Genomic DNA, 57,671 nt, shown 5'->3' on the forward strand with positions numbered 1-57,671 from the left:
CCTCGCCTTAGCGGGCTAATCAGTCGCCGGTACCGGGCTTTGCAGAGAAGTACTTCTCGAACTTACCCTCTTCGCCATCTAGTTCTTTGGCTTCCGGCAGCGGCTCGCGCTTGACGGTGATGTTCGGCCAGATGGAGGCATATTCGGCATTGACCTTGAGCCACTTGTCGAGACCCGGCTCCGTATCCGGCTTGATCGCCTCGGCAGGACATTCCGGCTCGCAAACGCCGCAATCGATGCATTCATCGGGATGGATGACGAGGAAATTCTCGCCTTCGTAGAAGCAGTCGACCGGGCAGACTTCGACGCAGTCGGTATATTTGCAGCGAACGCAATTGTCAGTCACGACGTATGTCATGAGGCACTCCAGGATCGTGGTTTTCCGGGAACGGGCAACCTGGAACGTCACGCCTTTTTCCCGGGAGCCGAAGCGGGCATGGCGATGCTGGGATGCATGGTCAATGCCAGCCGGCAGATTGTCAGCAGGTTGCCCGTGAGGTATCGGCTTTGTCGGCGAATTTCAAGGACAAACAATCCCGAAATCCGGTCGGGCACGACAGACTTTTCTAATCGTCGTCGGACATCAGCCGATCGATGGCACGCCGCTCCCGTTTGGTGGGGCGTCCGGCGCCCGGCGCGCGCAGAGCCTGCTCGAAAGGCGTGAGGCGTTTTGCCTCATCGGGCGGCGGCGTCAGGTCCTCGTAGAGCAGCTTGGCTTCCTCGAAGGGCCCGCGCCGCGTGCCGGGCTGGCGCACGATAAGGACAATGTCGCGACGCTCGAGCGAAAGCTCGATGCGATCGCCAACCTTGACACCGTAGCTCGACTGGACGATCCGCTCGCCATTGATGCGCACATGGCCGCCCTGGACGCAGGCCTGTGCAAGCGAGCGGGACTTCACCATTCGGGCAAAGAACAGCCACTTGTCGATGCGCTGGCGCGAACCGGAAGATGGCTGCCTTTCGTCCGTCATGGCTATTTCTTCATCTGCTCCTTCAGGGCAGCGAGCTTGGCGAAGGGTGAATCCGGATCGATCGGCTTTTCCTTGCGCGGCGGCTTGGCTTCGAAGCGCAGGGGCTGCGAAGAACCGTTGCGATTGTTGTTGCGATCGTTCCGGTCATTGCGATCCTTGCGGTCGCCGCGATCCTGGCGCTCGTTGCGGTCGTTTCTCTCCGAGCGATTGCCATGCTGCTGAGGACGTCCGCCTTCGCGATTGTCGTTGCTGCGCGGTCCGCGATTGTCGCGGCCTTCCCGGTTTTCGCGGCCGCCCGCCTCGTTCCGTTCGCCGCCGCGGCGGTTGCCGTTATGCCCCTGGCGCTGCTCCTGCTGACCCTGTCCCTGGCCCTGGTGGCCACGGCGGTCGCCGTGTCCACGAGCCTGGCGCTGGTTATTGTCGCCACGACCGCCGAGACGCCAGAGCAAGACCGGCTTCGGCTCGACGGGCTCTGCAGAAACCGCGTCGGCGCCCGGCAGATCCCCTGAAGCTTCAACAGCCATGGGCGCGGCAACTTCCTCCGCGGCAGGCTCTTCGACGGCCGGCACTGCAGAAACGGTTTCTGCTGCCTGTTCCTGCGCCGGCTCTTCGCCAGCAGCGTCGGCATCGTCGTCATCCGATTTTTCGGCTGGCTCCTCGGTCGAGGCGACAGGCGGCGTCACAGGGGCTGCGGACGCGTCCTGGGCAGAAAGATGCGCGGCAGCCTCTTCCGGCTTGACGGCATCGGCGCGGTAGCCGAGGCCCTTCAGAATTTCTTCCATGTCCTCCAGCGTCGCGCCAAGGATCGAAAGCATCGCCGTGGTCGTGGTGAAGCGGCGGCCGTCATAGGCGCCGTCAGGACGCGAGGCCTGGCCCGGCTTCCACTGCAGGAGCGGACGGATGATATCCGCAAGCCGCTCCAGGATATCGATGCGCACGGCGCGCTTGCCGAGGAAACGGAAGCCGGCCAGCTTGTAGAACATACGCTCATAGGTTGGGTCCGTCACGACGGACGTGCGGCCAGCGGCGAGAACCGGAATGAGGTCGCCATAGCCCGGCTTGTCGAGCCCGTCGTTCTTCAGCGCCCAGAGCAGCGTGATAAGCTCGGCCGGAGCCGGCTTCAGCAGAGCCGGAACGAAGATATGGTAGGCGCCGAAACGGACGCCGTAGCGGCGCATGGAGGCGCGCGCGTCCTGATCGAGCGACTTGACCTCTTCCGTCACGTCGCGACGGAAAAGCACGCCGAGGTTCTCGACCAGCTGGAAGGCCAGCCCCTTTGCGAGGCCCTGCAGGTCTTCGGCGCGCGACAGATCGTCGAGCGGCTTCAGAATGGTGCTGATATGATGATTGACGAAGCGCTCGATGCGGGCAGCCACGTGATCACGCGCATTGCCGGTCAGCTGTTCGTCGGCCAGAAGCAGGACCCGCGGACGCATGATGTGATCGCTGCCCGAAAGCCGCGCCACGGGATCGCCAAGCCAGCGCACGAGGCCATCGGCACTGATCGCCAGATCGCTGTTGCCGGCAGCATGAAGACGCGCGGCGCGCGCCTCGAACTCCAGCGCGAGCGCCTTCTGCGCAGCAGCCTGGACAGCCTTGGCGTCCGGCCCCTCGGCGCCTGAGACCGGCGTGAACCGGAATCCAGCCAACTGTCCCACATGATGCCCCTCTACGAAGACATCCCCATTCACACTGATTTCAGCTTCCAGCATTGCATTCTCTCTCAGGCGCTTCATGAGCACAGATGTCCTGCGATCAACAAAGCGTTTCGTCAACCGTTCATGTAACGCATCGGACAATCGATCTTCGATTTCCCGTGTCTTTTCTTGCCAGTGTGTCGGATCGGCAAGCCAACCGGGCCGATTCGACACATAGGTCCATGTCCTTATCTGCGCGATTCGTGCCGAAAGAGTGTCAATCTCGCCATCCGTTCGGTCGGCACGATGCACTTGTTCGGCAAGAAAATCCTCTTTCACCGTGCCATAGCGCACGAGATCGGAAAAGAGGGTTGCAATAAGATCGGCATGCTGAGCAGGCGCAATGCGGCGATAATCCGGCAGCGCGCAAGCCTCCCACAATTTTTCGACGCGGGCAGGGCTGCTCGCGCGATCGATAATTTCCGGATACCACGACAGATGCTCGAGCGCCTGCTGATCGACGGCAGGAAGCGCGCGGGTCAGGCCGGAAACTTTCGGGGCAGCGTCGAGGCTATGGCGCAAGGCGGCGATCGTGGAGAAATCCAGTTCCTTGGTCCGCCACTGCAGCACTTTGACATTGTCGAATTCATGCGCCTCGATCCGTCGAACGAGTTCATCGTCAAACGGATCGACATGGCCGGTAACCCCAAAGGTGCCGTCCTTCAGATGTCGGCCGGCGCGGCCGGCGATCTGGCCGAGTTCACCGGGATTGAGATTGCGGAACTGATAACCGTCGAACTTGCGATCCTGCGCAAAGGCGACATGGTCGACGTCGAGATTGAGACCCATGCCGATAGCGTCGGTTGCAACAAGATATTCGACATCGCCTTCCTGATAGAGCGCCACCTGCGCATTGCGGGTCCGCGGACTGAGGGCCCCCAGAACAACGGCCGCTCCGCCACGCTGTCTCCGGATAAGTTCGGCGATCGCGTAAACCTCATCGGCGGAGAACGCGACGATTGCCGATCGTTGCGGCAGGCGCGTGATCTTTTTCTGCCCGGCATAGAAGAGATGCGAGAGACGGGGTCGCTCGACAACCGTGATGCCGGGCAGGAGATGTTCGAGGATGGGCCGCATGGTTGCCGCCCCGAGAAGCAGGGTCTCGTCCCGTCCGCGCAGATGCAGAATACGGTCGGTAAAAATATGGCCGCGCTCGAGATCGCCGGCAAGCTGCACCTCGTCGATCGCGACGAAGGAGGCCTTGCTCTCACGAGGCATGGCCTCGACGGTGCAGACGGAAAAGCGGGCGTTCGGCGGAGAAATCTTTTCCTCGCCCGTGACAAGGGCGACATTGTGGGCGCCGACCTTTTCGACCACACGCGTATAGACTTCACGGGCAAGAAGCCGGAGCGGCAGGCCGATAACGCCCGTGCCGTGCGCCACCATACGCTCAATCGCATAATGGGTTTTGCCGGTATTGGTCGGTCCGAGCACCGCGGTCACGCCGCGACCACTCAAAATCATAGGCTGCGAAGTCAGGGTCATGTGTCCTGCAAGGATGAGGCGCGGCTGCCCTCGGGTCAACAAGCTCCTCCGTGAAGCGGAGAACAGATGACGATCCAACGTGACAAAGGCAAGACCTGAATGAAAAAAGCCTTACGAAAACATCCCATTTTCCACGGAATACCGACAATTATAAAGTGCATCCGCAGATACCGCCAAGGAATCCGCCGAACGCAAGAACAGCTTGGGAACGAATCGGAGACGAATCGCTGACTCCCGATCATTCCCGATTTGTTCACCACAATATATGGATTGGAATAATCGGAATCGCACAAAATCCTGAATCCGGCTGAGCATGCCCGCTATGAGTCAAGAGGCGATTCGGCGAAATCCTGGCGTGTGCCCGCCGAATCCCCTTAATCATTTGTAAACGCAATGGAATCTCTCGGAAATCAGAACCAGGGAACGCGACGTTAACACTCCGGTCAAAGCCGGAACGAATCGGCGACGAATCGCTGACATCGGGCAATTCCCCGTTTGTTCTCCACAATATTTAGTATGTTTTCTGCAGCCAGCCACATGACTCGGCGTAATTGTGCCGGCGAATCATGCCGAATCGGTGATTGCGATTAACCTTTGCCGGACACCGGTCGGGATGCACCCACGATTTCCCGCATAAATTGAGATCATTAACTTTCCGACCAAAACCGGAACGAATCGACGACGAATCGCTGATTCAGTCATGTTCCCTTTGCGTTCACCACAAGATATCGTCTATCGGCGACGGTAACTACCCATATGGAGGAGGGTTGGGCGGGTCTAATACTCCTAGATAGCGTGCTCTTTAACCAATTATAGCCGCTGCCTACCACTTTGCGGTGATTGACTAGCCTTCTCACTCCAGGGAGTAATCCTAAAGAGGTCATCCTTGTTGGCGATATCGGCGAGCCGGGTCAAACAAGGAACGAATCGACGACGAATCGCTGACATCGAAATTTTCCCGCTTCGTTCACCGCAAGCTATTGTATTTAAAGAATTTTTTAACCATAGAAACAACTTCGCAGGGTCGCCGTTGCCGCCCGGGCGACGGCACACTCTCAAAAAGAGGGAGAAAACCGCAGGATCAGCAGGTCGAAACGGCAAAAGGCATGAGTCTTCAACATTTCCTCGAACATTAGCCGGAACAATTTTTCGCGAAGGCCGTTTATGTCCTCGTACGAATAGACGATTGAAAAGTAGAGGAAGCAGGACCATGCTCGGTACGATACTGCTTGTGATTCTAATACTTCTCCTGATCGGCGCGCTGCCGAACTGGGGTTATAGCAGCGGTTGGGGCTATGGTCCTTCCGGAGGACTGGGGCTTGTTGTCGTCATCATTCTCATTCTTGTTCTAATGGGTCGAATCTGACTGGTTAAATCCAACATGGGGAGTAAAGCACCGTGAAGAAAATTATTGTTGCAGTTGCGTTGATTGGAACCTTGGCGTCCTGCACGCCCGAAGAGCGCGGAACGACCATTGGTGCCGGTACCGGCGCTATTATCGGCGGTGCTGTGAGCAACAGCTGGGGCGGCGCTGCTATCGGCGCGGTCGCAGGCGGCGCCGTTGGCTATTTGATCGGACATTCTTCGCGTCAGGGCTATTGCATCTACCGAGATCGCAATGGCCGTCGCTACGAAGCGCGTTGCCGCTAAACGCATAGCAGCCATGCTATCGCCAATATGGAAATGTGGAGCGGGCGCACCGGTGCGCCCGTTTCAGTCTCTGGCGATCGGATATGCTGACTCGTCAACACTGCGTCGACAATTGGTCATTCAGTAAAGTCTTCACATCCACCATTGCCATGACCATGTTAACTGCAACACGAGCAATTAAGCCCGCGCCGATTTCCGAGAGATCGGGTCAATTTGTTGAAAGGACCGGCATCATGGCCGAGACAGTCGCAAACATCGCAGTGGTCGCTCTTATCTCCGCCGCATTCACCGCAACGGCCCTCGCGGCAGTCGTTGCCAACGCGCGGGAGCGCAGCATGGTCCTGCGTCCGATACCCGTGGAAGCAAGTTCGCGCCGCCCTCGCCGCGACTATTGAGCCAAGACGCCAGCCGGCAATAGCCCCATCGCGGGCTACTTCCCACTAATTCTTTTCCGAATATTGCTATCGGCTTATGATCGCGCATCCCCTGGAAGAGGGGATGCCGAACAGCGATCCGTCTAAGGACAGCCCATGAGCAGGATAGTTCTGGGTGCAGTTTTCGTTTGCCTCTTCGCCACCAGCAGCTTTGCGACTGGTTTCGAAATTCCGTGGCTACCGGATTTCGACTTGCAGCGCGACGCCGCCAAACACTGGGGCGTTGACCGGGATACCATAACCAAAAGCATCCCAAGCACAGACGCCGCGCGGTGCAGGGCACACACAGGAAATCCCTGCGAAGCCAATCAAAGGCCGGTGGCGGCAGAACAACAATAGAAATCCGGCCGCCATTGCGCCCTAGACGAAAAACTGCCCGCCATTGGCCGTAATCGTCGAGCCGGTAATGAAACCTGCATCATCGGCCGCAAGAAACACGACGCAACGCGCAACTTCATCCGGCTGACCAAGCCGCCCGACGGGGATCTGCGGAATGATCTTCTCGTTCAGGACCTTTTCCGGAACCGCCAGAACCATTTCGGTGCCGATATAGCCTGGGCAGATGGCGTTGACGGTAATGTTCTTTATCGCGCCTTCCTGTGCAAGCGCCTTGGTGAAGCCGATATCGCCGGCCTTGGCCGCGGAATAGTTGGCCTGACCCATCTGTCCCTTCTGACCGTTGATCGAGGAAATGTTGATCACGCGGCCGAAGTTCCGGTCGCGCATGCCTGACCAGACCTGATGCGTCATGTTGAAAAGGCCGGTCAGGTTGGTGCTCACCACCTCATGCCATTGCTGCGCCGTCATCTTGTGAAACATGGCGTCGCGCGTGATGCCGGCATTGTTGACGAGGATTTCGACCGGACCGATGTCATTCTCGACCTTCGAGATGCCGGCGCCGCAGGCGTCGTAGTCGGTCACGTCCCATCTGTAGACGGCGATACCGGTCTCTTCGTGGAACGCACGCGCCTTTTCCTCGTTGCCGGCATAGGTCGCCGCAACCCTGTAACCCGCATTCTTCAGCGCCATCGAGATTGCGGCACCGATACCGCGGGTGCCACCCGTAACCAAAGCCACTCTGCTCATGTATCGTCCCCTTGCCTTTTGTAACACATGCGCGCATTTGATGATGCTTATTGAAGCATAGGTTGCCGGCTATTTAAAGCGCTTCAAAACACATGGCGACTCCCATACCACCACCGATGCAGAGGGTTGCGAGGCCTTTTTTGGCACCGCGGCGCTTCATCTCGAAGAGCAGCGTGTTGAGGATGCGGGCCCCGGACGCACCGATCGGATGGCCGATGGCAATCGCGCCGCCATTGACGTTGACGATTGAGGGATCCCAGCCGAGATCCTTGTTGACGGCACATGCCTGCGCGGCAAAAGCCTCGTTGGCCTCGACCAGATCCAGATCGCCGGCCGACCAGCCAGCCTTTTCCAGGGCCTTGCGCGATGCAGGGATGGGGCCTGTTCCCATGATCTGCGGATCGACGCCGGCAGTTGCCCAGGAGACGATGCGGGCCAACGGCTGGATGCCCCGGCGCGAGGCTTCCGCCTCGGTCATGAGAAGTGCGGCGGCAGCACCATCGTTGATGCCGGACGCATTGGCTGCAGTCACCGTGCCGTCCTTGTCGAAGGCCGGACGCAGCTTCGTCATGGCGTCGAGCGTCGCGCCATGGCGGATATATTCGTCGGCATCCACCGTGATGTCGCCCTTGCGGCCGGTGATCACGAAAGGCACGATCTCATCCTTGAAACGGCCCGCGGTCTGGGCGGCTTCAGCCTTGTTTTGCGATGCAACCGCGAACCGGTCCTGATCCTCGCGGGTAAGCTGCCACTGACGGGCAACATTTTCCGCGGTGATGCCCATATGGTAGCCGTAGAAGGCATCCGTCAGGCCATCCTTGATCATGGTGTCGATCATCTTCATGTCGCCCATCTTGGTGCCGGCCCGCAGATGGGCGGCGTGGGGCGCCATGGACATGGATTCCTGGCCGCCGGCAACGATGATCTTGGCATCGCCGGTTGCGATCTGCTGCATGCCGAGTGCAACGGCGCGCAGGCCCGAACCGCAGAGCTGGTTGACGCTCCATGCGGTCGCCTCTTGCGGCAGTCCGGCCTTCATCGCCGCCTGGCGAGCGGGGTTCTGGCCTTCGCCCGCCTGCAGGACCTGGCCGAGAATGACCTCGTCAACTTCCTTGGCGTCCACGCCGGCGCGCTCCAGCGCCCCTTTGATCGCCGCAGCCCCGAGTTCATGGGCCGGGACGGCTGCGAATGCGCCGTTAAAGGAACCGACGGCGGTGCGCGCAGCGCTTGCAACGACGATGGATGGATTGCTCATGGAAGCCTCCTCATTTGCTGGTCATATGAGACGAAACTGACAAAGCTTGCCGCGCAAGTCAAACGACAAGAATTCCAGTCGCGTCGATTTCATCCTGTCGTCATAACCGGCAAAAACCCAATTCTTCAAAAGGGTTTGCCGCATCGCACAAAGCGATTGTCACCAGCCTTCCTTTGCGTCTACACTCACGAGTGGAGGAGAATCCATATAATCAGACGGGGTTAGGAGACTGATAATGGCGAAAAATGAGGGCCAGATTGTAATCAAGAAGTATGCCAATCGCCGCCTCTACAATACCGGCACCAGCACTTATGTAACGCTGGATGACCTTGCAGAAATGGTGAAGAAGGGGGAGGAATTTACCGTCCAGGACGCAAAGAGTGGCGAGGATATAACCCATTCGGTCCTGACGCAGATCATTTTCGAGCAGGAATCGAAGACCGGAAATACATTGCTGCCGATCTCGTTCCTTCGGCAGTTGATCGGCTACTATGGCGACCAGATGCAAATGGTCGTGCCGAGCTTCTTGGAACACTCCATGAAGGCTTTCACCGAGCAGCAGGTTCAGATGCGCGAGCAAATCAATCGCGCTTTTGGAGAGACGCCGCTCGGCAAGAATTTGCAACTACCGATACAGATGGTCGAAGAGCAGGTCCGCCGCAACACCGAGATGTTCCAGCAGGCCATGCAGATGTTTTCGCCCTTCATGAAGCCTCCGGTCAAGGAGAGCCGCAAGGCCGAAGCCAAAGACATAGACGAACTCAAGGAGCAGCTTCGCGCGCTCCAGACCAAGCTCGACAGCCTCTGAAATTCTCGGCCGACCAGTAACCGCGACATCAGTCGCGGTTACCGCCTAAAGCCCGATCGAGACATCCCGCCCTGCCGTGCGGATCGAGATCGTGAAGCCGCCGATGACGTCGAGAAATGCCACGGTCATGAGGATGAAGAAAGTCTGCGTCGCGGCTTTCTGGATGAGAAGAAATTCCACCAGGAAGGCGATGAAGACCAGCATCGAAAGCATGTGATTGATCAGCGAACCCGAACCGTTGCGGGTCGCCTTCAATATCTCGAAAAACAGCAACGCCAGCGCAATGACGATGAAGAGGTCGCCGAGCGACAGCGTCCATGTTGCGCCCGACAGCATCGAAAGCGAGATGACGGTGTCGTTGAGCGCATCAACGCCCCCGGCCATCGGACCGACCATTGCGATGTTATAAAGAATGAAGGGAATGATCAGCAGCGGAAAGACAGCAAGCATCGTCGGCATGTCTCCTGGTAGGAATGACCTAGGTAAGTCATAGCCGAAATAATTCAACGTACTTTGAACGCATGCCTCCAAACGCAAAAGGCCGGCAGTGAGCCGGCCTATATGCTCAAACTCTTGGAAGCGCCAAGAATTATGCGCTTTCCTTAGGCGTCAGAACCTGGCGACCGCGATACATGCCCGTCTTCAGGTCGATGTGGTGCGGGCGGCGCAGTTCGCCGGAGTTCTTGTCTTCGACGTAGGTCGATGCCTTCAGGGCGTCAGCCGAACGGCGCATACCGCGCTTGGACGGGCTCGTTTTTCTCTTCGGTACAGCCATTTTCGTTACTCCACTTTGCGGACAAGGCATGCTATCGGCCAGCTAGGCGGCCGAAACGACATGCATCGATATCGGAAATTTGGCGCGCTTATACATGCCAATCAGCCCCTTGACCAGTCCCCATCTATATTTTTTGTGACGGGGATGATTCCTAGGCTCAGGCTTCGTCCTCGGGCACGGTCCAGGTTTCGGCCAGCGCCGCCGTCTGCCACTTCTGCCAGGCGGGATGCGCCTTCATCGCAGCCATGTAGCTCAGCGTATCGGCGGAGCTCACCAGATCGTAGATTTCGAACCGGTTGACGACAGGCGCATACATGGCGTCAGCCGCACTGAAGGCGCCGAAAAGGAACGGTCCGCCGGAACGCTCCCGCATCTCGCGCCAGATCGTCTCGATCCGGGCGACGTCAGCCATCACACCATCAGGCAGATCGATCTTTCCCTTCGCCCGGCGCATATTCATCGGGCATGCATTGCGCAGCGCCCGGAAGCCGGACACCATTTCGCATGAGATGGCGCGCGCCTGCGCCCGCGCCTTGGGATCCTGTGGCCAGATCCCCGCATCAGGGAAAAGCTCGGCGATATATTCTATGATCGCCAGCGATTCCCAGACGCGGAAGTCGCCGTGATGCAAGACCGGCACCCGCCCGGTCGGCGAAATATCGCGAAAACGCGGATTGCCGGCCGGAAAGTCGAAGGGGATGACCACGTCGTCGAAGGGAACACCGCACCCCTCCATCGCCAGCCATGGCCGAAACGACCATGACGAATAGTTCTTGTTGCCGATGTAGAGGGTCAGTTTGTCCATTGCATTGTCCTGTCAGGCCTCGAAGTCGAAGATAAGCAATTCGCTGAAATGGTTCATGTCCTCGAAGTAGCAGAAGGCCGGCGGGTCGAGCTCGAGGACCGGCATCTGCTCGCGGATATCGGCAGCCACCTCGTCAAGCATTGCCTGCCAGCGCGGCAGAGCCTCGTCTTCCAGCCGATCGATCACATAGGAGAACGTGATGTGGAACGGATATTCCTCATGGTCGGGATGGCGATAGCCGAGCAGTTCCGCAAACGCATTGCGCCAGTCACGCATCACCTTCCGGTCATGCACCGTCGCGCCTTCGACCAGGAGGCCGGCGGGCCGCGCCTTGGTGACTGCCACATTGAAGGGTTCGAATACCGAAAAGCCTTCAAGACGCTCGGCCATGATCTCGGTTATGTCCTCGATCGGCGTGTCGAGCGCAAGATCGGCTGGCCAAAAACCGGGCTTGCGGCGATATTCGATGATACCCTGGAAAAGCGTCATGTGCAGGCTGGTGATCGGCGTGAACAGGAATTGCGGCGCTTCCGGCATGGAGAGGAATTTCTCGCGCGCCTGGATCAGCACCTCCTGCGTCTCAGATTCCTTCGTGACATGGCAGATGATGGTGTTGCCGGGCTCCGGCAGGAAGCCCCCGACCTTACGGTAGCGCGTTCCCAGATGTTGCGGCGGCGCTGGATTATGGGTCTTGGAATAGGTCAACAATTCCGGAGAAAAGGAAGCGAGGCTCATCGCGGATGATTCCAATGGTTGGTTGGCAGATCATCCGCCCTTACGTCACAAGCAAGAATGCCAGATGACACCAGGCATATCGAACGAGAAGTTCTGATATCAGTTATAAAGGCACTTGATGTAGTCGCCGGAATTGGCCGCCCGCCGCTGGATCAGCGAGGCGAGCTGCCGCAGCCCCGGTCCGGGCTTGCTGGCGTTGCGATCGATCGGGTTGGGCAGCGAGACCGCCAGAAGGGCTGCCTGCCGCGCCGAAAGCTTCGACGCCGGTATCTTGAAATGATAGCGCGCCGCCGCCTCGATCCCGTAGATCCCCGGCCCCCATTCGGCAATGTTAAGATAGAGCTCCATCATCCGTCGCTTCGACCAGACGAAGGAGGATGTGACGGCAAGCGGCAGTTCCAGCGCCTTGCGCACGAAGGAGCGGCCGTTCCAGAGAAAGAGGTTCTTCGAGGTCTGCATCGGGATCGTGCTGCCGCCGCGCGTCGATTCCCCGCCAAGGGTCTCCTTGACGAGCATGCCCATCTCGCCCCAGTCCACGCCGCCATGGAAGCAGAACTGGCCGTCTTCCGAAACCATGACCGACTTCACCAGGACCGGCGCAATCTGGTCGAGCGAGACCCATTGGCGGTCGTAGCCGCGAAAGGTCACGAGGTCGCGAAGCATCAATGTCGAGATGGGGTGAATGAAAGGCAGGGCATAGAAGGGAATGAGCAGATAGGGCAGGACAAGAAGTGCTGCGATCGCAAAAGCAATGCGCCGGAGGATCGCTCGACGCCGGAACCAGCCCAGCCTGCTGCGGCGAGACGGCACCTCGACCTCCTCTTCATTCTCCGTCGATATGTCCAAGTCCCCAAGCCCGCCTTTGTCCACCAGGGCTGTCATACCGTCTACATCGGGGGATGACCAGAGTGCGGCAAGATTCCCGTACCGCCGCCTGACAATCCCATTGCCAGCCGCCGGTGCCCATGCCAAACAGCGCCCCATGGATAGCAAGACCATTTCGTTCGAAAACCGTCTTAAAGAGAATGCCACAGAGGTCGAGGCTTTGCTCGGCCGCCTCCTTGCCGATTCCTGCCAGGAGAGCGAGGTTGTCCGACCCTCAAATCTCCTTGCTGCGATGCGGCACGGCGTCCTGAACGGCGGAAAGCGCCTGAGACCCTTTCTCGTGATCGAAAGCTCCGCCCTCCTCGGAGGCAACCACGAAGCGGCCCTGCGCATTGGTGGCGCGCTGGAATGCGTCCACTGTTATTCGCTGGTCCATGACGACCTGCCCGCCATGGACGACGATGATCTCAGGCGCGGCCAACCGACCGTCCACATTGCCTTCGACGAGGCATCGGCCATTCTCGCCGGCGACAGCCTGCTGACCTACGCCTTCGACATCATTGCCGCGCCCGAAACCGATCTTGCGGCCGACCGCAAAGTCGAGCTCGTGCTGGCGCTGTCACGCGCTGCCGGCATCGGCGGCATGGCCGGCGGCCAGGCGCTGGATCTCGCTGCCGAAAAGAAGACGCCTGATGAACAGGGCATCCTCACCCTGCAGGCGATGAAGACAGGCGCGCTGATCCGCTTTGCCTGCGAAGCCGGCGCGATCATTGCCGGCGCCACGGCAGAAGACCGCCTTCGGCTCCGTCAGTTCGGCGAGAAGATCGGTCTCGCCTTCCAGATCGCCGACGACCTCCTGGATATCACCGCCGACGCGGCAACGATGGGCAAGGCCACAGGCAAGGATGCTGCCCATGGTAAGGGCACGCTCGTCGCGCTGCACGGCCAGGAATGGGCCGAATCCAGGCTCGCCCAGCTGATCGACGAGGCCGGCGCGCTGCTGGCGCCCTATGGCGAAAAGGCGGTCGTTCTGATCGACACCGCGCGCTTCGTCGCAAACCGCAGGAATTGATCGCATGAGCCGGTTCTGGTCGCCCGTCGTCTCGACCCTGAAGCCCTATGTCGCCGGCGAACAGCCGCGGATCGAGAACCTGGTCAAGCTCAACACCAACGAAAACCCCTACGGCCCCTCGCCGAAGGCGATCCTGGCAATACAGTCCGCTACGGCAGACAGCCTGAGGCTCTATCCTGATCCGAGCGCGCTTACTCTCAGGCAGACGATCGCCCGGACCTATGGGGTGGACGCAGACGAAGTCTTTGTCGGCAACGGTTCCGATGAGGTGCTGGCGCATGCGTTCGTGGCACTCCTGAAGCACGACCTGCCGCTGCTCTTCCCTGACATTACCTACAGCTTCTATCCGACCTATTGCGCCCTATTCGGCATCGAGGCGACGCAAGTGCCGTTGACGCAGGATTTCTCGATCGACATTGCCGATTACAACGGGCCTTGCGGCGCAATCATCCTGCCGAACCCGAATGCGCCGACGGGGATCGGCCTGCCGCTTTCGGCGATCGAAACGCTCCTCCAGGAGCACCCCGACCAGCCGGTCGTCATCGACGAGGCCTATATCGACTTTGGCGGCGAGAGCGCGATCCCGCTGACGCGTCGATACGAAAACCTGCTCGTCATCCACACTCTGTCGAAATCGCGCTCGCTCGCCGGCATGCGCGTCGGCTATGCGATCGGCCAGCGGCCTCTCATCGACGCGCTGGAACGGGTGAAGGACAGCTTCAATTCCTATCCGCTCGACCGCGTCGCACAGGCTGGCGCCGCAGCCGCAATTGAGGATGCCGCCTGGTTCGACGAGACACGGCAAAAAATCATGGAGACGCGGGAGCACCTGACGCAGGCTCTGCGCAGCCGCGGTTTCGAAGTGCTGCCGTCGCAGGCAAACTTTGTCTTCGCCCGCCATCCCGGCCATGACGGCGCCGATCTCACCAGGGGCCTGCGTGAACGCGCCGTGCTGGTGCGGCACTTCGCCAAGCCGCGCATTTCTGACTTCCTGCGCATCACGATCGGAACGCCGGCGGAATGCGACCGGCTGATTGGCGCCCTGGATGAGATTTGCGGCTAGCGCCGCGCATTGAGGCCACCAGCTTTTTATAAATCCCCCGAGAGTCCGTACATTAAAATCGGTTGACTAGGAAACCATAATGACTTAGTTTCCTAGTCAACTGATAGGGAATGCTATGGCGAACCGCTCAGAACTCTCCGATCTCGAAACCCATCTCGGCTATTGGCTACGTTACGTCTCGAACCATGTCTCGCATGCTTTCAGCCGCAAGGTCGAAGGCAAGGGCGTGACGGTCGCGGAATGGGTGATGCTCCGCCAGCTCTATGGGCGCCAAGGAACGATCCCCAGCGCGCTTGCCGACGAGCTCGGCATGACCCGCGGCGCAATTTCGAAGCTGGCGGACAGGCTCATCGCCAAGTCATTGATCACAAAGAGCCTCAGCGACCAAGACCGCCGTTTCCAGAGCCTTTCCCTGACGCCATCAGGCAGCGCGTTGGTTCCTGTGCTCGCAAGGCTGGCTGATGAAAATGACGCCGAATTCTTCGATCATCTCGCGCCCGACGAACGGGAACTCGTCGTCCGCATGATGAAAGACATCGTCCGCCGACGCGGCCTGTCGGCAGTCCCGGTTGAATAAACACCCAAGCCAAGGGAAGATCGATATGAACAGCCAGTTGCAGGATATCGTAACCGAATGCACGCGTGCCTCGGACGAAAGCCGGATGAGCTTTCCGGAAGTGGTTGGAGCACTGATGAAGGCGGGCGTGGAACGATACTATACCGACCTCATCCGCTCGGAGAAAATCTACTATATGCCCGACGGCGACAATATCGCAGTCGCAGCACGCCCTATCGGCATCGAGCCGGCTAATGAATTCGATCCAGCAGATGTCGAGGCGGCCATCCGGGCCATCCAGGCGAAAAAGATCACCTATCACGAATTCTGCCGGCAGATCATGGCCGCCGGTTGCGTCAACTATATCGTCTCTCTCAGCGGTCGCCGTGCAGTCTACCTCGGGCGGACCGGCGAGGCCCATGTAGAGCCGTTTCCCGGCGCCAACTGACCAATCCCCGCGCTTCGGCGGAAATATCGGGCAAGGCAGATGACGGCGGGGCGAAATTGTGACAGTTTCGCCCATCTCGGCGATCGTCACAGCGGCGATCGCTCCTTTGACTGACATTTCGTCCGGAGCATGCCATGCATGAGGCGCTCGCCTATCTGCCGCAAATTCTTCCCGCCTATATCGCCTATATCATCGCCGTCGTCAGCCCGGGTCCGGCGATCATGGCGATCGTCTCGACCTCGATGACGCAGGGCCGCAAGGCCGGCATGACGATTTCGCTCGGCATCTTCGCGGGATCGCTCACCTGGGCCTGCGCCGCCGCGCTTGGCCTGGCGACGCTGCTCCACACCTACGCCATCGCACTGGAAATATTGAAAGTCTTCGGCGGCTTCTACCTGCTCTATCTGGCCTACAAGGCTTTCCGTGCCGTCCGCTCGGATCACGATCTTCCGACGACAAAGACGGTAAAGGCCCCGACCTTCAAGTCGCTCGTGCTGCGCGGCTATGGCATCCACGTCACCAATCCGAAGGCGATCTTCGCCTGGCTCGCCATCATCGCGCTCGGCATGCCGCAGGGCGCGCCCGCCTCAGTCGCCGCGCTCATCATCGGCATCTGCACGACGACGGGCTTCCTCGTTTTCATGGGCTACGCCGTGCTGTTCTCGACCCAGCACGCCGTCAATATCTACAGGGGAATGCGCCGCTGGATCGAAGGCGCCATGGCCGCCTTCTACGGCTTTGCCGGCGTCAAGCTGCTGACGAGCCAGATCTAGAGCAATTCCAGCAAAAGTGCGCAGCGGTTTTGCGTTTGGAATTGCGAAAAACCATACAGATAGAGCGCTTTCGCGATTCGAAGAAAAGCGGAAACGCTTTAAGAACTGGATTCACGTGAAACCAGGAAAATCGCTGCGGTTGCTTATTCGGCAGCCGCGCTCTTCTGGCCGAAACGCTTCTCGATATAATCCGCGACCAACGCCTCGAAATCCGAGGCGATATTCGGTCCGCGCAGTGTCATCGCCTTCTGGCCGTCGATGAAGACGGGGGCTGCCGGCGTTTCACCGGTGCCCGGCAGCGAGATACCGATATCGGCATGCTTGCTTTCGCCCGGACCGTTGACGATGCAGCCCATGACCGCGACGTTCAGCGCCTCGACTCCAGGATATTTCTCACGCCAGACCGGCATGTTCTTGCGAATGTCGTTCTGGATGTTCTGCGCCAGCTCCTGGAAGACCGTGGAGGTGGTGCGGCCGCAGCCCGGACAGGCGGCGACGACGGGGATGAACTGGCGGAAGCCCATGACCTGCAGCAGCTCCTGTGCCACCTGCACTTCGCGGGTGCGGTCGCCATTCGGCTCCGGCGTCAGTGAGACGCGGATCGTATCGCCGATCCCGTGCTGCAGCACATAGCCCATGGCAGCCGACGAGGCGACAATGCCCTTGGTGCCCATACCGGCCTCGGTGAGACCGAGATGCAGTGCATGGTCGGAACGCTCCGACAGCATGGAATAGACGGCGATCAGGTCCTGCACCTGGCTGACCTTGGCCGACAGGATGATGCGGTTGCGCGGCAGGCCGATTTCTTCCGCCAGATTGGCCGAGATCAGCGCCGATTGCACGATCGCCTCGCGCGTCACCTGCCGGGCCGACAGCGGAAAGCCGTTTGCCTTGTTCTGGTCCATCAGCGCGGTGAGCAGATCCTGGTCGAGCGACCCCCAGTTGACGCCGATGCGGACAGGCTTGTCGTATCGGATCGCCATTTCGACGATCTCGGCGAACTGCTTGTCCTTCTTGTCCTTGAAGCCGACATTGCCGGGATTGATGCGGTATTTCGCCAGCGCCTCGGCGCAGGCTGGATGATCCGCAAGCAGCTTGTGGCCGATATAGTGGAAATCGCCGACCAGCGGCACGTCCATGCCGAGGCGCAACAGGCGCTCGCGGATCTTCGGCACGGCTGCAGCACTTTCGTCGCGATCGACGGTGATGCGCACCAGTTCCGACCCTGCCTTGAACAGGGCGGCCACCTGGGCAACGGTCGCGTCGATATCAGCCGTATCGGTGTTGGTCATCGACTGCACGACGACAGGCGCGCCACCACCCACGATGACGCCGCCGACATCGACGGCGACGGAGGAACGGCGGGGCTTGGGATCAAAATCGGTCGCTGAGGACATGGAAACTCTCTGGCCTAGCCTCGGATATCAGGTGCCTTTCAGGTGGATCAAGGCGAAAGGCTTGTCAACCGCCCCAAGCATCAACTTTTGCTCGGGGCAGGACTTCAGTGCCCTCCGCCGCCGATGCTGTCGGCATAGCGCGCAAGGCTAGAGAAGCAAAGAACGACCAAGAGAAGCATCGGCAAGGCCAGGAAGACGGCGGAGAAGCCGACATGCTCGGCGGCAAAGCCGATCGCCGACGGCGCCACCAGCATGCCCGAATAGCCCATGGTCGTGACAACGGAGATACCGATGCCCGGCTGCAACCCCGGCACGTTGCCGGCAGCCGAGAAGGCGATCGGCACCATGTTGGAAATCCCGATGCCGCAAAACGCAAAACCCAGAATGGCCAGTTCCGCATTCGGGGCGAGGCTGGCGAGCACCATGCCCGTTATCGCGAAAGCCGTGCAGACCCTGAGCGTCATGACCGCGCCGAGCTTGTCGCGCACGAAGTCGCCCGCAAATCGCATGGTCGCCATGGTCAGCGAGAAAGCCGCAAAGCCGAGGCCGGAGAGCGTCACCGAGGCGCTGAGATCCTGGCGGAGATAGAGCGCGCCCCAATCGAGCACGGCGCCTTCCGGGATCATGCAGAAGAGCGCCATCATGCCGAGCAGCCAGGGCAGCGGGATCATGGGCAGCTTGGCCTTCGGCTTTTCCTCGTCAGGGTGTGGCTGATCGCTAAGGATCATCGGCCATGCGATCACCAGGAAGACGATCGACAGAACAGTCGCCACCTCGGCATGGCCAAGCACGCCCCAATGCGAGATGAGATAGCCACCGATCGCCGAACCGATGAGGCCACCAAGGCTCCAGAAGGCATGGCAGGACGACATGATGGCGCGGCGCATGGACTTTTCGACCGCAACGGCATTGGCATTCATCGCCACATCCATCGCCCCGATGAACCCGCCGAAGAGGAAGATTGCGGGCGCCGCGGTCCAGACATTCTGGACAACCGTCAGGATCAGCAGCATCGGCAGCAGCAGGACGGCCATGACCTTGCAGACGACTTTCGAGCCTCGCCCCGTGATCTGGGCACCGGCCAGCGGCATCATCAGCAGCGAGCCGAGACCGAAGACCAGGATCATCAGGCCGAGCTCGAACTTGGACAGTTGCAGCCGCTCGGCAAACTCTGGAATTTTCGGGGCCCAGCTCCCGACGGCAAAGCCGTTGACCAGAAACAGCAACGAAACCGCCGCACGCGATTTCGTGAGGAACCCGCTTCTTGAGGTCTCCGCGGCGTTATTTTTGCTGATTCCGTCCATGAACTGTCCTCCAAATGCCGGCGCACCATTATTTAAATCGATTAGATTTGCAACAATGCTGAAGCCTCTCATCAGTCACGTTTCGTCACCGCTTGTTAAACTGGAGGCAACAAAGCCACAACCGCGAAATAAAAACGCATCGTGAATGCCGGCTACAGAAGGTGTATTGACGGCGAAATATGAGGCTCCTATCGCTTTGCCATTCCCCGGCTTTCCGTTCGATTCTCTTCCCATTCGCCTCGGTGCATCCCGTGAAAAATCAAGTCAGCTACGGCATACTGCTCACCATCTTTGCCTATGCGATGTTCACCGCGCATGACGCGACCATCAAGCTGCTGGTGGTCACCATTCCTGTCTGGCAGATCCTGTTTTTCCGAAGCGTCACCATCCTTGCCGGCTGCTTCATCTTCGAAGGCCCGTCTCTGGTCTCAAAGACGATCCGCTCGCCGATCATCAAGCCGATGATCGTCCGCAGCATCCTGCTGCTGGTCGCCTGGATCTCCTATTATTCTGCGGCGAGCTACCTGCAGCTCGCTGAAGTGACGACGCTCTATTACGCGGCCCCCGTGGTCGGCACGATCCTTGCGACAATCATCCTGCACGAGCGCGTGACCTGGCCGCGCTGGACGGCAGTCGGCCTCGGCTTCTGCGGCGTCGTCATCGCCTCCAACCCGATCGGCCTGACGATTTCCTGGCCGGTCTATCTCGCTCTTCAGGCCGCGGTCATCTGGGCCTCGGCCATGGTGCTGCTGCGCAAGACCGCGCTGCACGAGAAGAGCCTGATCCAGATGGCGATTTCCAACGTGATGTTCATCCTGATGACAGTCATCATGATGGTCCTGCATTGGAAAACGCCGACCATGCATGAGATGATCCTGCTCTGCCTGACCGGCCTCATCGCAGGCGTCGGCCAGTTCGCGCTTTTCGAAGGCATGCGCCAGGCGCCGGTCTCCGTGCTAGCGCCCTTCGAATATACCTCGCTCGTCTGGGCCTTTATCCTCGGCTATGCGATCTGGGGCGACATTCCGAAGACAAACGTCTTCGTCGGCGCCATCCTCATCCTCAGCGCAGGCGGGATCATCATCCTCAGCGAGCGCTGGAAACGCAGCCGCGCGGCGGCCTGAGATTCTCTCAAACTCCTGTAGCGACGCGCGAAAACCGCCGTTTGCCGCAATTTGAGAAAAATATTCGCACTTGCCCATTTCTTTTGCAGTTTTCTACGCTACACGAGATATGATTTTCTGCGATCTATGCAGCATCGAACTCTCGAAACGGAAAAGACAATGAACTGGTTCAAAGCCATTGCCGCTGCAGCCCTCGTCCAGGCCGCAATCATCCTTCCCGCCCATGCCGGCGAAAACCTGAACGCCATCAAGTCCGCTGGCGTCCTGAAGGTCGGCACCGAGGGGACCTATGCGCCATTCACCTATCATGACGGCAGCGGCAAGCTGGTCGGCTTCGACATCGAGATCGCCGAAGCGATCGCGCAGAAGCTCGGCGTCAAGGCCCAGTTCCTCGAAGGCAAGTGGGACGGCCTGATCGCCGGCCTCGACGCCAACCGCTATGACACCGTCATCAACGAAGTCGGCATCACCGATGCGCGCAAGCAGAAGTACGACTTCTCCGAGCCCTACATTGCTTCCAAGGCCGTTCTGATCGTCAAGGACAGCAACAGCGACATCAAGGATTTCCCCGATCTCAAGGGCAAGAAGTCCGCACAATCGCTGACCAGCAACTTCGGCAAGCTCGCCGAACAGTCCGGCGCCGAACTCGTCGGCACTGACGGCTTCGATCAGTCCATCCAGCTGGTGCTCACCGGCCGCGCCGATGCGACGATCAACGACAGCCTCTCCTTCCTCGATTTCAAGAAGCACAAGCCGGATGCACCGGTGAAGATCGTGGCCCAGCAGTCGAATGCCGACTACTCAGGCGCGATCATCCGCAAGAACGAGCCGGAACTGCTGGCAGCGATCAACAAAGCGCTCGCCGACATCAAGGCTGATGGCACCTACGCCAAGATTTCCGACAAGTATTTCGGCCAGGACGTTTCGAAGTAAGTCCTGCCTGCACAAAGCCCCCTCCCCATCCCCTGCCCACAAGGGGGATGGGTTTCTATGCCGCGCTGTTTTCTTCTCAAAACAGCCTTTCAGCCAGCAGTACGGTCGATATTTGGTGCCGCCGGCGCCTCCTTTAAGTCCCTCCCTCTTGTGGGGAGGGGTTGGGGAGGGGTATTGCACTTTCTAAACGCACCAACTTTCGAGAAAGAACGCCCTTGCCGCATTGGCTCCAACTGATGGCGGATTCCTTGAGTTCCCTGCTCTGGGCGGGGCTCGTCTTCACCATTCCGCTGACGCTCCTTTCCTTCGCATTCGGCCTGACGCTCGGCCTGCTGACAGCGATTGCCCGCCTCTTCGGCCCGGCGCCTGTCTCAGCCATCGCGCGTTTCTATGTCTGGGTCATCCGCGGGACGCCGCTGCTGGTGCAGCTTTTCGTGATCTTCTACGGCCTGCCGAGCATCGGCATCTTGCTCGACGCCTTTCCGGCGGCATTGATCGGCTTCACGCTCAGCGTCGGCGCCTATACGTCTGAAATCATCCGCGCCGTCATTTCGTCGGTGCCGAAGGGCCAATGGGAAGCGGCATATTCGATCGGCATGAGCTGGCGGCAGGCGATGAGCCGCACCATCTTGCCGCAGGCGGCTCGCGTCGCCGTGCCGCCGCTGTCGAACACCTTCATCTCGCTGGTCAAGGACACATCGCTTGCGGCGGCAATCACCGTTCCGGAGCTTTTCCAGGCCGCGCAGCGCATCGTCGCCACCACCTATGAGCCACTGATCCTCTATATCGAAGCCGCCCTGATCTACCTCGCCCTCAGCTCGGTCCTCTCGCAGCTGCAGGTTCGGCTGGAAGCGCGCTTCGCCCGCTATGGCGGCATGCTGGAGGCCCGCTCATGATCGAACTCTCCCATATCGAAAAGCGCTTCGGCGACGCCGTCATCCTGAAGGACATCAGCCTCAGGATTCCTGAGGGCAACGTGACCGCGCTCGTAGGCCCGTCCGGTGGCGGCAAAAGCACCCTGCTCCGCTGCATCAACCTGCTGGAAGTTCCAAGCGCCGGCACGATCCGGCTCGGCGAGGATACGCTGAGCTTTTCGCCAAACCAGAAGCCCAGCTGGCAGGCGATCCAGAAGATCCGCCGCCAGACCGGCATGGTCTTCCAGAATTTCCAGCTCTTCCCCCATCGCACGGCGATCGAAAACGTCATGGAAGGCCTGACGACCGTCCTGAAGTGGCCAGCCTCCAGGGCGCGGGAACGCGCCATGGAATTGCTGACCAAGGTCGGCATGGCCCACAAGGCCGATGCCTGGCCGGCAACCCTCTCAGGCGGCCAGCAGCAGCGCGTGGCGATTGCCCGGGCGCTTGCCCCCTCGCCGCGCGTGCTGCTCTGCGACGAGCCGACCTCCGCGCTCGATCCCGAACTTGCCTCCGAAGTGGTTGACGTTCTCGCCCGCCTCGCCAACGAGGGTACGACGATGGTGATGGCGACGCATGACCTGCGTCTTGCCTCCAAGATCGCCAACGATGTCGTGTTTCTCGAAGCTGGCAGCATCGTCGAGACAGGTGCTGCCCGCACCATCTTTGGTGCACCGGCACAGGAGCGCACGAAGCGCTTCATCTCGACCCTGAACGCAGGCCACAGCTACGATATCTGAGGGCAGGCAGACAAAGCAAAGGCCGCTCCGGAGTTTACCGGGCGGCCTCTCATTTCTGTTATCGATAATCGGATCAGGCCGTGATGACCGCCCGCGCGGCCCTAAGGGCATTCCCCCACCAGACCAGCTGATCGAGCTGGTTCTTGGCTGCTTCCACCAGATGCGGATAGTCGCTGAGGCTCTTGCCCTCCTTCAGCACGGCAAGATATTCGCTGAAGGCGATGTGGACCCCTGTCTTGACAGAGGCAGCGCCCATTTCGACGAAGATCAGGCGAAGCTGCTCAACCGCCCGTGCGCCACCAACGCCGCCGTAGCCGACGAAGGCAACCGGCTTCTGGATAAACTCGCCAAGGTCGATGGCGTTCTTCAGAACGGCTGTCGGTCCATGATTGTATTCGGCGGCGGTGAAGATATAGGCGTCGAATTCGCGCAGCTTCTTCTTCCAGCGTTCCGCGGTTTCGCTCTGCGCTTCCGTCGTGCGCTCTTCGCCGAAGAAATGCATGGGGTAGTCGAGAAGATCGAGCACCTCGACATCGAACTCCGAGCGGCTGCCGGCGATGTCCGCGATCCATTTTGCTGGATGTTCGGCGAACCGGCCAATGCGCGTGCTGCCGACGATGACTGCGATTTTCAACTTGTTCATATGAAATATCCTATGAGTTGCCCGCTTGCCCGGCTCAATCTAGAGGTCGCCTCCGTCAGGAGACAACCACTAAAATGGCCGAAAAATCAGGCGTCAACCTCCAATGAGGTCACGATCCGGTGAACATTCCGGATCTCAGGCCGCATAGACGACCAGGAGATCCTTGGCATCGATCTGGTCGCCGGCATGGACGAGGACTTCGGCAATCGTGCCGTCCTTCTCCGCATGCAGCGCCGTTTCCATCTTCATCGCCTCGATGGAAACGAGAACATCGCCGGCCTTGATCGCCTGGCCGACGGAGACGAAGACGCGTGAGATGACGCCTGGCATCGGCGCGCCGACCTGGGCCGCGTTTCCGGTCTCGGCCTTGCGACGCGCGGCACCACCCGCAGCACCATGGGCACGATCCGGCACCTTGATGCGGCGCGGCTGGCCGTTGAGCTCGAAGAACACGGTGACCATGCCCTTGTCGTCGGTGCCGGTCATCGCTTGGTTGACGACGACAAGCGTCTTGCCCTTTTCGATCTCCGCAAAGAGCTCTTCGCCCTCAGGCAGACCGTAGAAATAGGCAGGCGTCGGCAGCGAGGAGACCGGACCATAGGTGTCCGATGCCAGCGCGAAATCGATGAACACCTTCGGATACATCAGGTAGGAGGCAAACTCGAAATCGTTGACCTTGCGCTCCAGCTTCTTTTCAATGGTCTTGCGCTCGGCATCGAGGTCGGCTGCGGCAAGCAGGGAGCCCGGCCGAACCGTATAGGGCTTGTCGCCCTTCAGCGCCTTTTTCTGCAGCGCCTTCGGCCAGCCGCTCGGAGGCTGACCCAGGTCGCCCTTCAGCATCGAGACCACGGATTCCGGGAAGGACACTTCCTTGTCCGGACTAACGACATCAGCGACCGACAAATCCTGGCTGACCATCATCAGCGCCATGTCGCCGACCACCTTGGAGGAGGGCGTCACCTTGACGATATCGCCGAACATCTGGTTGGCATCGGCATAGGCCTGGGCGACCTGGTGCCAGCGGGTCTCGAGACCGAGCGAACGGGCCTGCTCCTTGAGGTTGGTGAACTGTCCGCCCGGCATTTCATGCAGGTAGACTTCCGAAGCCGGCCCCTTCAGGTCGCTTTCGAAGGCCGCGTACTGGCCGCGCACGGCTTCCCAATAGAAGGAGATCTTTCTGATCCATTCGGAGTTCAGACCGGGGTCGCGCTCGCCGCCAGCCAAGGCTGCGACGATCGAGCCGAGGCAGGGCTGCGAGGTATTGCCCGACAGCGCATCCATGGCCGCATCGACGGCATCGACGCCGGCATCGACAGCGGCAAGCACGGTCGCCGCCGAAATGCCCGACGTGTCGTGCGTGTGGAAATGAATCGGCAGGCTGGTTGCCTCGCGCAGCGCCTTGAACAGGATCTTGGCGGCAGCCGGCTTCAGCAGCCCGGCCATGTCCTTCAGCGCGATGATATGTGCGCCGGCCTTTTCCAGCTCGACGGCGAGATCGGTATAATATTTCAGGTCATATTTCGGCCGGGCCGAATTCAGGATGTCGCCGGTGTAGCAGATCGCCGCTTCGCAGAGCTTGTTCTCCTCGATGACGGCGTCCATCGACACCCGCATGTTCTCGACCCAGTTCAGGCAGTCGAAGACGCGGAAGAGGTCGATGCCACCCTTGGCCGCCTGGCGGACGAAATACTTGACGACATTATCCGGATAGTTGGTGTAGCCGACGCCGTTGGCGCCGCGCAGCAGCATTTGCAGCAACAGGTTCGGCGCGCCTTCGCGGATCAGCGACAGGCGCTCCCACGGATCTTCCGTCAGGAAGCGCATGGAGACGTCGAACGTTGCCCCACCCCAGCATTCGAGCGAGAGCAGCTGGGGCAGCGCGCGGGCGTAGGTGCCGGCGACTTGCGCGATATCGTAGGTGCGCATGCGCGTGGCGAGCAGCGACTGATGACCGTCGCGCATCGTCGTGTCCGTCATCAGGACACGGCTTTCATTGCGCATCCATTCGGCGAATTTCTGCGGGCCAAGCTTGTCGAGCAGCTGTTTGGTGCCATCAGGTATGGCGCTGTCGATATAGGGCAGGATCGGCTTGGCAGCCTTGGCCGATGGCGTCGGCCGGCCCCGGGCTTCGGGATGGCCGTTGACAGTCACGTCGGCGAGATAGGTGAGCAGCTTGGTGGCGCGGTCCTGGCGCTTGACCTGCTGGAACAACTCAGGCGTCGAATCGATGAACCGGGTCGTGTAGCTGTTATCCCTGAACTTCGGGTGCGTGATGATCGCTTCGAGGAAGGTCAGGTTGGTGGCCACGCCGCGGATACGGAATTCGCGCAGTGCGCGGTCCATGCGGGCAATCGCCTCGGATGGGTTCGGCGCCCAGGCGGTCACCTTGACCAGCAGCGGATCGTAGAAGCGGGTGATGATCGCGCCCGAATAGGACGTGCCGCCATCGAGGCGAATGCCGAAGCCCGATGCGGAACGATAGGCGGTGATGCGGCCGTAATCCGGGATGAAATTGTGCTCCGGATCTTCCGTGGTGATACGGCACTGAAGCGCATGGCCGTTGAGACGGATGTCTTCCTGCTTCGGAACCCCCGATTCAGGCGTACCGATGGCAAAGCCGTCAAGGATGTGAATCTGCGCCTTGACGATGTCGATGCCGGTCACGACTTCGGTGACGGTATGCTCGACCTGGATACGCGGATTGACTTCGATGAAGTAGAATTTGCCGGTATCGGAATCCATCAGATACTCGACCGTGCCGGCGCCGACATAATTGGTGGCGCCCGCGATCTTCAGCGAATAGGCGGCAAGCTCCTGACGCTGCGCCTCTGACAGGTAAGGTGCCGGCGCGCGCTCGACGACCTTCTGGTTGCGGCGCTGGATCGAGCAGTCGCGCTCGAAGAGGTGGACGACATTGCCGTGCGTATCGCCAAGAATCTGGCTTTCGACGTGGCGGGCGCGCTCGACCAGCTTTTCCAGATAGACCTCGTCCTTGCCGAAGGCGGCCATTGCCTCGCGCTTGGCTTCGGTCACTTCCTTGGCGAGATCCTTCGGATCGCGAATGGCGCGCATGCCGCGCCCGCCACCGCCCCAGGAGGCCTTGAGCATGACGGGATAGCCGATCTCCTCGGCCATCTTGGCGACTTCGGCCATGTCATCGGGAAGCGGCTCGGTTGCCGGCACGACCGGCACGCCGACCGAGATCGCCAGGTTACGGGCAGCGACCTTGTTGCCGAGCTGGCGCATCGTATCGGCTCTCGGGCCGATGAAGATGATGCCGGCCTTGTTGCAGGCATCGACGAATTCCGGGCTCTCGGACAGAAGCCCGTAGCCGGGATGGATCGCGTCGGCACCCGAAAGCTTGGCAACGCGGATGATCTCCTCGATCGAGAGATAGCTCTCGATCGGCCCGAGATCGCGGGCGAGATGCGGCCCGCGGCCGACCTGGTAGCTTTCGTCGGCCTTGAAGCGGTGCAGGGCGAGCTTGTCTTCCTCTGCCCAGATCGCCACCGTTTTTATGCCGAGTTCATTTGCAGCGCGGAATACGCGGATGGCGATTTCGGAACGGTTGGCTACTAGGATCTTGGATATCGGCAAGTCGGTCTCCCTCACGACGTCACACACGGACGGGTATGCTGCACCCGCGAAGGAAATTCTTAACGTCTTGTCACAAGAAGTTCAATTTCCCGGCGCGCCATAGCGTAAAATAGTTGCGCCAGGATTTTTTGCTCAAGAAATGAGCCCGTAGCGGAAGGCAAGGGCGACGATGTGCTGGCGGTTCTTCGCCTTCAGCTTGTCCTGGATGCCGTTCATGTACCAGTCGACCGTATGGTTGGAGATCTTGAGCAGCTTGCTGATCTCGATCGAGGTCATGCCGTCGGCCAGATAGTTCAGCACTTCCATCTCGCGCCGCGTCATCTGCGTATCGACGACAGATCCCGCTTCCAGCGCCTCTGCCTCGCCCTTGAGTTCCAGCATGCGCCAGAATGCCTTCTTGGCGACGGCCTCGAAGAGAGCGATCTCGATCGGCGACAGATCGACGACGCTGCCGCCGATCGTCATGTTTCCAAGCAGCCCGTTGCGCCCATGAATGGGAAAGATATAGCCGTCGAGCAGCCCGTGGCTGCGCGCATCGACCATCATCTGCTCCATGCGCCGGCGATGCGGGTCCGCACGGAAGGCAGCGATCGTGTCGCGCCAGCGGAACGGCCGCTGCGCACGCGCGAGGAAGCGGATCGTCGGATCGATGAGAACGTACTTCTTGGCGATGTAGACCAGCGGCCACTTCTCGGGCCAGCGGCCGGCAAGAACAAGGCTCATCGGGTCCGTATTGGGTTTCGGCTGCCGCAGTAGTCCGTAGAAATCAAACTTGTAGGAACGGAGCACACGTTCGAGCTCGGCCACCACGTTTTCGGCAACCTTGCATTCTTCCATAACCACAAGCAATTGAATTAACGAATGAATATTCACACATACCCCCTGGCACCAAACTCGCTACGCCGGCGCTCGACATTGCAGCCCGCCCTGTCTGTCGTTGCCCCCAGACATCGGACACGGTCGAGCGCTATGTTGCAGGAAAACGGAAAACCGTCACCAGCGAATTTTTGATAATCCTCAATGGCTACATTTTTCGTGAGAGGAATTCCAGCGACCGCAGGCTGCCGTCATCAAATTGCCGTCAGCCAAGCGGCAAAGCCCCGGAAACAGGGCTGACAAGCCTGTGGAGAGACGAAGGATTGCGTTGCAGAATCAGTGTAGGATTTCGTTAATCGCCGGTTCAGGTACCAAATCGTAGCATCGCACCATCCCGAGTATTGCAGATGCAGATGAGGTACCCAACGTGTCACTTTTCAAAGTCTACGCTAGAGCTCTCAAGTATCTTGGCGCGTATCGATATCGCGTTGCTCTCGTTGTGCTTGCAAATATCGCGCTTGCGATGATCACCGTATGGGAACCCGTTCTCTTCGGTCGCATCTTCGACGCGATCTCGAATAAAACGGCAGTCGCGCCGACCATGATGATCTGGGCCGGCTTTGCCGTTTTCAACACGATCGCCTTCATCGTCGTCTCCCGCGAGGCGGACAGGCTGGCGCATGGGCGCCGCGCCACGCTTCTGACGGAAGCCTTCGGCCGCATTATTTCGATGCCCCTCTCCTGGCATAGCCAGCGCGGCACGGCGAGCGCGCTGAACACGCTGCTGCGCGCCTGCGAAGCGCTGTTCGGCCTCTGGCTCGAATTCATCCGCAACCATCTGTCGACCGCGATCGCGCTTGTCGTGATGATCCCGACCGCCATCTCGATGGACCTGCGCCTGTCCGGCGTGCTCCTCCTGCTCGGCATCTTCTACTGGGTGATCGGCCGCCTCGTCATGAAGCGCACCAAGGACGGCCAGACCTCGGTCGAAAGCCACTACAATACCGTCTTCTCGCATGTCAGCGACTCGATCAGCAACGTCTCGGTGCTGCATAGCTACAACCGGATCGAGGCCGAAACCAAGACGCTGAAGGCCTTTACTCAGGACCTGCTCAACGCCCAGTATCCTGTTCTCGACTGGTGGGCGCTCGCCGGCGCGCTGAACCGCACCGCCTCGACCGTCGCCATGATGGCGATCCTGATGATCGGCACGCTGATGGTTCAGGACGGCTCGCTGCGCATCGGTTCGCTGATCACCTTCATCGCCTTTGCGAACGTGCTGATCGCCCGCCTCGAGCTGCTGCGTAACTTTGCAACGCAGATCTTCGAAGCCCGCGCCAAGTTGGAAGACTTCTACGAGTTGGAAGATTCGGTCCGCGAACGCGAAGAACCGGCCGGCATCGGCGAGATCAAGGACGTCAAGGGTGAAGTCGAATTCCGCGACGTCTCCTTCGGCTTCGGCAACACCTCGCAGGGCCTGCATGACGTGTCCTTCACGGTCAAGGCCGGCCAGACGGTCGCCATCGTCGGCCCGACGGGCGCCGGCAAGACGACCCTGGTCAACCTGCTGCAGCGCGTCTTCGACCCGCAGAAGGGCCAGATCCTGGTCGATGGCACTGACATCACCAAGGTCAGCCGCAAGTCGCTGCGCCGCCATATCGCCACCGTTTTCCAGGACGCCGGCCTGCTGAACCGTTCGATCAGCGACAACATCCGCCTCGGCCGCGAGAGCGCCACCGAAGAGGAAATGCGCCAGGCCGCAGAGGCCGCTGCCGCTGCCGACTTCATCGAGACGCGCGAAGGCCAATACGAGACACGTGTCGGCGAACGAGGCAACAAGCTGTCCGGTGGTGAGCGCCAGCGTATCGCGATCGCCCGTGCCATCCTCAAGGATGCGCCGATCCTGGTACTCGACGAGGCGACCAGTGCGCTCGACGTGGAAACCGAAAATCGCGTGAAGGCTGCTATCGACAACCTTCGCCAGAACCGCACCACCTTCATCATCGCTCACCGTCTCTCGACGGTCCGGGAAGCGGACATGGTGCTGTTTCTCGAAAACGGCCGCGTCATCGAAAAGGGCGGCTTCAACGAGCTCAGCCAGAGCAACGGCCGCTTCGCAGCCCTGCTGCGCGCCAGCGGCATCCTGACGGACGACGAAGTCCGCAAGGCTCACACGACAGATACGGAAGCTGCATAGGGCCAGCGCCTGAAATTACGGGGCCCAGACAAGACGGAGGCCGGAGGAGCATCGCTCTTCCGGCCTTTTTCTTGTTGTCGATCGGCGATAGCTTGTCTCCCGTATTGGCAAACCCGCCGATTGAAGCTCCGATAGGCGAGGAGGATAGCGCTATGAGGGTCAAACGCATTGTCGCCAATATCCGCACGTCGGATGTCGCTCTGGCCGAGCGCTTTTATCGCGACGTTCTCGGCCTCGATCTCCTGATGGATCACGGCTGGATCGCCACATATGGCTCGGATCAGCGGGCAACTGCCCAGATCAGCTTCGCGTCCGAAGGCGGATCAGGCACGCCCGTTCCCGATCTTTCCATCGAAGTCGATGATGTGGACGCCGTGCTGGCGGACATGAAGGCGCAGGGTTTTTCGATAGAATACGGCCCGGCGGATGAGCCCTGGGGCGTTCGCCGCTTCTATGTCCGCGATCCCTTCGGCAGGCTGGTCAATATTCTCAGCCACAGATGAAACGAGACGGGGTTCGCGAACGAATGGGCGATGTGGCGCATTCCAAGCCCCATGCGGTCATTCGCTGGGCTGCCCATGCTGCCGGTTGCAATTGGCATCCACACGACTAGCTTCATGAGGAGGCCACGCTCCTTGGCGATGGCGAGACGATAAAGGGAAGCAAGGCATGTGTCGAAACATCAAGCCCCTCTTCAATTTCAATCCGCCGGCGACGGACGAGGAGATCCATGATGCGGCGCTTCAGTTCGTCCGCAAGCTGAGCGGAACCAACAAGCCGTCGAAACGAAACGAGGTTGCCTTCGAAAGCGCGGTCCTGTCGATCGCCAACTGTGCCCGCGAATTGCTCAATTCGCTGGAGACGTCTCAACCGCCTCGCGACCGCGAAGAAGTGGCCGTAAAGGCGCGCGCACGATCGGCGACCAGGTTTGCATAGAAGCGACGCTCCGCTCTGAAAGCGTCTTTTCTGTCAGTTGTCCAGCCAAGCTGCGAGGCCATCCAGCGTCTGTAGCCCGTATTCGACCGCGCCGAAGCCGATGACGGCTTTTCGCCGCGCGGGGCTGGGGTGGAGCTGGCGCAGGGTCAGCACCGTCTCGCCGTCGGCCTGCTCATCGAAGGTGACAGTGGTGCGGAAACGGTCGGGATCGTTGGGATCGGGCGTGCCATAGTCCATCACGATCCGCTCGTTGGGGACGATCTCCAGAAAGTGCATGAGGTTCGCAAAGCGCTGCTCCTTGCCCTCGAACATGCCCACCATGTCAAACCGCCAGACCCCGCCTTCACGGATATCGGCCTCGTGGCTCTCGATTCTAAGGCCGGCCGGACCATACCATTCGGCCAGCGCCCTCGGATCCATCCAGGCGGCAAAGACCTTGTCGCGCGGATGATTGAGCAGTTTCACGAGTACGATTTCCCGATCAAGCGACCAGGTGTCGAACGGATTTGCCATGTTCCTAACCATCCTCTTCCCTCTTGTCCAAGTAGACTTCCAGGCGATCCAGTCGTTCGGTCCAGCGCTGGCGCTCCGTGATCATCCAATCTGCCGCCTCGTCGAACCGCGCCTGCACCAGCCGGCACCACCGGCTGCGCCCGCGCTTCTCGCTGGCGATCAATCCGCAGTCCTCCAGCACCTTGAGATGCTGGGCGAAAGAGGGCAGCGCCATGTCGAAAGGCTCGGCAAGCACGCTGACCGGCACCTCGCCATCAGCCAGCCGCGAGACCACCGCGCGGCGGGTCGGGTCGCTGAGAGCGTGAAACGCAAGATCGAGAGGGGTCGAGTGATAAGGCATGCAACTCAGTAAAACGAGTGCAGGCATCAGTCAACAACAATAAGGCACTTGCCTTAGTATTCATATTCTATATAAAGGCAATTACCTTAGTATCGGCCGCGACTATTCGGGCAGCTCTGGTGCAACCACTTCGCAAGGAGAGTTCCAATGGCAGTACGTGTCGACCTCATGATCTCGCTCGACGGTTTCGCGACAACCACGGACCAGACGCCCGAAGTCCCGTTCGGCGAGGACTGGCCGCGTCTCGTCGGAGCATATGCGGCAACCCGAACATTCCGAGAGCGCGTCCTTGGGGATACCAGCGGGGCGGGGACGACTGGTCTCGATGACGATTACGCCAGGGAATATTTCGAGAATATCGGTGCCGAAATCATGGGCGCAGGCATGTTCGGGCTCCACAACTTCCCCGACGATCCGAACTGGCGTGGCTGGTGGGGCGAAGAGCCGCCTTTCCGGGTTCCGGTCTTCGTGCTCACCCATACTTCCAGACCCTCCATCGAGATGGCTGGCGGCACCACCTTCCATTTCCTCAGCGCCGCTCCGGCTGGTGTGCTTGAGCAAGCGGTCGCGACGGCAGGCGGCAGGGATGTACGGATCGGCGGCGGCCCGACGGTCGTTCGCGACTTCCTAAGGGCGGGTCTTGTCGATCGTCTTCATGTTGCCATCACGCCGATCCTGCTCGGGCGCGGCATACGCCTGTGGGACGACCTGCGCGGCCTGGAATCTGGCTACACGGTCAAGTCGGAAACTGCCCCGAGCGGCATCATCCACCTTACCTTCCAACGCTAACTTGTCACTTGTACGATCAGGACCACAAAAAACCCGCCGAGACGATCGGCGGGTTTGGAAAGCCTTCTTGCCGTCCCGCGCTTATCGACCCACGCGGTCGAGGCGCTGGCCGTGCCGAATGTGGATCGGAACCGCGACGGCTCTTGCCGGAGTTTCCACGGAACGCCCGCTGCCATGGCCGCCGAGCCGCTTGTGCTCGAGATAATAGGCATAGACGAAGAGAGCGACGATGCCGGCGACGACGTAGAGCGGGCCAACGATCTTATCCTGGTTCGTCAGGTAGAGAATGATCTGGCCCACCATCGCAAGGATCGTCCCGGCGACGAATATGTTCAGCGAATGCCGGCCGAGGATCGTCAGCGGATGGTCTGACGGACGGCGGAAGAGCTGCGACAAGGCCGGAACGCTGATGATGATATAGGCGAGAGCCAGCACGTGCAGCAGGCGCGGCAGCGACAGGAAGGTCTTGTCGAAGCCGGTGATGACAGTGGGCAGTCCAAGCGAGGCCAGAACTTCGCCGAGGCTCCAGAGCTTGAAGATCACCCAGACGAAGGACACGGCTACATAGGCGATCGCGACGGTCAGGAGCAGCGGGTTCCTGACGATCGTTCCCCCGCGGCGGACATGCATCATGCTGACGATGCCGATTGTGAACAGGAACTGCCACGACAGCGGATTGAGGAACCAGAAACCTTCCACGAGCGAGTTGCGCGGGGCGATCTGATAGACGCCTGCAACAAGCCATACGGTAGCGGATACGCTAAGCGCCAGCAGCGGGCTGCGGGACTCCAGATAAAGGATGATCGGCACCATCAACAGCAGGGCGCCATACATCGGCAGGATATTGTTGTAGCCGATCTGGTGGCCGAGCAGCAGCAGCGCCGGAATGCCCTGCCGGATATTGGTCAGCACCGCCAGGATATTGACTTCGCAGAGCAGACCGGGCCGATGAAACAGCCAGGCGCTCGAGATGAACAGCACCAGCGTCATGCAGGTCGTCATCATATGGGCGAGGTAGAGCGTGAAGGCGCGCTTTACCGCCTTCCACGACGCCACCAGTCGATTGCCCGGCTTGAAGCGACCGCCATAGGCAAGTCCGACGGCAATGCCCGAGATCAGCACGAAGCCTTCGGCCGAATCGGAGAACCCGAAATTCTTGGTCGTCAAATATTCGAATATCTGGCCGGGAACGTGATTTATGAAGATGGCGAGCAACGCCAGACCCCGCAGCACGTCGAGGCGTGTGTCGCGCCATCCAGCTGCCTTGGAAAATCCGCTTTGATCTGCGGCCACAACCGCTCCGTTCGGACTTGAAACCATAGGCTTCTCCTTTTCCGGCAATCAAACGCAACTGTGGCCAAAAGAGTTCCCCCCTTTGGCCACAGCGATCAATGCACATGATGGTGAAGAGAAACTGCGCTATCCACCGATGGGATAGCCCTCTTCGAGGTGGGCGATCACTTGACCGTTGATTGTCACACAGTAACCCGCCGCATCGGACGATTTTGAGACCGAAATGCGGTATTTCCCTGTCGCCAGATCAAGCTCTGCGGAGAACCCATCCCATGCAGAAGGAAGCGCCGGTTTCACGTAAAGGTGACCGTCCCTCACGCGGATGCCGAGGATGCCCTCGATCGCCACGCGGTAGAGCCAGCCGGCCGAACCCGTGTACCAGGTCCAGCCGCCACGACCGGTGAGCTGGCCTTCGCCATAGATGTCGGCGGCAACCACATAGGGCTCGACGCGATAGACGTCGGCCGACGCCTGGTCGAGGGCGTGGTTGACCGGGTTGAGCATGTCGAAGCAACGCAGCGCGTCATCACCGCGATTCATCTCGGCCAGCGCCATGACCACCCAGATGGCCGCATGTGTATACTGTCCGCCGTTTTCGCGAACGCCCGGTGGATAGGCCTTGATATAGCCCGGATCCTTGTTCGACTTCTGGAAGGCCGGCGCAAACAGGCGGATGATCTTGGCCTCGGGATCGACGAGTTTGTCGAGCACCGCGCCCATGGCCGCTTCGGAATGGGCCTTGTCGCCCTCGCCCGAAAGCACGCTCCAGGATTGCGCGATCGAATCGATCCGGCATTCCATGCTTTCGCTGGAGCCGAGCGGGCTGCCGTCGTCGAAATAGCCGCGGCGATAGTAGCCGCCGTCCCAGCCGGCCGTTTCCAGCGCCTTCTTCAGCTCCGGAATATGCCGCGTCCAGCGCTCGACGCGGTCCCTGTCGCCGCGGGCCTCGGCATAGGGCAGGAAGGCCTTCAGCGTGCTGACGAGGAACCAGCCGAGCCAGGTGCTCTCGCCACGTCCCTGGAAGCCGACGCGGTTCATGCCGTCGTTCCAGTCGCCGCCGAGGATGAGCGGCAGGCCGTTGCTGCCCTTGCGCTTGATCGCTAGATCGAGCGCCAGTGCCGCGTGCTCGTACACGCTGACCTTATCCTTGGAAACCGTCGGATGGTAGAAGGCGTCGTGGATCCCTGGCATGAGGGCTGCGCCTTCGATGAAGGGAAGCTCCTCATCGAGTAGCGTGCGATCACCCGTCACGATGCAATACTGGTTGATCGCATAGGCGAGCCAGACCACGTCGTCGGAAATATGCGTGCGCACGCCGGCGCCGGTTTCCGGCAGCCACCAGTGCTGGACATCGCCTTCGCGGAACTGGCGCCGGGCGGCATTCAGGATCTGCTTGCGGGCAAGATCCGGCGAATGCGTCAGGAAGGCCAGCGTGTCCTGGAGCTGGTCGCGGAAGCCGAAAGCGCCGCTCGCCTGATAGAACGCCGTACGCGCCATGATGCGGCAGCCGAGGCTCTGATAGGGAAGCCAGGCATTGATCATGTGGTTCATCGCCGCATCCGGCGTCGAGATCTGCAGGCGGCTGGTAAAGTCGTTCCAGAAGGACTGACCTGCCTGCAGGACCTCGTCGAACTCGGTACTCCGCATATCCGAGATTAGCGCGCGAGCCTCGTCCTGGGACGCGGTATCGCCCATGTAGAAGCAGATATCCCGCTCCTCGCCAGCCGCGATACTCAGATCAATCGCAAGCGCAGCACAGGGGTCGCCGTCCATCTCCATCGAGTTGGAAAGCTCCGAACCATAGGCCACGGCCTGCGGCGCCTGGATCGTTCCGAACTTGCCGATGAACTCGCGGCGGCTTGCCGAAACACTGGTCGCAGCCTCGCTTGCCGCGAAGAAGGCCACGCGCGTCGAGTAATCGATGCTGTAGGGGTTGGAGGCCAGCAGCGAGCCGGTACCCTCGTCATGCGTCGACATGATGAATGGCTTGGTGCGGCGCGGATTGCTGCCCAGCACCCACTCGGCATAGCCGTAGAGGCGCAACCTGCGGCTCTCCTTGCCGGTGTTGCGGATGCGCATGCGCATCAGCTTGACCGGGCGCTCGCGATGGACCGTGTGGGTCATCTCCATCGCGACATCGTCCTGCGTGCTCGAGAAGACCGAGTAGCCGAGGCCGTGCCGCGCCTCGAACTGCGCGGTCGATTGGCGCGACAGGGCGGCGTAAGGTGTCATTACCCTGCCGCTCTCGAGATCGGCCAGATAGACCGCCTCGCCCGGACGGTTGATCACCATGTCGTTGGTCCACGGCGTCAGCTGGTAGTCGCGCGAATTGACGCTCCAGGTAAAGCCGGCGCCTTCTGCTGAAATGTGGAAGCCGAAATGCTCGTTCGAGATGACGTTGATCCACGGATGCGGCGTCGACTGGCCGCCATTGAGGCGCACGACATATTCGCGGCCGTCGCGGGCAAAGCCGCCATAGCCGTTCCAGAAGTCGAGATCGCCGGCGTCTTCGACAGTCGAGGCCGAGAAGGCCGGTTCTAGTGGGATCATGCGGGTCGGGCCGGTCGTGTCACCCTGGCGCGTCGATATCAGCGACGGGCCACGGGCAATCTGATCGACGATCTTGCCGTTGCGGGCATGGAAGACCACGCGGGACGCTGCGAGGATCGCGCGATATGTCCCCTCCTCGATCAAGTCCTTGCGAACCGCAAAGAGGTGGTGCCCGATATTGTCGGACCGACGCCGCACATTCTCGCAAGCCGCCTCGAGCAACTGCTGCATGTCCTGGGCATCGTCGACCGCGCGTTCGTTGAGGATCACGAGATCGATGATGATGCCGCGGGAATGGAGATATTCCAGCGCGCTCAGCGCCTCCTTGGCGATGCCGAGGTCTATGTCGTCATTGATGCGCAGCGTGAAGATCGGGAAATCGCCCGAGATCGACACCGGCCAGAGCGCAGATTGCGACTGCAGCCCGGCCTTCACGGTCGCCGCATCGGCGCGCAGGTGCATGTCGGGATAGACGACATAGCGCGCCAGATGCTGGAAGACGGCCGCCTGCTGCGAGGTGACGCCGACATGGCGCATCTGCATCTGCGTGCGCGTCCAGGCCTGCGTGAGTTCCTGCGAGAAGGCATCGGGGTGGCGGTAGCGTTCTACCGCCTTGTCGACATCATCGCGGCTCGGCGCGGCGATCGTCCAGAAGATGACGCTCACCTTCTTGCCGGCAGGCACGCGTACAACGCGGCGCAGCGACAGACAGGCATCCATCGTGAAGCCATCGGTGCCCGAGAGCGCAGCACCGGGATCGAAGGCGGCGGCTTCGGAAAGGCTGCGGCCGCGACCGATGAACTTGCGGCGATCGGTTTCGAATTCCGTCGGACGTTCCGGGCCGGCATTGTCGACGATCAGATGCGCCATCGCCATGTCGGGCTCGTTCGGATCGCGCTTGTTGCGCTCGACGCGGATCACGTCGCCACGGCGGCCGATCTCGGTCTTGAGGAACATGCGTGCGAAGACCGGATGCGCCGCATCGCCGTCATCCGAGGTTACGACCGGCTCAAGGTAGGAGGTCACTTCGATGAAGCGATCCTCCGTGCCCATGTTGAGCAGGGTGACGCGGCGACCTTCGGCATCGTTTTCCGTCGCGACGATGCATTCGACTTCGCTCGTGAAGTCGCCGATCGTCTTGCTGAATTCCGCCTTTTCGTCGCTGAAGCTGACCTTGGTCTTCTCGCCCTCGATGCTGCGTGGCTCAGCCGTTGCCGACCACCACTGGCCGGAGACCGTATCGCGCAGGAAGATGAAGGTGCCCCAGCGATCCTCGGTCGGATCGGCGCGCCAGCGCGAAACGGAAAGCCCGTTCCAGCGCGAGTAGCCGGCGCCGGTCGCCGTCAGCATGACGGAATAGTGGCCGTTGGATAGGAAGCTCAGTTCGCGATCCTGCTGGCCCGGATTGTCGATCTTGCGCACTTCCGGCCGCAGCAGGTCTTCCTGGATATTGGCCGGCGCATCGCTTTCATGCTTGGCGGCCATGACGGGAATGTCGCGCGGCGCCTTTTCCTGCAGCAGCAGTTCGGCCGCTTCGATCACGGGATCGGCGTGGAAAAGCTCGCGCAGCAGGCCGTTGAGCGCAACGTTTGCGATAGCTGCGATCGACATGCCGTGATGGTGCGCATAGTAATTGTAGACGACGGCGCACTTCTTGCCCTCAGGCACGCGCGTCGGCGTGAAATCGACGGCATCGTGGAAGCCGTACATGCCGAGCGCGCCGACCTTGCGCAGCTTCTGCAGATTTTCCAGCGCCGCTTCCGGATTATACTGGCTGGCGAGGATCGAGGCATAGGGCGCGATGACGGCGTTCTGGCCGAGGCCGCGCTTCAGGCCGAGCGAGGGCACACCGAAATTGGTGTACTGATAGTGCATCTGCGTGTCGCGGGCGTTGAAGGCCGCTTCCGAAATGCCCCAGGGCGTGCCGAGCCGGCGCGCATAGTTCATCTGCTCCAGCACGATCAGATTGTTGGTCTGGTTGAGGACACCGCCCTGGCGCTCCTGCATGACGAGCGGCGGCATCAGATATTCGAACATCGAGCCCGACCAGGAGACCAGCGCGCCGCGCGAACCGACGGCGACGACATGGCGGCCAAGCTTGTACCAGTGCTCGGTCGGCAGATCGCCCTTGGCGATGGCAAACAGGCTGGTCAGGCGCGCTTCCGAGGCCAGGAGGTCGTAGCAGGCGGCGTCGAGCTCGCCGGTTTCGACACGGAAGCCGATCGACAGCAGCCGTCGCTCCGGCCGGTAAAGGAAGCTGAAGTCCATCGAGAAGGCGATCTCGCGCATGGTGTCGCGGAGCTTTGCCAGACGCTGGCGCAGCGTATCAACATTCGACAGATCGTAAGTGCTGTCGGAGATATGGCCTTCGCAGACCTTGATCAGCGATTCCGCCCAGCGGGTTACTTCGCCGCTTTGAGTCGACTTTACCTCGTGGTCGAGGTTGGCCGCAAGCTTCTGGATATCGTGCGCAAGCACGGACAGGTTGATGATGCGGATCGAGGCGAATTCGTGCTCGCGCTTGACGGCGGCAAGCGCATTCTGGAAGCCCATGATACGCTCTTCCAGGCGCCGGCGCAGCGGGCGAACCGTCTTGCGGTCGTCAGGCAGGTCTGCCAGCACTTCACCGAGGATGCCGGCAACGTCGCCGATACCGTCTAGATTGCCATGCATATGCGCCGATGGCGCCTCCGCCCAGATGCGACAGGCCGATGAGACGGCGATCAGATGGCCGGCAAAGTTGCCGCTATCGACCGACGACACGTAGCGCTGGCCCATCGGCCGCAGCGTGTCGGTATGGTACCAGTTGAAGAGGTGTCCGCGGAATTTCTCCATCCGCTCGACGGTCGCGATGGTCTTTTCCATCTTGTCGATCGTCTCTTCGAAAGACAGCCAGCCGAAATGGCGCGCCGACACGACGGAGAGCAGATAGACGCCGATATTGGTCGGCGACGTGCGCGGTGCTGGCACGGCGTGCGGCGTCTGCTGGACGTTGTCCGGGGGCAGGTGATGCTGCTGCTCGATGACGAAGGTCTCGAAATAGCGCCAGGTGCGGCGCGCGATCTTGCGCAACTCGGCCGAGACATGTTCGGGCACATCGAGGCGATCCTCCGTCTCGGCAGACTGGCTGACATACCAGGCAACGGCCGGCGACAGGATCCAGAGAACGGCGAAGGGAATACCGACGAGATAGGCATTGTCGCCCGAAAACACAGCCAGGATGATAGTCAGCAACGCCATGACAGGCGCGTGCCACATGACGCGGTAATGGCCGAAGATGGTCGTCTGGGCAACGGCCTGGGCGCTCGCGGCAGTGCGCCACTGCAGCATCAGCTTGCGCGTCACGAACAGTCGGTAGAGCGAGCGGATGATTGCATCCGCCATCATGCAGGCGGTATCTGCGATGAAGACGACGCGCAACGCCACCTGGGCGTTTGCCCCCTTCACGTCATTCCAGACGGTGTAGAGATGCGCCCTGGCGATGATATCGCTGGTGCGCGGGATGATACCGTTGATCAGCGACAGCGTCGGCGCCACGAACAGGCAGAAGATTAGAAGGATCTGCCAGACGAGCGCACCGAAGGCGCCCATGAAGTACCAGCCGAAGATCGAGGCGAAGAACCAGGCGATCGGCGTCAGCGAACGGCGCAGGTTGTCGAACATCTTCCAGCGGCCAAGCCCGGTCACGCCGCGCTTCGAAGTGAAGATATAGGGCAGCAGCTGCCAGTCGCCGCGCGCCCAGCGATGCTGGCGCGACACTTCGACTTCATAGCGGATCGGAAAGTCCTCGACGAGCTCGGCATCGGTCACCAGCGCGCAACGCGCCATCGAGCCTTCGAGAAGGTCGTGGCTCAGAACCGAATTCTCGTCGATCTTGCCGCGTAGGGACGTCTCGAACGCATCGACGTGATAAAGCCCCTTGCCGGTGAAGGTGCCCTCGCCGGTCAGGTCCTGATAGACGTCTGACACGGTGAAGACATAGGGGTCGAGGCCGCGATTGACGGAGAAGATGCGCTGGAAGACCGATGCATCCTTGCCGGTCGTCAGCGAGGGCGTCACGCGCGGCTGCAGCACGCCGTAGCCGCTGACGACCCTCCGGCTTTCCGGATCGACGACCGGACGGTTGATCGGGTGATAGAGCTTGCCGACAAGCTTGGTGACCGTATCGCGAACGAGACGCGTGTCGGAATCCAGCGTCATGACATACTGGACATCCTTCGGCACAATGTTGGCGCCGGGCAGAAAGGTCGTATCGCGGTCGCCGCGCAGCAGCATGTTGAGCTCATGCAGCTTGCCGCGCTTGCGCTCCCAGCCCATCCAGACGCCTTCGCCCTGACTGTAGAGCCGGCGACGGTGCAGGAGGTAGAAGCGGGTCTTGCCGTCATGCGCATAGCGGGCCGAGAGCTTCGCGATCTCGCCGCGCGCATAATCCAGAACTTCCAGATCGGATTCCGTCTCCTCGAACTGGCTGTCCGGCCAGTCGCTGAGCAGCGCGAAATAGAGTTCGCCGCGCGGGTTGGCGAGATAGTGGACTTCGAGATTGCGCACGAGTTCGTCGACGCTATCGCGGTTCGAGATCAGCGTCGGCACGACGAGGAGCGTGCGCGCGTCTTCCGGCACGCCCTCTTCGAACTCATAGCCGACGAGGCGATCCGGCGTCGTGAAGAAGGTCGCGAAGAAATTGAACAGGCCTGTCGCGCCCTCGGACGCCGGAAGCGTGAACATCACAAGCAGAAGAATCGTCTGGGGAATGCCGATACCCGCGTGGATCATCACGCTGCCGACAATGATGAGGGCGAGAACCGTGATCGCAATGACGGGAACCGCGATCGAAAGCCAGTTGCACTGGCGCACGAAGCGCAGGAACTGCTGCGAGACGGACGGTCGGAAGCCGATCGCCTCCTCCAGCTTTTCCCGCTGCGTGCCGACAAGGAAACCGCCGACATTGGGCTCGTGCGGCTGCGGCGCCGAAGAGGTCTTTGCCTCCCCCATCATGTCGATGGCGATCTGCGCGATCTCCATTTCGCTCTTGCCGGAGCGGCGGGAGAGCTTTTCGATCTGCTTGCGATAGGCATTGCGCGAACCGGGATCGAGTTCGGCATAGTCGGTCTGCGTCCAGAGCTGTTTATCGACCTTGCTGACCTCTTCGACCCACACCGACCATTCGGTATCGTCGATCTCGCGCAGGCTCCTGATGATGCTGCCCATCGTGACATTGCCGGCCGACAGGCGGTTGTGTTCCGCCATGGTCACCGCTTCGATATTCGTGCCCGCGGCCTCGAGCCGCCGCTCCAGCCAGTCGATCGCGACCCCCGAGGTCTGCGACCCGTCGCGCATGCGGTAGAGGAACTGCGCCGCAAAAGTATTGTCTGTTGCCAGCGGCTCCAGCGACTTCAGATAGTCGAGCGCCCTGGCATCGTCGTTGAGGCGAATGAGTTCGTCGGCGGCCTCGTTGGCCTTGCGGCGCGTCGTCCGGCTGGCGTCGACCCGGGACGAAATACGGCGCAGATTGTCGACGAGGACGTAACGTACCAGAGACGGAATCGCCCAGAGTTCGCCGATCTTGAAGGTTCCGTGCTTCTGGAAGCCGTCGACCATTGCCATCAGGCTGGCATAGGAGACGCTGCTTTGCGTATGGGCGACGTAAAGCCAGGCGAAAGCCAGCGTGCGCGGCATCACCATGCCCTCGACCCTCATGGTGTCGAGTTCGCGATAGAATTTCTTCGGGAAGTCGCGGCGGACCTCCTGGATCGCTTCTTCGATAATGTAGTGGTTGTCGAGCAGCCATTCGGCGGCCGGCGTGATCGTCTCGCCCCGCTCCACATCGATCGCGGCAGACTTGTAGACGCGCAGAATCTCGGTTTCGTTCTCGCGATGCCGCGCAAAGAAGTCGAAGGACTGGAAGCCCGGAAGCTTCATGCTGCTGTCCAGCGCAAACGCTTCCCCGCATTCCCGCAACTGATCGCTGGAAAACTGCGTCGAGCGGATCATATCGGTCTGATTGATCTGCTTGACTTCGGGGTCCTGGGGCGGAGCGGCGGAAGAAACTTGAGATGACATGGGTTCGGGTTCTGGATCCAAACAGAGTTACAGGCATTCGCCTTAACCCGTTTGCGCAGTTCGGCAGAACAGTTCACGCATTCAGGCTTTGCGGGGCTTTTGAGCCGCACAGAATGATCGTGAACGTGAGATGCCGCGGCGCAAACCGATCGGGCGGAAATTTTCACGAGCGCTATCGTCGGATTTGGCAATTGTTAAATTACCACTTTTCCGACACCCGCGAAACTTGGACGCGAAGCGCATCATTCAAGTGGGCGCGTCAACGAAAGTCGGAAAAAGACAGTTAAATTCGCGGCATGCTCCCGGCGCGCCGATACTTCAAACCGAATTCGTTCGGTGTGGAGGCGGCAATCTGAGCTTCATAATCCGGGAGGCGATGAACTCGAATTGAGCCCATCGTCTTCAAATAGCGACGTAGCGAGCGCTGCGGACCCCGCGATTGACCCTTTGAATAGCTGCGCCGCCGTCAATGTCACGACGCGTTCAACCACCCGGACCGAGCGCGGTGGAAGGCAATGCAGATCTGAGGGAAAACGGAGCTACCGGGAAATCCCAAGATAGAAGGAACGGATTTCCAAAGGGTGGCTTGTCCGGCAACTGCCGAACGAGGCGGAATGCAGTGGCGGACGATCAGACGAGCACGCCGCAGACGACAGCAGCGACAAAGATGAACGCTGCAGAAAAAAGCGCGACATGGAAGACCGTCTGGATCTTGTGGCGCAGCGACGCGTTTCCACTGACAGGAAGCCGCTTGCCCGACACAGAATCGTCCAACTGGTTAACCTGAGTATTCGTAATACCCCAATTCGCCATGTGCTGCCTCCAGTTGTTTATTATGTTTTTATTCATACTGCCCGCGCCCGTAGCGCAGTCATGCACATTCACACTGACTCTATCAAATAGGTAGAGATAATTTTTTATCCAGTGGGATGGGTGAGAAAAAATTAACCCCTAAGTCCAACGCATTAGATCAGCAGAGGATGCGGCGAGCCCATATCAGCGTGCGCTCCATGGCGCTGTCGTTCGGGGCTTCGTGGGGTCCGACTTTGCGCCGGTCCTTTTCTTCGGGAAGGTCGATGCGGACCTGCTCCGTGGCTTTTACCGGCGGATGAAGATAGCCCATGGTCATGCCACCCATGAAAAACATGCTTGCCTCCATGCTCCGCGATCACGAAACCTAACCGCCGTTAACAAGATCATGACAGAAATGCGGCAACTGTCAATAGTCTAGAGGATTGGTCGTCTTTTAAGGGTCGCTTAACCAAGACGCAGCGAGAAACTGCGCTGATTATCAAGGGATTAGACATCAGGCATCGCCCTTGACTGGAAAAGTCCGGCTGGATTAATCCAGCCGGACTCAAAATAATTTTCACCGCTTTGGGCTATTCGCGAGCTTCGCCGACTAGGCGGCCTCAGTCGAAAACTGATCCACGGCGGCGATAACGCCGCGTAATTCCGCAAGCCCCTTCAGGCGGCCAATGCAGGAATAGCCCGGATTGACCTTCTTCTCCTGATCGTCGATCAGCAGGTGGCCGTGATCAGGACGCATCGGGATGACATGATCCGCCCTGCCCTCTGCAGCGCGTCGCCGCTCTTCTTTCCTCAAGACCGAAATCAGCGACACCATGTTGACGTCGCCGCCGAGATGTTCGGATTCGACGAAGGATCCGTCTGCTTCCTTGCTGACATTGCGCAGATGGGCGAAATGAATCCGGCTTGCAAACCGGCTCGCCATCGCCACAACATCATTTCCGTGACGCGACCCGTAGGAGCCGGCGCAGAGCGTGATGCCGTTGGCCTCATGATCGACAGCGGCAAGAAGCGTCTCCACATCCTCCACCTTCGAAACGACGCGCGGCAGGCCGAAAAGCGAGAACGGCGGATCGTCGGGATGGATGGCAAGCCGGACATTGTTCTCGGCAGCGACAGGCACGACCTCCCTGAGGAACTCGACCAGATTGGCCCGCATATCCTCGTCCGAAACATCGTCGAAGGCCGCGATATGCCCGCGGATGGTCTCGCGGGTATGGCTGTCCTCGCCACCGGGAAGGCCGGCGATGATGTTCTTCTCGAGCGTCAGGACGTCGCTCTCGCTCATGCCGGCCAGACGCTTGCGCGCCGCCTCGATCACGTCAGGCGCGTAGCTGCCTTCGGCACCCTTCCGTTTCAGCACGAAGACGTCATAAGCGACGAAATCGATCATGTCGAAGCGCAGGGCAAAACCGCCTGCCTCCGTGGGATAAAGCAGGTTTGTCCGCGTCCAGTCGACGACCGGCATGAAATTGTAGCAGACCACGGGAACGCCGCCCTTGCCCAGATTGGCAAGGCTCTTCTTCCAGGCATCGACATAGCTCCGCCACTTTTCATTGCGCAACTTGATCGCCGAATTGACCGGTATGGATTCGCAGACCGACCATACCATGCCGGCCTTCCTGACCAGCGCCATGCGCTCGGCAACGTCATCCGGCGTCCAGACGCGGCCGTCATAGATATGATGTAACGCGGTCACGATACCATGCGCGCCCGCCTGTCGCGCATGTGAGAGCTTGACCGGATCTTCGGGTCCAAACCACCGCCAGCTTTCCAGCATATCATCTCCTCCTCATAATGTTGGACAATTAAACGCCAAAAGGCCAGAAGGCTCAAGCGATAATCGGCATTTGCCAAATTAAGACCAACATAATAGGATGGAGCGACGTATTCAGGGAGTTCTCATGGAAGAAATTCCGCGTCCATCGGCGGTCGATGGCGTCGTCCGGCAGATCAGATCGCTGATCCGCGAGCGCGGCATGGTGGTCGGCGATGTCCTGCCGAGCGAGGCCGAACTGGCGGTCATGTTTGATTCCAGCCGCAACACCGTCCGCGAGGCTTTTCGGACGCTGAAAGCCTATGGCGTGGCCGAATCGCGCCAGAAGGTCGGCGCCGTCCTGACAGATCAGCACCAGATCGCCATGCGCGACCTTTTTTCCTTCGCAATGGAGATCTCGGTCGACGCCTTTCGCGACATCCAGGGCTATCGCCGCCTGACGGAAATGAACCTTTTCGACCTGCTGCAGGATAAGCTTTCGGAGGAGATATTTGCCGAGATGGAGGCCATCAACCTCGCCATCCGCTCTGCATCCAGTCCCGAGCAGGCATCGGAACTTGATTTCCAGTTTCATCGGATAATTGTCGATGCGGCGGGAAACCGGACGCTGTCTGAAACCTACGGCATGCTGAAACCTGTCATCCAGCGCATCATGCTGGCGGGCAAATCGCAGCGCCAAGCACTGGAATCGGTGGCATCGGAGCATGGCGAGATCGTGCAGGCGTTGCGCGCCCGCGATCGCATCGCCTTCGTCTATCACATGGACCGGCACCTGAACGCCGGGCTTGAATTCATAAGGGACCAGTCGTCCTCCGGCACAGCAGGGGACAGCGGCAAGGAGGATAGCTGATGGGAGACTTCACGGGAAAAGCAGCCGTCGTGACGGGCACGACCGGCATCGGCCGCGCGGTGGCGCTGCATCTGGCAGGGAAGGGCGCTTCCGTCGTTTCCCTCGGCATCGATCAGGCCGCCAATGCGGAGCTCACGGACCTCGCATCGTCGAAGGATCTGCCGATCCGCGTCATTCATGCCGATGTGTCAGTCCCCGACAGCGTCCGCGACGCCATGGGCGAAGCGACCTCCCATCTTGGCGGCATCGATATCATCGTCAATGCGGCCGCCATCCACCCATATGGCGACGCCACCAGCACGCCGTTCGATGTGTTTCTCCGCTGCATGGCGGTCAATGTCGGCTCCATCCATCTGACGGCAGAATTCGGCGTTCCCGAAATGCGCAAGCGCGGCGGCGGGGTGATCGTCAATATCTCCAGCGTCCAGGGCTTCGCCTGCCAGCGCGGCGTCTCGGCCTATGTCGCCTCCAAGGGCGCAATCCATGCGCTGACGAGGGCAATGGCAATGGATTTCGCGCAGGATCGCATCCGGGTCGTGTCGATCAGCCCCGGTTCGGTGCGCACGCCCATTCTCGAACTGGCGGCCCGCACCTTCGAGGGCGAGGATGCAGACATAGATGCGGTCTTCCAACGCTTCGGCGAGGCGCATCCACTCGGCCGCATCGGCGAACCGGAAGAGGTTGCCGCCCTTGCTGCGTTCCTGGCCTCGGACCAGGCATCCTTCATAACAGGCTCCGACCACCGGATCGACGGTGGTTTGACGGCCGGCATAGGCGTGCGCTGAGTCCGGGTAAAGTGCGCGAAGCCGGCTTCTATGCCCGGACAAAACCCTTGCTGGCGATCATCAGGTTACGCGTATAATCCTCCGTTACCACGCCCTGCGACAGCTCCCTTGCGGTCAGCCGCTCGACAACGGAACCGTTTTGCATCACAGCCAACCGGTCGCACATGTGGGTGACCACGCCGAGATCATGGCTGACCATGACGAAGGTCAGGTTACGGTCACGCCGCACCTGTTCCAGGAGATTGAGCACCTCCGCCTGCACAGAGGCATCGAGCGCGGAGGTGGGCTCGTCGAGAAGCAGGATGGTCGGCTCCAGGATCAGCGCACGCGCAATCGCAACGCGCTGGCGCTGGCCACCCGACAGCTGATGCGGATAGCGGAACCGGAAGCCGTTGCCGAGCCCGACCTCATCAAGCGCCCGTGTGATCCGGCTCTCGCTGTCGCCGACGCCATGGATCGCCAGGGGCTCGAGCAATAGCCGGTCGATCGTCTGGCGTGGGTGCAGGGAGCCGTAAGGGTCCTGAAATACCATCTGGACGCTGCGATAGAAATCCTTGCTGCGCCTGGCGCCCTGCAATGTCGTGCCTTCGACCCTGATCGAGCCGCCGCTGACCGGTGCCAGACCGGCAACAGCCCGCAGCAGCGTCGACTTGCCCGATCCGGACTCGCCGACCAGGCCAAAGGATTCGCCCTCGGCAACATCGATGCTGACTGCATCGAGTGCGTAGTAACCGTCATAGACGACGCTGAGACTGTCGATGGAAAGGGTCGCGTTCATGCAGCCCACTCCGGCTTGCGGTCGAGGACGGGCAGGGGATGGCGATCCTCGCCGATCTGGGGCATGCAGCTGAGCAGCCCCTGCGTATAGGGATGCTTGGCATTCCTGAGATCGGATGCCGCCAGTTCCTCGACGACCTTGCCGGCATACATGACGAGCACGCGATCGCAGAAGGACGAGACGAGGCGCAGATCGTGCGAGACGAAGATCAGCCCCATGCCGCGCTCCGACACCAGCTTGTCCATGATGCGCAGCACGTCAAGCTGCACGGTGACGTCGAGTGCGGAGGTCGGCTCGTCGGCGATCAGAAGCTCAGGGCCAGCGATCAGCATCATCGCGATCATCACGCGCTGACCCATGCCGCCGGAAACCTCATGCGGATGCAGGCCGAAGACTCGGCTGGGATCACGGATCTGCACCGCCTCCAGCATGTCCATCACGCGATCGCGCGCTTCCGCCTTGCCGATCCTTTCATGCGCGCGCAGCGTTTCCATGATCTGCCGGCCGATCGTCATGACCGGATCGAGCGAATATTTCGGATCCTGCAGCACCATGGCGATGCGCTTGCCGCGCAGCTTCCGGCGCTCCCTCGGCGAGGCCTTGAGAAGGTCGATTCCGTTGAAATCCAGCTTGTCGGCTGTGACGATGCCAGGCGATGCGGTCAGCCCCATGATGGCACGGCCGGTCTGGGACTTGCCGGAGCCGCTCTCGCCGACGATACCGAGGCGTTCCTTGCCGAGCGTGAAGGAGACCCCGCGCACCGCCTCGATGACGCCGGTACGGGTCGGATAGCGGACGCGGAGATTTTCGACGGTCAACATCGTGCTCACTGGCCGCTCTCCCTGGGATCCAGCGCATCGCGCAAACCATCGCCGAGCAGGTTGAAACCGAGGCTGACGACGAGAATGGCAATGCCCGGCATGGCCGCTACCCACCATTGGTCGAGAATGAAGCGGCGGCCATCGGCGATCATCGTTCCCCATTCCGGCAGCGGTGGCTGGGCGCCGAGGCCAAGGAAGCCGAGGCCGGCGGCCGTCAGGATGATGCCCGCCATATCGAGCGTGACACGCACGATCAGCGAGGAAATGCAGAGCGGCATGATGTGGCGGAAGATGATGCGAATAGAGGACGCACCCATCAGCTGCACCGCCGCTATATAATCAGACCGGCGCACCGTCATCGTCTCGGCGCGGGCGATGCGCGCATAGGGCGGCCAGGAGGTAATCGCGATCGCGATGATCGCGTTCTGGATGCCGGGGCCGAGTGCGGCAACGAAGGCAAGCGCCAGCACGAGCTTGGGGAAGGCGAGGAAGATGTCGGTGATGCGCATCAGCACCGCATCCGTCCAGCCGCCGGCATAGCCGGAAACCGTTCCGACGATCAGCCCGATCGGCGCGGAAATGATCGCGACCAGCACGACAACAAGCAGCGTCCAGCGCGAGCCGTAGAGCAGCCTCGAAAGAATGTCCCGGCCCTGATCGTCGGTGCCCAGCCAATAGCCGGGGCTGCCGGGCGGCAGGAGACGCGCGCCCGTCAGGTCTCCAATTACGGGCGAATGCGGCGCAAGCACGCCGGCGAAGGCAGCGATCAAAAGCAGCGCCACGATGATCAGCAGCCCGACCACGGCAAGGTGATTGGCCGTAAACTGCCGCCAGGTCACATAGGCGCGGCCGAGCCGCGCCTGGAGGCGCGATTGCGGTCGATCGGACAGAAGCCATTCGCGGCGGCTAATCTTTGATGTCGAGGGGGGCGGGGTCGAAGTGGCAGGGCTCGTCATTTGCGGCGCGTCCTTGGGTCTAGGGTCCGATAGAGAAGATCGGAGAGAAGATTGATGCCGATGAAGACGGTGCCGATGACGATCGTGCCGCCGAGAACGGCATTCATATCGGCATTTTGCAGCGAATTGGTGATGTAGAAGCCGATGCCGGGCCAGGAGAACACCGTCTCCGTCAGCACCGATCCTTCCAGCAGCCCGGCATAGGACAGCGCGATAACAGTCACCAACGGAACGGCCGCGTTACGCAGCGCATGCCCCCAGATGACGCGCCGCTCCGAAAGCCCCTTGGCGCGGACGGCGACGATATATTCCTGCCCCATCTCGTTCAGCATGAAGCTGCGCGTCATGCGGCTGATATAGGCCAGAGAAAAGTAGCCGAGCAACGATCCCGGCAGGATGATGTGGCGGAACACGTCCCAGAAGACGTCCCACTGCCCCTGCCAGGCGGCATCGATCAGGAAGAAGCCGGTGATCGGCTCGAACGTATATTCATAGGCGATGTCGATTCGGCCCGGAAACGCCACCCAGTTCAGCTTGGCGTAGAAGATGACGAGTGAGATCAGCGCCAGCCAGAAGATCGGCACCGAATAGCCGACGAGGCCGACGACGCGCACCAGCTGGTCGATGACGCTGCCGCGCTTGACGGCGGCAAGCACGCCGAGCGGAATGCCGATGACCGTCCCGATGATCGTGCCGACGGTCGCAAGCTCCATCGTCGCCGGAAAGGCACGGCGGATATCGTCCATGACAGGATTGGTTGTCAGAACGGATGTGCCGAAATCGCCCGAGAGCGCCTGCTTCAAATAGATATAGAACTGCTCGTAGAGCGGCAGGTCCAATCCGAGCTCACGACGCGTGCGCTCGACGACATCGGCGGGCGCCCGGTCGCCGAGAATGGCGAGCACGGGATCGATCGGCACCACGCGGCCGATGAAAAAGGTGACGGCGAGAAGGCCGAGATAGGTCGTGACGGCGACGACCAGGAAACGGAGGATGCCCATGGCGATGGGCGCGGCACGGCCCTTTGCGGGCCGTACCTCCATTTTGCGTTCAACGAGACTCAATAAACCGATCCTATCGGAGGATTACTTCGAGATCGGGCCGACGAAGTTGGTGTCGAAGCTCGGGCCGAGCTTGAAGCCCTGCAGCTTCTTGCTGTAGCCGGCTACTTCCGTCTGCTGAAAGAGGATGACGAACGGGCTCGCATCGAGGAACTTCTTCTGGACGTCCTGATACATGGCGGCGCGCTTGTCGGCATCCGGCTCGAAGAGGGCAGCCTTCGTCACCTTCTCAAGCTCGGGCGTGGTCCAGTCATTGCGCCATGCCAGCGTCTTGTTCTTACCTTCGTCGGAATTGTCGGCGTTGGTCGTGAACGTATCGGCGTTGGAGTTCGGATCCCAGTAGTCCATGCCCCAGTTGCCGAAATAGATGTCGTGATTGCGGGCGCGATACTTGGTCAGCTTCTGCTTGCCGTCACCCGGAATGATCTCAACCTTGATGCCTGCCTGACCGAGCGTCTGCTGGATCGAAGTCGCGACGCTGGTGTCCGGCTCGATGCTGCGCACGTCCATGGTGACGGAGAAGCCATCAGGCAACCCGGCCTTGGCCAGCAGCTCCTTCGCCTTGGCGACGTCGAGCTTGAAGGGGTTTTCGTCAAGAGCGCCGAGAACGCCCTTCGGCTCGAAGGTCTGGTGGATTTCGCCGATGCCCTTGATCAGCGTCTTGCCGATCGCGTCGTAGTCGACTAGGTACTTGAAGGCCTGCTGTACTTCCGGCTTGGCCAGGTTGGCGTTCTTCTGGTTCAAGCTGACATAGTAGACCGTGCCCTTCGGAGCGTTGGTCGAGGCCAGGTCGGCATTCTTTTCGACGGCGGCAAGGTCGGTCGGCGACAGGTTACGGGCGATATCGATGTCGCCCTTCTCAAGCGCCAGGCGTTGCGCCGAGCTCTCCTTCATGAAGCGGTAGATTACGCGCGCAAGCTTCGACTTCTCGCCGTAATAATTGTCGTTGCGTTCGAGGACCACGGCCTCGTTGGCGCGCCATTCGCGCAGCTTGAACACGCCGGAGCCGGCATAGCCGGTCTTCAGCCAGCCATTGCCGAAATCGTTGTCGTACTTGTAGTCGGCGGTCGGCGTCATCGGCTTGACGTGCTGCATGACCAGCTTCTTGTCCACCACTTCAGCGACCGTCGCCGTCAGGCAGTTCAGGACGAAGGACGGCGCATAGGGCTTGTCGACGGTGAAGGTGAAGGTATCCGGCGCCGTCGCTTTTGCCTTCTCCGTAACGTTGTCGCCGGTCAGGCCGAACTGGGTGAGGATGAAGGCCGGGCTCTTGTCGAGCTTGACGACACGCTCGAAGGAATAGGCGACGTCATCGGCAGTGATCGGATTGCCGGAAGCAAATTTCAGGCCCGGCTTCAGCTTAAACGTATAGGTCAGATGATCATCGGAAACCGTCCAGCTCTGGGCGAGGTCGCCTTCGATCTTTGACGTGTCGGCAATGTTCAGCCGCACGAGCAGGCTATAGCTGTTGCCGGTGACTTCGGCGGCCGAAAGCTCATAGGCTTCTGCCGGATCCATCGAGATGATGTCGTCGAAGGAAAAACCTTCAACCAGAGTATCCTTCGGCGTCGCGGCAAAGGCGCTCGGTGCCGTCATCACGAGGAGGGAGATTGCGGCAGCGGCTGTCAGCAACTGGGCTTTGCGGTTTAGTCTGGCGTAGGTCATGTTTATTCCCCTGTTTTTGAACTGTTGGTTTTTTAAGCTGCGGCCTTGCCTGTCTCTCCCCAGGCGGATGCGAGGATGCGAAGCCAGTTTTCCCGGCATAGTTTTGCAAGATCGGCGTCACCATATCCGGCGCCCCTGAGGGCTTCAATCAGCCTCTGGTTGCCCGAAGCGTCGCCGATATCTTCCGGAATTGTTGCACCATCAAAGTCCGAGCCGAGCGCCACGCAATCGATCCCCATGCGCTCGACGAGATGATCGACATGGCGCAGCATGGTTTCGATCGGCGTGCCTGCGTCCGAGCGGCCGTCGTCGCGCAGCATCGCGGTCGCATAGTTCAGCCCGACGACGCCGCGGCTTTCGCGGATCGCATCGAGCTGCTTGTCGGTGAGGTTGCGGGCGACGGGCGTCAGCGCATGCGCGTTGGAATGGCTGGCGACCAACGGCTGGTCGCTGGTCCTCGCTACATCCCAGAAGCCCCGTTCGGTAATATGGGCAAGATCGATCAGAACGCCGAGGCGATTGCACTCGCGGACGAGTTCGAAGCCCGCTTCCGTCAATCCCAGGCCGGTATCCGGCGACATCGGAAAGGCGAAGGGGACGCCGTGCGCAAACACGTTGTTGCGGCTCCAGACCGGCCCGAGCGAACGCAGGCCCATAGCGTAGAATGTTTCGAGCGCGGCCAGATCGGCGCCAATCGCCTCGCAGCCCTCCATATGCATGACGGCGGCAAAGATGCCCTTTTCCATGGACTGGCGGATGTCCGAGGTCGAACGGCAGAGCTTCCAGGCGCCGGCGCGGTCGAGACGCAGCGCGATCGCAGCCATTTCGTTGGCAATGTCGAGAGATGGCCACCGCTCCAGCGGCGCGGCAAGCGGCGTCACATAATGCCCGTTGCGATCAGGTTCGGCAAAAACCAGATCGCCTGAAGGAATGTAGATGGCGCAAAGGCCACCCGCGAGACCGCCCGCCCTTGCGCGAGGCGCATCGATGTGTCCTGACGACGTTCCGTCCCTGAATTCGGCGATCGGGTCTGCCCCGTCGCGGGCATGGGTCCAAAGTCTCAGGAGAACGTCGTTATGACCATCGAATACAAGCTGCATCATCTACCCTAAAATGCCCTCTGGGGCGGATCCGAAAGACACAGCATAAAAAAGATGCAAGGATTCGCCACCGATAATTTTGAAAAATGCCTTTGAGGATTAAAATAATTTTCCTCTGAGTGGAATCAAACGAAAAGAGCGGGGGCTGACGCTCCCGCTCGACTGACAGAACTCAATTGGCAAACGCGTGTCGCGTCAATGCTTTACGCGCTTCTTCTGGCGGTAGACGTCGACCACCACGGCCGCGACGATGATCAGGCCCTTGACGATTTCCTGGTAGTAGGCGTCCACCCTAAGGAAGGTGAATCCCGACGTCATGACGCCGAGGATGACGGTGCCGATAACGGTTCCGGTGATGCGCCCGACGCCGCCGGTCAGCGACGTGCCGCCGATGACGGTCGCGGCGATCGCGTCCAGTTCGTACATGACGCCCATGCCAGCCTGTGCCGTCTGCGCGCGGGCGGCGGTGACGACACCCGCAAGCCCTGCCAAAAGGCCGGCGATCGCATAGACCTTCACCAGATGCGACTCGATGTTGATACCGGAGACACGTGCCGCCTGCACATTGGCGCCGATCGCATATGTGAACTTGCCGTATCGCGTGTAGCGCAGGGCGATGTGGAAGATCAGCGCCACCACCAGAAAGACGATGACGGGCCAGATGCCGGTGCCGATGAAATTGAACTGATCGGTCAAGCCGGAGACCGGCTGGCCCTTCGTATACCATTTGGCGACGCCGCGGGCCGACACCATCATGCCAAGCGTAGCGATAAAAGGCGGAATGCCGGTACGGGCAATCAGCTGGCCGTTGACGATGCCGGCCGCCAGGCCAATTAGCAGGCCGACGCCGATCGGAATGAAGAAGGGAAGATCGGTCAGCCCGGGATAAAGGGCCCGTGGCCAGGTAGACGCCTGCGCAAAGCTCGCTGCGATCATAGCCGTCATGCCGACGACGGAACCGGAGGAAAGATCGATGCCGCCTGTTATGATCACCTGGGTCACGCCGACGGCGATGATGCCGATAACGGCGACCTGCAGGACCATGATCGTCAGGCGCTGCGAATTGAACAGGAAGCTCTGGCCGATAAAGATCCAGCCAAGAATTTCGAAGATCAGCGCAATGCCGACCAGCACCATGAGGATACTAATTTCAGGCGGGATGCGGCGACGCCGTCTCTGCATCGGGCTTGCGACCGGCGCGGCGGCCTCTGCGATTTTTGTAGCCATGTTCGTTCCTCCCTATGATGGCTCTGCGGCGGCCTAGTCACCGTGCCGCAAGATCCATCACCTTGATCTGGGTTGCCTCCGCGCGATCGAGAAAGCCGGTCACCCGACCCTCGTGCATCACCATGATGCGGTCGCTCATCCCGAGCACCTCGGGCATTTCAGAAGAAATCATGATGACGGCGACGCCATTGCGCGCCATCTCGGTCACCAGGCGATGGATTTCCGCCTTGGCGCCGACGTCGATGCCACGGGTCGGCTCGTCGAGAATGAGGATCTTAGGGTTCGTCAGGAGCCAGCGTCCGATCAATACCTTCTGCTGGTTGCCGCCCGAAAGATTCTGGACGCGTTCGTCGAGATTGGGCGTCTTGATGCGCAGCTTGCGCGCCATGTCCTCGCAGGTCGCTTCGATCGCGCCTTCCTGGACGAAACCGGCCTTCACGAATTTGTCCTGGAGCACGGCGATCTGCATGTTTTCAAACACGTTGAGGATCAGCAGGCAGCCGGTATCCTTCCGGTCCTCCGTCAGGAACGCCATGTTGTTCTGGATGGCGACCGTCGGCGATGAAATGTTCGCCGGCTTGCCGAACAGTTCGATCGTGCCCGAGGTCGCAGGCGTCACGCCGAACAGAGTTTCGGCTACGTTCGAGCGGCCGGAACCGACCAATCCCGCCACCCCGAGGATTTCACCGGCGCGGACCTCGAAGGAAACGTCGTGGAAGACGTTATTCAGACAGAGATCCTTGACCGACAGCACGACATCGCCGATCGGCACCTCCTCCTTCGGAAACATCTGCGTGATCTCGCGGCCGACCATCATGCGGATGATGTCGTCTCGGGTGACATCAGTGGAGGCATGCGTGCCGATATACTTCCCGTCGCGAAACACCGAGAATTCATCGGCAATCTCGAACAGCTCGTTCATCTTGTGGGTGATGTAGACAATGCCGATACCCTGGGAACGCAGGCCGCGGATGATTTCGAAGAGATGCGCCACCTCCCGCTCCGTCAGCGCCGAGGTCGGCTCATCCATGATGAGCACGTCGGAATCGTAGGAAACGGCCTTGGCGATCTCGACCATCTGCCGGTTGGCGACGGACAGATGCCGGACCTCGATCTCGGGATCGAGCGTTATATTGAGCCGGCGAAACAATTCCTCGGTCTTGCGCCGCATCTCGCCATGATCGACGAAGCCGAGGCGGGTCTTTGGTTCACGGCGGATCCAGATGTTTTCCGCAACGGTCATGAAGGGCATCAGGTTCAGCTCCTGATGGATCATCGCGATGCCGTTTTCGAGCGCGTCGAGCGGTGATTTCAGGCGGATGCCGACACCCCTAAGCCGGATGTCGCCCTGGTCAGGCGTATAGATGCCGGCGAGGATCTTCATCAGCGTCGATTTGCCGGCGCCGTTTTCGCCCATCAGCGCATGAACCGTACCGCGCTTCAGCCGGAATGTGACGTCGTCGAGCGCCACGACGCCCGGAAATTCCTTGCGAATGCCCTCAGCGGCAAGAAGAAATTCAGCATTTGGAACTGCGCCGCTGGCACGTACCGCAGCCATGGTGGATGGGCTGACAACCATCGCTTCCTCCCGGGACAGATCGGGGACAATGGATGCGGGCCAGATGCCCGCATCCGCAATCACGAACGCATCAGTTCTTCTTGACGAAGTCCTTGACGTTTTCAGGCGTGACGAGCTGGAAGGGAACGTAGGTCTTCTTCTCGACCTTTTCGCCCTTGGCGAGCTTCAGCGCCGTATCGACGGCACCCTTGCCCTGGCCGGCCGCATCCTGGAAGACCGTGACCTTGAGGTCGCCGGCCTGCATGGAGGCGAGCGCGTCCTGCGTGGCATCGACGCCGCCGACGATGATCTTGCTCATATCCTTGCCTGATGCCTTCAGCGCCTGGATCGCGCCGATCGCCATTTCGTCATTGTTGGAAATGACGGCATCGAAATCGATACCGGCAGACAGCCAGTTGGTCATCAGGTCGGAACCCTTGGTGCGGTCCCAGTTTGCGGTCTGTTCCTGGACGATCTTGATGCCGGTGCAGGGTTCCTTGGCGATGACGTCATGAACGTCCTTGGTGCGCATGCGCGCTGCCTGGTTCGACAGCTCGCCCATGATGACGACGGCATTGCCCTTGCCATTCAGCAGACGGCAGATTTCCTTGGTTTCCAGCGTGCCGGATTCCTGCTCGTTGGAAGCAACGAAAGCCTGTCCATCGGGCAGGGTGTCGACATTGACCGGTTCGCGATTGACGTAGACCAGCGGGATCTTCGCGTCGGCGGCGATCTTCGACATGGCCGCGGTTGCGTCCGTATCGACCGGGTTGACGATGATCGCGCTGACGCCCGACGCGATGAAGTTCTGAATCTGGCTCTGCTGCTTGGCGACGTCGTTCTGCGCGTCTTCAACCTGCAACGTGACGCCGTCCTTGGTCTTGGCATAGTCGATCATGCCATTGCGGAGCACGGTCAGGAAGTTGTCGTCGAACAGCGCCATCGACACGCCGATGGTCTGCGCATGGGCAGCCGTAGACATCAAAAGTGCCAGCGCCGATCCCAGGATAAGCTTTTTCATTGGTCTCTCCTCCACAAAAGGTGTCCGGCTGCACCCTCCTCACGCCGGAGCCCTCGACCTCCCAGCCGCAGGACCATCATTTCCAAAGGGCGTCGCTCCCAACGCCGCCCTCAAAAACGGAACAAACAAACCGTACAATTTGCTTTACGGAATATTCATTCCATTTTCTGTGAAGAACGTCAACCCTGTTTGGCTCAACGGGTGCCTCCGTTGCCCTTCATCCTGATCAGAAAGGATAATTTTCCGCTGCCGGCCCTGAAATTGGGCGCTCGTTCTCCTACATGTGCCCGGCCGGAGCAAAGGCAATGAAACGTTCATTCCATTGTCGTCGGCTTCGATCAGTGTCCGCGCCTGAGGGCGTCACGCCGCCCGATCGAACGAACCTGATGAACCATGGGAGACCCCAATGCCTCTGACGATGTACCGCATGACCGTTCCCGTCCTTCAGCGCGGCCTGTCCGCCCTGAAGCTCTATCTCGACAAGGCGGAAGCCTATGCCACCGAGAAGAAGATCGATTCCTCGATCCTGGTATCTGCTCGCCTCGCTCCGGACATGTTGCCGCTCTCCGGCCAGTATCAGCGCGCCACCGACACCGCGAAATTCGCGGTCGCGCGCCTGACCGGCATCGAGGCGCCGCGTTTTGAAGACAATGAAACGACCATCGCGGACTTGCGCGA

The 57,671-nt window shown here is 60.5% G+C and carries 51 protein-coding genes (1 of these 51 only partly in view); 20 read left to right on the top strand and 31 right to left on the bottom strand.

All coding sequences use genetic code 11. The features are described 5' to 3' along the window. Positions 1 to 19: 19 nt before the first annotated feature. From fdxA to EV561_RS13720, 3 genes are all read right to left on the bottom strand, one after another. A complete protein-coding gene (fdxA, locus tag EV561_RS13710) occupies positions 20 to 358 on the bottom strand; it encodes a ferredoxin FdxA (RefSeq protein ID WP_132522303.1) in 339 nt (112 codons plus the stop codon). A gap of 208 nt (positions 359 to 566) precedes the next feature. After that, on the bottom strand, positions 567 to 971 hold the full coding sequence (locus EV561_RS13715; protein WP_132522305.1) for an RNA-binding S4 domain-containing protein: 405 nt from the start codon (positions 969 to 971) through the stop codon (positions 567 to 569). Positions 972 to 973: 2 nt separating this feature from the next. Beyond that, positions 974 to 4,153, bottom strand: coding sequence for a helicase-related protein (locus EV561_RS13720; protein ID WP_132522307.1), 3,180 nt, complete (start codon positions 4,151 to 4,153; stop codon positions 974 to 976). Positions 4,154 to 5,363: 1,210 nt separating this feature from the next. Here EV561_RS13720 and EV561_RS13725 point away from each other — a divergent pair. The 3 genes from EV561_RS13725 (at position 5,364) to EV561_RS37185 (ending at position 6,198) form a co-directional block, all read left to right on the top strand. Continuing rightward, the gene (locus EV561_RS13725) at positions 5,364 to 5,519 is read left to right on the top strand and encodes a DUF3309 family protein (RefSeq protein WP_132522309.1); all 156 of its coding nucleotides are present in this window, start codon (positions 5,364 to 5,366) and stop codon (positions 5,517 to 5,519) included. Positions 5,520 to 5,551: 32 nt separating this feature from the next. Then, complete coding sequence (locus tag EV561_RS13730) at positions 5,552 to 5,803, top strand: YMGG-like glycine zipper-containing protein (protein ID WP_132522311.1); 252 nt, start codon at positions 5,552 to 5,554, stop codon at positions 5,801 to 5,803. Positions 5,804 to 6,036: 233 nt separating this feature from the next. Further along, positions 6,037 to 6,198: a hypothetical protein gene (locus EV561_RS37185; protein WP_165927800.1), complete on the top strand. Its 162-nt coding sequence runs from the start codon at positions 6,037 to 6,039 to the stop codon at positions 6,196 to 6,198. Between the two features lie 399 nt (positions 6,199 to 6,597). On the opposite strand, the gene EV561_RS13735 is transcribed toward EV561_RS37185, so the two are convergent. Together EV561_RS13735 and EV561_RS13740 are read right to left on the bottom strand one after the other, a co-directional pair. Next, positions 6,598 to 7,323, bottom strand: a complete 726-nt coding sequence (locus tag EV561_RS13735; protein ID WP_132522313.1) for a beta-ketoacyl-ACP reductase — start codon at positions 7,321 to 7,323, stop codon at positions 6,598 to 6,600. A gap of 73 nt (positions 7,324 to 7,396) precedes the next feature. After that, positions 7,397 to 8,578 carry an acetyl-CoA C-acetyltransferase gene (locus EV561_RS13740; protein ID WP_132522315.1) on the bottom strand — a complete coding sequence of 394 codons (1,182 nt, stop codon included), beginning with the start codon at positions 8,576 to 8,578 and terminating at the stop codon, positions 7,397 to 7,399. A gap of 235 nt (positions 8,579 to 8,813) precedes the next feature. Here EV561_RS13740 and phaR point away from each other — a divergent pair, with 235 nt between their 5' ends. Then, positions 8,814 to 9,386, top strand: a complete 573-nt coding sequence (gene phaR / locus EV561_RS13745) for a polyhydroxyalkanoate synthesis repressor PhaR (RefSeq protein WP_132522317.1) — start codon at positions 8,814 to 8,816, stop codon at positions 9,384 to 9,386. Positions 9,387 to 9,431: 45 nt separating this feature from the next. Here phaR and EV561_RS13750 read toward each other — a convergent pair whose 3' ends face one another. The 5 genes from EV561_RS13750 to mtgA form a co-directional block, all read right to left on the bottom strand. After that, complete coding sequence (locus EV561_RS13750) at positions 9,432 to 9,836, bottom strand: hypothetical protein (RefSeq protein ID WP_132522319.1); 405 nt, start codon at positions 9,834 to 9,836, stop codon at positions 9,432 to 9,434. Between the two features lie 139 nt (positions 9,837 to 9,975). Then, a complete protein-coding gene (gene rpmF, locus EV561_RS13755) occupies positions 9,976 to 10,161 on the bottom strand; it encodes a 50S ribosomal protein L32 (RefSeq protein ID WP_006724402.1) in 186 nt (61 codons plus the stop codon). Positions 10,162 to 10,318: 157 nt separating this feature from the next. Further along, a complete protein-coding gene (locus EV561_RS13760; RefSeq protein ID WP_132522321.1) occupies positions 10,319 to 10,966 on the bottom strand; it encodes a glutathione S-transferase family protein in 648 nt (215 codons plus the stop codon). 12 nt (positions 10,967 to 10,978) lie between these two features. Beyond that, on the bottom strand, positions 10,979 to 11,701 hold the full coding sequence (locus tag EV561_RS13765; RefSeq protein ID WP_132522323.1) for a DUF1868 domain-containing protein: 723 nt from the start codon (positions 11,699 to 11,701) through the stop codon (positions 10,979 to 10,981). Positions 11,702 to 11,800: 99 nt separating this feature from the next. Then, the gene (gene mtgA / locus EV561_RS13770; RefSeq protein ID WP_132522325.1) at positions 11,801 to 12,547 is read right to left on the bottom strand and encodes a monofunctional biosynthetic peptidoglycan transglycosylase; all 747 of its coding nucleotides are present in this window, start codon (positions 12,545 to 12,547) and stop codon (positions 11,801 to 11,803) included. Positions 12,548 to 12,683: 136 nt separating this feature from the next. On the opposite strand from mtgA, the gene EV561_RS13775 reads away from it, so the two are divergent. From EV561_RS13775 to EV561_RS13795, 5 genes are all read left to right on the top strand, one after another. Continuing rightward, entirely contained in the window at positions 12,684 to 13,598 is a 915-nt protein-coding gene (locus EV561_RS13775) for a polyprenyl synthetase family protein (RefSeq protein WP_132522327.1), read from the top strand. 4 nt (positions 13,599 to 13,602) lie between these two features. Continuing rightward, positions 13,603 to 14,661, top strand: a complete 1,059-nt coding sequence (gene hisC / locus EV561_RS13780) for a histidinol-phosphate transaminase (protein ID WP_132522329.1) — start codon at positions 13,603 to 13,605, stop codon at positions 14,659 to 14,661. Positions 14,662 to 14,776: 115 nt separating this feature from the next. After that, positions 14,777 to 15,238 (top strand): MarR family transcriptional regulator, encoded by a 462-nt coding sequence (locus EV561_RS13785; RefSeq protein ID WP_132522331.1) that lies wholly within the window; start codon positions 14,777 to 14,779, stop codon positions 15,236 to 15,238. A gap of 25 nt (positions 15,239 to 15,263) precedes the next feature. After that, on the top strand, positions 15,264 to 15,665 hold the full coding sequence (locus EV561_RS13790) for a DUF1398 family protein (protein WP_132522333.1): 402 nt from the start codon (positions 15,264 to 15,266) through the stop codon (positions 15,663 to 15,665). A 134-nt stretch (positions 15,666 to 15,799) separates the two neighbouring features. Further along, positions 15,800 to 16,438: a LysE family translocator gene (locus EV561_RS13795; protein WP_132522335.1), complete on the top strand. Its 639-nt coding sequence runs from the start codon at positions 15,800 to 15,802 to the stop codon at positions 16,436 to 16,438. 143 nt (positions 16,439 to 16,581) lie between these two features. Here the strand turns inward: EV561_RS13795 and ispG are convergent, their stop codons facing one another. Next, positions 16,582 to 17,835 carry a flavodoxin-dependent (E)-4-hydroxy-3-methylbut-2-enyl-diphosphate synthase gene (gene ispG, locus EV561_RS13800; RefSeq protein ID WP_132522337.1) on the bottom strand — a complete coding sequence of 418 codons (1,254 nt, stop codon included), beginning with the start codon at positions 17,833 to 17,835 and terminating at the stop codon, positions 16,582 to 16,584. A 104-nt stretch (positions 17,836 to 17,939) separates the two neighbouring features. Further along, positions 17,940 to 19,139 (bottom strand): MFS transporter, encoded by a 1,200-nt coding sequence (locus EV561_RS13805; RefSeq protein WP_132522339.1) that lies wholly within the window; start codon positions 19,137 to 19,139, stop codon positions 17,940 to 17,942. A 179-nt stretch (positions 19,140 to 19,318) separates the two neighbouring features. Between EV561_RS13805 and EV561_RS13810 the strand changes: the two genes are divergently transcribed. From EV561_RS13810 to EV561_RS13825, 4 genes are all read left to right on the top strand, one after another. Then, positions 19,319 to 20,263, top strand: coding sequence for a DMT family transporter (locus EV561_RS13810; protein WP_132522341.1), 945 nt, complete (start codon positions 19,319 to 19,321; stop codon positions 20,261 to 20,263). A gap of 159 nt (positions 20,264 to 20,422) precedes the next feature. Next, positions 20,423 to 21,196, top strand: coding sequence for an amino acid ABC transporter substrate-binding protein (locus EV561_RS13815; protein WP_132522343.1), 774 nt, complete (start codon positions 20,423 to 20,425; stop codon positions 21,194 to 21,196). A 215-nt stretch (positions 21,197 to 21,411) separates the two neighbouring features. Further along, on the top strand, positions 21,412 to 22,092 hold the full coding sequence (locus tag EV561_RS13820) for an amino acid ABC transporter permease (protein ID WP_132522345.1): 681 nt from the start codon (positions 21,412 to 21,414) through the stop codon (positions 22,090 to 22,092). After that, a complete protein-coding gene (locus EV561_RS13825) occupies positions 22,089 to 22,850 on the top strand; it encodes an amino acid ABC transporter ATP-binding protein (protein WP_132522347.1) in 762 nt (253 codons plus the stop codon). Before EV561_RS13820 ends, EV561_RS13825 begins: the two co-directional genes overlap by 4 nt. A gap of 73 nt (positions 22,851 to 22,923) precedes the next feature. On the opposite strand, the gene EV561_RS13830 is transcribed toward EV561_RS13825, so the two are convergent. From EV561_RS13830 to EV561_RS13840, 3 genes are all read right to left on the bottom strand, one after another. Then, a complete protein-coding gene (locus EV561_RS13830) occupies positions 22,924 to 23,493 on the bottom strand; it encodes an NAD(P)H-dependent oxidoreductase (protein ID WP_132522349.1) in 570 nt (189 codons plus the stop codon). A gap of 135 nt (positions 23,494 to 23,628) precedes the next feature. Beyond that, complete coding sequence (gene pyc / locus EV561_RS13835; protein WP_132522351.1) at positions 23,629 to 27,090, bottom strand: pyruvate carboxylase; 3,462 nt, start codon at positions 27,088 to 27,090, stop codon at positions 23,629 to 23,631. Between the two features lie 132 nt (positions 27,091 to 27,222). Further along, positions 27,223 to 27,963 carry a LuxR family transcriptional regulator gene (locus EV561_RS13840; RefSeq protein ID WP_132522353.1) on the bottom strand — a complete coding sequence of 247 codons (741 nt, stop codon included), beginning with the start codon at positions 27,961 to 27,963 and terminating at the stop codon, positions 27,223 to 27,225. Positions 27,964 to 28,333: 370 nt separating this feature from the next. On the opposite strand from EV561_RS13840, the gene EV561_RS13845 reads away from it, so the two are divergent. The 3 genes from EV561_RS13845 to EV561_RS13855 all read left to right on the top strand — a co-directional run bounded on the left by EV561_RS13845 (position 28,334) and on the right by EV561_RS13855 (position 31,039). Beyond that, the gene (locus tag EV561_RS13845; RefSeq protein ID WP_132522355.1) at positions 28,334 to 30,103 is read left to right on the top strand and encodes a glucan ABC transporter ATP-binding protein/ permease; all 1,770 of its coding nucleotides are present in this window, start codon (positions 28,334 to 28,336) and stop codon (positions 30,101 to 30,103) included. A gap of 152 nt (positions 30,104 to 30,255) precedes the next feature. Further along, the gene (locus tag EV561_RS13850) at positions 30,256 to 30,606 is read left to right on the top strand and encodes a VOC family protein (protein ID WP_132522357.1); all 351 of its coding nucleotides are present in this window, start codon (positions 30,256 to 30,258) and stop codon (positions 30,604 to 30,606) included. A 166-nt stretch (positions 30,607 to 30,772) separates the two neighbouring features. Next, the gene (locus EV561_RS13855) at positions 30,773 to 31,039 is read left to right on the top strand and encodes a DUF2277 domain-containing protein (protein ID WP_132522359.1); all 267 of its coding nucleotides are present in this window, start codon (positions 30,773 to 30,775) and stop codon (positions 31,037 to 31,039) included. A gap of 33 nt (positions 31,040 to 31,072) precedes the next feature. Here the strand turns inward: EV561_RS13855 and EV561_RS13860 are convergent, their stop codons facing one another. Together EV561_RS13860 and EV561_RS13865 are read right to left on the bottom strand one after the other, a co-directional pair. Further along, complete coding sequence (locus tag EV561_RS13860; RefSeq protein ID WP_132522361.1) at positions 31,073 to 31,552, bottom strand: SRPBCC family protein; 480 nt, start codon at positions 31,550 to 31,552, stop codon at positions 31,073 to 31,075. A gap of 4 nt (positions 31,553 to 31,556) precedes the next feature. Continuing rightward, the gene (locus EV561_RS13865; protein ID WP_132522363.1) at positions 31,557 to 31,892 is read right to left on the bottom strand and encodes a metalloregulator ArsR/SmtB family transcription factor; all 336 of its coding nucleotides are present in this window, start codon (positions 31,890 to 31,892) and stop codon (positions 31,557 to 31,559) included. A gap of 147 nt (positions 31,893 to 32,039) precedes the next feature. On the opposite strand from EV561_RS13865, the gene EV561_RS13870 reads away from it, so the two are divergent. Next, entirely contained in the window at positions 32,040 to 32,681 is a 642-nt protein-coding gene (locus EV561_RS13870; protein WP_132522365.1) for a dihydrofolate reductase family protein, read from the top strand. Between the two features lie 81 nt (positions 32,682 to 32,762). On the opposite strand, the gene opgC is transcribed toward EV561_RS13870, so the two are convergent. The 5 genes from opgC to uxuA form a co-directional block, all read right to left on the bottom strand. Beyond that, the gene (opgC, locus tag EV561_RS13875) at positions 32,763 to 34,001 is read right to left on the bottom strand and encodes an OpgC domain-containing protein (protein ID WP_132522367.1); all 1,239 of its coding nucleotides are present in this window, start codon (positions 33,999 to 34,001) and stop codon (positions 32,763 to 32,765) included. Between the two features lie 99 nt (positions 34,002 to 34,100). Next, complete coding sequence (locus EV561_RS13880) at positions 34,101 to 42,584, bottom strand: glucoamylase family protein (RefSeq protein WP_132522369.1); 8,484 nt, start codon at positions 42,582 to 42,584, stop codon at positions 34,101 to 34,103. Between the two features lie 630 nt (positions 42,585 to 43,214). Continuing rightward, the gene (locus EV561_RS13885; RefSeq protein ID WP_132522371.1) at positions 43,215 to 43,397 is read right to left on the bottom strand and encodes a hypothetical protein; all 183 of its coding nucleotides are present in this window, start codon (positions 43,395 to 43,397) and stop codon (positions 43,215 to 43,217) included. 157 nt (positions 43,398 to 43,554) lie between these two features. After that, positions 43,555 to 43,731 (bottom strand): hypothetical protein, encoded by a 177-nt coding sequence (locus EV561_RS37190; protein ID WP_165927801.1) that lies wholly within the window; start codon positions 43,729 to 43,731, stop codon positions 43,555 to 43,557. 255 nt (positions 43,732 to 43,986) lie between these two features. Further along, positions 43,987 to 45,174: a mannonate dehydratase gene (gene uxuA, locus EV561_RS13890; protein WP_132522373.1), complete on the bottom strand. Its 1,188-nt coding sequence runs from the start codon at positions 45,172 to 45,174 to the stop codon at positions 43,987 to 43,989. A 124-nt stretch (positions 45,175 to 45,298) separates the two neighbouring features. Here uxuA and EV561_RS13895 point away from each other — a divergent pair, with 124 nt between their 5' ends. Further along, complete coding sequence (locus EV561_RS13895) at positions 45,299 to 46,021, top strand: FCD domain-containing protein (RefSeq protein ID WP_132522375.1); 723 nt, start codon at positions 45,299 to 45,301, stop codon at positions 46,019 to 46,021. Next, positions 46,021 to 46,806: an SDR family oxidoreductase gene (locus tag EV561_RS13900; RefSeq protein WP_132522377.1), complete on the top strand. Its 786-nt coding sequence runs from the start codon at positions 46,021 to 46,023 to the stop codon at positions 46,804 to 46,806. Before EV561_RS13895 ends, EV561_RS13900 begins: the two co-directional genes overlap by 1 nt. A 28-nt stretch (positions 46,807 to 46,834) precedes the next feature. On the opposite strand, the gene EV561_RS13905 is transcribed toward EV561_RS13900, so the two are convergent. From EV561_RS13905 to EV561_RS13945, 9 genes are all read right to left on the bottom strand, one after another. Further along, positions 46,835 to 47,584 carry an ABC transporter ATP-binding protein gene (locus EV561_RS13905; RefSeq protein ID WP_132522379.1) on the bottom strand — a complete coding sequence of 250 codons (750 nt, stop codon included), beginning with the start codon at positions 47,582 to 47,584 and terminating at the stop codon, positions 46,835 to 46,837. Beyond that, a complete protein-coding gene (locus tag EV561_RS13910; protein ID WP_165927802.1) occupies positions 47,581 to 48,414 on the bottom strand; it encodes an ABC transporter ATP-binding protein in 834 nt (277 codons plus the stop codon). Before EV561_RS13910 ends, EV561_RS13905 begins: the two co-directional genes overlap by 4 nt. Further along, the gene (locus EV561_RS13915; protein ID WP_132522381.1) at positions 48,411 to 49,361 is read right to left on the bottom strand and encodes an ABC transporter permease; all 951 of its coding nucleotides are present in this window, start codon (positions 49,359 to 49,361) and stop codon (positions 48,411 to 48,413) included. Before EV561_RS13915 ends, EV561_RS13910 begins: the two co-directional genes overlap by 4 nt. Then, entirely contained in the window at positions 49,358 to 50,425 is a 1,068-nt protein-coding gene (locus tag EV561_RS13920) for an ABC transporter permease (RefSeq protein ID WP_207910530.1), read from the bottom strand. Before EV561_RS13920 ends, EV561_RS13915 begins: the two co-directional genes overlap by 4 nt. Before the next feature lie 21 nt (positions 50,426 to 50,446). Further along, on the bottom strand, positions 50,447 to 52,087 hold the full coding sequence (locus EV561_RS13925) for an ABC transporter substrate-binding protein (RefSeq protein ID WP_132522383.1): 1,641 nt from the start codon (positions 52,085 to 52,087) through the stop codon (positions 50,447 to 50,449). 32 nt (positions 52,088 to 52,119) lie between these two features. After that, entirely contained in the window at positions 52,120 to 53,187 is a 1,068-nt protein-coding gene (locus EV561_RS13930; RefSeq protein ID WP_132522626.1) for a dipeptidase, read from the bottom strand. 195 nt (positions 53,188 to 53,382) lie between these two features. Then, positions 53,383 to 54,414: an ABC transporter permease gene (locus EV561_RS13935; RefSeq protein ID WP_132522385.1), complete on the bottom strand. Its 1,032-nt coding sequence runs from the start codon at positions 54,412 to 54,414 to the stop codon at positions 53,383 to 53,385. Between the two features lie 37 nt (positions 54,415 to 54,451). After that, positions 54,452 to 55,993 carry a sugar ABC transporter ATP-binding protein gene (locus EV561_RS13940; protein WP_132522387.1) on the bottom strand — a complete coding sequence of 514 codons (1,542 nt, stop codon included), beginning with the start codon at positions 55,991 to 55,993 and terminating at the stop codon, positions 54,452 to 54,454. Between the two features lie 70 nt (positions 55,994 to 56,063). Next, the gene (locus EV561_RS13945; protein WP_132522389.1) at positions 56,064 to 56,993 is read right to left on the bottom strand and encodes a sugar ABC transporter substrate-binding protein; all 930 of its coding nucleotides are present in this window, start codon (positions 56,991 to 56,993) and stop codon (positions 56,064 to 56,066) included. A 406-nt stretch (positions 56,994 to 57,399) separates the two neighbouring features. Here EV561_RS13945 and EV561_RS13950 point away from each other — a divergent pair, with 406 nt between their 5' ends. Then, on the top strand, positions 57,400 to 57,671 hold the 5' portion of the coding sequence (locus EV561_RS13950; RefSeq protein ID WP_132522391.1) for a DUF1993 domain-containing protein. It continues 241 nt past the right edge of the window; 272 of the gene's 513 nt are visible here — the first part of the coding sequence; its start codon is at positions 57,400 to 57,402; its stop codon lies off the right edge, out of view.

The sequence above is a fragment of the Rhizobium sp. BK376 genome (assembly GCF_004341625.1).
In the GTDB taxonomy this organism is placed as follows: Bacteria; Pseudomonadota; Alphaproteobacteria; order Rhizobiales; family Rhizobiaceae; genus Rhizobium.

What these genes read in the sequence shown, in the direction of transcription:
- EV561_RS13870 (WP_132522365.1), top strand. Translation starts at nt 32,040, where the DNA reads ATGGCAGTACGTGTCGACCTCATGATCTCGCTCGACGGTTTCGCGACA.
- uxuA (WP_132522373.1), bottom strand. Translation starts at nt 45,174, where the DNA reads ATGCTGGAAAGCTGGCGGTGGTTTGGACCCGAAGATCCGGTCAAGCTC.
- EV561_RS13855 (WP_132522359.1), top strand. Translation starts at nt 30,773, where the DNA reads ATGTGTCGAAACATCAAGCCCCTCTTCAATTTCAATCCGCCGGCGACG.
- EV561_RS13860 (WP_132522361.1), bottom strand. Translation starts at nt 31,552, where the DNA reads ATGGCAAATCCGTTCGACACCTGGTCGCTTGATCGGGAAATCGTACTC.
- phaR (WP_132522317.1), top strand. Translation starts at nt 8,814, where the DNA reads ATGGCGAAAAATGAGGGCCAGATTGTAATCAAGAAGTATGCCAATCGC.
- EV561_RS13945 (WP_132522389.1), bottom strand. Translation starts at nt 56,993, where the DNA reads ATGAAAAAGCTTATCCTGGGATCGGCGCTGGCACTTTTGATGTCTACG.
- EV561_RS13765 (WP_132522323.1), bottom strand. Translation starts at nt 11,701, where the DNA reads ATGAGCCTCGCTTCCTTTTCTCCGGAATTGTTGACCTATTCCAAGACC.
- EV561_RS37185 (WP_165927800.1), top strand. Translation starts at nt 6,037, where the DNA reads ATGGCCGAGACAGTCGCAAACATCGCAGTGGTCGCTCTTATCTCCGCC.
- EV561_RS13735 (WP_132522313.1), bottom strand. Translation starts at nt 7,323, where the DNA reads ATGAGCAGAGTGGCTTTGGTTACGGGTGGCACCCGCGGTATCGGTGCC.
- EV561_RS13880 (WP_132522369.1), bottom strand. Translation starts at nt 42,584, where the DNA reads ATGTCATCTCAAGTTTCTTCCGCCGCTCCGCCCCAGGACCCCGAAGTC.
- rpmF (WP_006724402.1), bottom strand. Translation starts at nt 10,161, where the DNA reads ATGGCTGTACCGAAGAGAAAAACGAGCCCGTCCAAGCGCGGTATGCGC.
- EV561_RS13935 (WP_132522385.1), bottom strand. Translation starts at nt 54,414, where the DNA reads ATGGCTACAAAAATCGCAGAGGCCGCCGCGCCGGTCGCAAGCCCGATG.
- EV561_RS13720 (WP_132522307.1), bottom strand. Translation starts at nt 4,153, where the DNA reads ATGACCCTGACTTCGCAGCCTATGATTTTGAGTGGTCGCGGCGTGACC.
- EV561_RS13795 (WP_132522335.1), top strand. Translation starts at nt 15,800, where the DNA reads ATGCATGAGGCGCTCGCCTATCTGCCGCAAATTCTTCCCGCCTATATC.
- EV561_RS13725 (WP_132522309.1), top strand. Translation starts at nt 5,364, where the DNA reads ATGCTCGGTACGATACTGCTTGTGATTCTAATACTTCTCCTGATCGGC.
- EV561_RS13775 (WP_132522327.1), top strand. Translation starts at nt 12,684, where the DNA reads ATGGATAGCAAGACCATTTCGTTCGAAAACCGTCTTAAAGAGAATGCC.
- EV561_RS13895 (WP_132522375.1), top strand. Translation starts at nt 45,299, where the DNA reads ATGGAAGAAATTCCGCGTCCATCGGCGGTCGATGGCGTCGTCCGGCAG.
- ispG (WP_132522337.1), bottom strand. Translation starts at nt 17,835, where the DNA reads ATGTCCTCAGCGACCGATTTTGATCCCAAGCCCCGCCGTTCCTCCGTC.
- EV561_RS13785 (WP_132522331.1), top strand. Translation starts at nt 14,777, where the DNA reads ATGGCGAACCGCTCAGAACTCTCCGATCTCGAAACCCATCTCGGCTAT.
- EV561_RS13930 (WP_132522626.1), bottom strand. Translation starts at nt 53,187, where the DNA reads ATGCAGCTTGTATTCGATGGTCATAACGACGTTCTCCTGAGACTTTGG.
- fdxA (WP_132522303.1), bottom strand. Translation starts at nt 358, where the DNA reads ATGACATACGTCGTGACTGACAATTGCGTTCGCTGCAAATATACCGAC.
- EV561_RS13940 (WP_132522387.1), bottom strand. Translation starts at nt 55,993, where the DNA reads ATGGTTGTCAGCCCATCCACCATGGCTGCGGTACGTGCCAGCGGCGCA.
- opgC (WP_132522367.1), bottom strand. Translation starts at nt 34,001, where the DNA reads ATGGTTTCAAGTCCGAACGGAGCGGTTGTGGCCGCAGATCAAAGCGGA.
- EV561_RS13715 (WP_132522305.1), bottom strand. Translation starts at nt 971, where the DNA reads ATGACGGACGAAAGGCAGCCATCTTCCGGTTCGCGCCAGCGCATCGAC.
- EV561_RS13740 (WP_132522315.1), bottom strand. Translation starts at nt 8,578, where the DNA reads ATGAGCAATCCATCCATCGTCGTTGCAAGCGCTGCGCGCACCGCCGTC.
- EV561_RS13825 (WP_132522347.1), top strand. Translation starts at nt 22,089, where the DNA reads ATGATCGAACTCTCCCATATCGAAAAGCGCTTCGGCGACGCCGTCATC.
- EV561_RS13805 (WP_132522339.1), bottom strand. Translation starts at nt 19,139, where the DNA reads ATGGACGGAATCAGCAAAAATAACGCCGCGGAGACCTCAAGAAGCGGG.
- EV561_RS13810 (WP_132522341.1), top strand. Translation starts at nt 19,319, where the DNA reads ATGAGGCTCCTATCGCTTTGCCATTCCCCGGCTTTCCGTTCGATTCTC.
- EV561_RS13760 (WP_132522321.1), bottom strand. Translation starts at nt 10,966, where the DNA reads ATGGACAAACTGACCCTCTACATCGGCAACAAGAACTATTCGTCATGG.
- EV561_RS13750 (WP_132522319.1), bottom strand. Translation starts at nt 9,836, where the DNA reads ATGCTTGCTGTCTTTCCGCTGCTGATCATTCCCTTCATTCTTTATAAC.
- EV561_RS13885 (WP_132522371.1), bottom strand. Translation starts at nt 43,397, where the DNA reads ATGGCGAATTGGGGTATTACGAATACTCAGGTTAACCAGTTGGACGAT.
- EV561_RS37190 (WP_165927801.1), bottom strand. Translation starts at nt 43,731, where the DNA reads ATGTTTTTCATGGGTGGCATGACCATGGGCTATCTTCATCCGCCGGTA.
- EV561_RS13815 (WP_132522343.1), top strand. Translation starts at nt 20,423, where the DNA reads ATGAACTGGTTCAAAGCCATTGCCGCTGCAGCCCTCGTCCAGGCCGCA.
- EV561_RS13790 (WP_132522333.1), top strand. Translation starts at nt 15,264, where the DNA reads ATGAACAGCCAGTTGCAGGATATCGTAACCGAATGCACGCGTGCCTCG.
- EV561_RS13905 (WP_132522379.1), bottom strand. Translation starts at nt 47,584, where the DNA reads ATGAACGCGACCCTTTCCATCGACAGTCTCAGCGTCGTCTATGACGGT.
- EV561_RS13925 (WP_132522383.1), bottom strand. Translation starts at nt 52,087, where the DNA reads ATGACCTACGCCAGACTAAACCGCAAAGCCCAGTTGCTGACAGCCGCT.
- hisC (WP_132522329.1), top strand. Translation starts at nt 13,603, where the DNA reads ATGAGCCGGTTCTGGTCGCCCGTCGTCTCGACCCTGAAGCCCTATGTC.
- EV561_RS13850 (WP_132522357.1), top strand. Translation starts at nt 30,256, where the DNA reads ATGAGGGTCAAACGCATTGTCGCCAATATCCGCACGTCGGATGTCGCT.
- EV561_RS13915 (WP_132522381.1), bottom strand. Translation starts at nt 49,361, where the DNA reads ATGACGAGCCCTGCCACTTCGACCCCGCCCCCCTCGACATCAAAGATT.
- EV561_RS13830 (WP_132522349.1), bottom strand. Translation starts at nt 23,493, where the DNA reads ATGAACAAGTTGAAAATCGCAGTCATCGTCGGCAGCACGCGCATTGGC.
- EV561_RS13900 (WP_132522377.1), top strand. Translation starts at nt 46,021, where the DNA reads ATGGGAGACTTCACGGGAAAAGCAGCCGTCGTGACGGGCACGACCGGC.
- EV561_RS13865 (WP_132522363.1), bottom strand. Translation starts at nt 31,892, where the DNA reads ATGCCTTATCACTCGACCCCTCTCGATCTTGCGTTTCACGCTCTCAGC.